This is a genomic window from Nostoc sp. NMS8, assembly GCF_017115045.1.
In the GTDB taxonomy this organism is placed as follows: domain Bacteria; phylum Cyanobacteriota; class Cyanobacteriia; order Cyanobacteriales; family Nostocaceae; genus Nostoc.
This window is the reverse complement of the sequence record NZ_JABXKK010000086.1, coordinates 1-57,671: the sequence shown is the minus strand read 5'-3', so window position 1 is coordinate 57,671 and position 57,671 is coordinate 1. Positions and strand designations below refer to the sequence as shown.

The following is a 57,671-nucleotide window of genomic DNA, read 5'->3' as shown; positions in this document are numbered from 1 at the left end:
TCGTTTAATTCCTTCGTGAACCAATTCAACAGTCTCATTTGCCATATCGCCACCAGAAGCAGTTAAGGTAGGCCCTGTGTATTTACAGGGATAACAATTGACGATGTTCCAACGTGCTTTTTCAGAGCCTTGTTGGTCGTAAGCAACCACCGAACCAGTCTTACGATTCTGTGCCCACTTCCGAGGGTCGCCCATGTCTTCGTTACAATCTTGATACCATTTATAAAGGTCTATATCATCTGTGGCGATGACTTTGACCGTGATATTGGTAAATTTAACAACAGTTGGTGTGGCTTGACGCATGAGTTTAGCGCCCTTAGATGAACCGTGGACTTCTTGCGCTGGTGTATTTTCAACGCCTAGTCCGCTAATTTCTTTAATGAATTTATCAGTAATTCCGTCAGCCTCGAAGTAAAACTTACAAGAGGTTAAAAATTCGCCTGCCATACTTTTAGACTCCTTTGTGTGTAATTAATTTGGGAATGGGGAGTTAGGAGTTATAAGAGTTCTTTCCTCAATGCCCCATGCCCTATGCCCTATTCGCTATTCGCTATCTTCAATGCCGTTCCATTGGCTGATGCGGAAAACAACAAATTCAGCCGGTCTGACTGGGCAAACTCCGACTTCGATGTATAAACGTCCTAAAATTCTGGTTTCTGGTGGGTTCAATTCTTCGTCACACTTCACATAAAATGCTTGGGCTGGAGATGCACCAAACAAAGCGCCTTCACGCCAGATGCGTTCTAAGAAATTACTGACGGTGCGGGTGACACGTGCCCATAAATCTTGGTCGTTCGGTTCAAAAACTACCCACTGAGTCCCTAATTCTAAGGATTTTTCAATATAGCTAATTAGCCGACGCACACTGATGTAGCGCCACTCTGTTTTATCTGGCTCAACTAAAGTGCGTGCGCCCCAAATGCGGATACCTCTGTTGGGGAAGTTGCGAATACAATTTATTCCCAGGGGGTTTAATAGTTCTTGTTCGCGGAAGTTTGTGTCATAGCCCAAACCTATTACGCCTCTGGGAACTTCATTTGCAGGGGCTTTGTAAACTCCTCTAGTTTCGTCGGTGCGGGCCCAAACGCCCATCACATGACCGCAAGGAGGTACTAAAATGGGATTACCGCGATCGCGTGGATTAGGTACTTTAATCCAAGGATAATAAAGGGCCGCAAACATTGAACGACGGTTAAATCTATTCAACCATTCCACTACTTGCTGGGGTTTGACGGCATCAGGTGGCGCATCAAGTACAACCATCCGGTTGGGCGGATTGGGAATATCGCCACTGGCAGAACCCTCGCACATACTAATCATCAGTTCGATGATGCCGTGGACTTGATCTAAATTAAGTATCTGCTCTTGATAAGCCCGCATCACATCAGGACAAGCCAGCATTGTGATTTCATCAACTTCAAAGATACCGCGTACCCCGGTGCGATCGTCTCGAACTCCTTCTAAATTTTGCGAAAATCTATCGGGTGTGGCGGCGACAATAGGCGGCGCTAGCTCATATTGACCATTAACAGGGCGACGAGCTAAAGGCTGTCCACTTTGAGTGATGTCTTCTAGAGTGACATACATTGAATTTCTCAATGCCGTTAGCGCATAAGTCGCTGTTTGAGCGGCAGGCTCGCGGTTCATTGTCAAGTTTTCGTATTGCTCTAAAAGTTCATCTCCCCGACGAATTTCGATGGTGAAATATTCGCCTGTATTTGGAGGTGCTTCTCCTTCAGTACCTTCGGGTAGGGCGCGGGGCGAACCATCAATAATTACAATATTTACTAATCCACCTGATGCTTGCTCAGGGCGCAAAGTAAAGCGCAGAGCTGGACGATTACCTCGAGCGTTAATTCGTAAGTTAGCCGGTTCTGGAGTTGCGGGTCTGGGTGCGCCTGGTAATTGAGTCCCAATGCTTGTTACCCAGCAACGACCGCCACCATTCATAAAATAGCCGTAGACTGAAAAGGGTAAATAGGCGTTGAAATCGGTGAAGCCGTCTGAGTTGAGACGCGCAAAGTAGTTTAAGTATTGCGTCCAAGTGGTTACTAGCATGGGCTTGTATAACTCAGCCCCACCGCGAACGTCTTCAGTAAAGCCGACAAATCCGGCAACTGCTGTACTAACACCTTCAATTGGTCGGCTACCCCGGTCAATTTCTTCGATGTAGACACCAGGAGCAAAGTAATCAAGTCTAGCCATGAAAGTCTCTCCAAGTCAGTAAAAATCTAATTATTCAGGAGTTAGAAATATTTCTTTGAAAGTATGACTTTGGTTATCTACCAATGCATTGACGTTTTGGGGTAAATAGCCAGGATGATTCAAAGTCAAAACATAATTACCTAAATGAAGGTCTTCAAAGAAGAACAACCCTTCTTTAGTGGTTAATATGGATTTTTCAGTTCCCCTCACAGCTACTTCTGTCGCTACCAGCGGTAAATTTGTCACCGCACTTTTGACAATACCTGCGATCGCAACTCGCCTCGTTAATACTAGACTGTCACTATCGCGAGATAATTGATTTCGCAAATTGAAAATTCGCTCCCAAACCAAAGGCACTGGAGTGGGTTGTGGCTCGAAGGGTATTGTGACTGTCAAATATAAGGCTGAACGCAATGGCACATTGAGAGCGCTCCATAAAGAGCCAATCTCAATTGGCGGCTCTAGGGCAACTGTCATGTTCAAATTACCATAACCCCGTAATTCAGGAACCAAAAACTCCTCTTCCAAGGTGCGATGGCGCAACAGCACATTCAAAGCCTCACTAATAAAGTGATGCTCACCTAAAGCTGTTCTATCCCAGGCTGTTAAGAGCAGCGAAACATCAAACCAAGCCGGTGCCCAATTTACAGTAGCAGGTTGTAGAGCGCGTGTTAGCTTGCGTTCAACTTGCCTGCCAGAATGTTGTACCTGCTTACTCTCACGTATATCAAAAATGTATAAATTGAGAGTCGGCCCTGCTCCCTCTTCCCTCCGATTACCAGGATGGCTAAAGTCAATTTGCTCTGTACTGGTAAGCGAGGTTCCTCCAGCTAGAATTTCGGCTAAAGTTTGAAGAACGAAGATAAGCATGAAGGTATTCTGCTGGTAGCTAATCCAGATGCCTCTAGAGTATATGTATCAGTCTTCTAAAGTTAATTAGACTTTTGTCGATATTTTTCATTTTTCGATGGGGAATTGGAAAGAGGCAGAGGGGCAGGGTGCGGGGGGCGGAGGGGAAAATTCTTCTCCCTGCTCCCTTGCTTCTTCCCTACTCCCCATCATTCTCAAAATGATGATTGAGAAAGCTGGAAAATATTAGCTTTTCAATAATCCGAAAAGTAGCAACTTCAGTTTGTAGATTAGTCTTGAGTAGTTCTTGATTGGACGCATGACATTTTTTCTTTATAGAGTAGACCGAAAAGCCTGTCCTAGAGCGCCAGTCCAACTTTCATAGATGAATAAGTTCGTAGTCAGGACTTTAGTCTTTGGTTTGAGCGCTTCAGCGCTCTCTACGAACAGATTCATCCAAGTGTTGTAAATAATAGGTACTATATACCTATATATACTTAGGGAAACGAAATGCAATTTTGAATGTAAACTAAATAATTCTTTGTATTATTTAGTTACAAAGATAACTTAACAAAAAAATAAACATTCTTGATGCTGCATAATTTTATACTGGTCAGCAGAATAGTAAAACATTTGGTTGCAAAAAGCGAGTGAAGCTATGACACTAGGCTTTTCTGTACAAAAACTAGACAATAGCTCTAATTATTTGAATTCCTCAGATATTCGGAGTTTTTGTCAGCTTGAGTCTGAGCAGTTAACTAGTCAATATCCAATTTTTTTCGCTCGGATTGTCTATCACGATTTATTTTCGAGAGCTAATCAGGAGGTTATAAACTATGGTCAAGACCAAGCTCTTTTTCCTCCGAAAACTTTAGCTTACTTGCGTTCAGAAGCATGGCTCACAGATTTTCCGGCTGCTTTTACTTTACATAAATTTAAACTTAAGAATTTTTCATCCATTTCTTATATTTGCCCTATATCCTATAGAAATCAAAAGCCTGAATACATTCAAATCATTACTCATGAACCTCTCTCACCAAGTTTACAACTATACGTAAAACGTTCGGCTACACTCATAAGCAAGTATGTAGATATTTCCTTGGATTATGGAAGACAAAAAACTGAAATTCAACTTTTAGAAGATATTCTGCATCGAGTAGGACACCAATTGCGTAATTCTCTAGGACTCATCGGATTATATGCACATAATCTCTGCTTGGGTTTAGAGGATAGCCCTTGGCAAGAACAAGCAACCATAATTGGCGAAAGCATACAAGATTTAGATACTAATTTAAATGAACTGATTGATTGTGGTCAAAGTGCAAAATTAAGGGTATCACTTCAAGATTTAAGAAGTTTGGTAGTTGAAAGTATCACAAATTTACAACCGCTAATTAATCAGAAAAAAATTAAGATATCAATTCCCGATACATCAACAATACTGAAGATAGATAGATTACAAATGAAACAAGTTTTTGATAACATCCTCAGTAATGCTGTTCATTTCAGCCCTAATTCAGGAACTATTAGCTGTAGTTGGCAAATTTTTCAAGATGAAGTATTAATTAAAATTTCCGACCAAGGCCCAGGATTGTCTCAAGAGGATTTACAAAAAGTATTTACCCCATTTTATTCCCGGCGTAAAGGAGGTACAGGACTAGGTTTAACTATTGCTAAAAAAATTATTCTGGATCATCAAGGAAGTATCTGGGCACAAGTTTTGTCAGAAAGTGGGGCGCAGTTTTCTATAATTTTACCTCGACCAAGAAATGGATAAATAATTCGTAATTCGTAATTAAAGATATGACTAATGATAAGAAAAAACTTTCGGTTTTGCTTGTAGATGACGAAGAACGATTTCGTCAAGGGTTGCGTACTCTCCTCAATTTTTATAGTATTAATTCTGCGTTCCCTGTAGAAGTGATGGGTGATGCTGATTCTGTCGATCAAGTTTTAAAGTTTACAAACCAGAAGTGTCCAGATTTAATTTTGCTGGATATGCAATTGAAAGGATGTGATGGAATTACAGTTTTAGCGCGTCTTAAGGAAACTGGTTACACTGGCAAAGTTTTAGTATTGTCGGCTCATCAAGAAGACGACTGGATTTTTAGAGCGATGCAGGCGGGGGCTGCTGGTTATGTATTTAAAAATCGTTTAGCAACCCAATTGTGTGAAGCTATAGACACTGTAACTCGGTCGGAAATTTATTTACCTTCAGAAGTTGCTAGTCGATTTTTCCGGTTTTTTCAGGCTTACTCAGATTCTTGTGTAAAAGCATGTCATGAAGTGCATTTAACCGAAAGAGAGCAAGAAGTTTTATACTGGTTAACTCAAGGTGCTTCTAATGAAGAAATCGCTAAACATTTATATGTAACAGTTGCTACTGTTAAAGCGCATCTCACCAGTATTTTTGAAAAACTGAAGGTTACTAGTCGGACTCAAGCGATTGTGGCCGCCCTCAAGTTAGGATTAGTTCACGCTTGAGCGCGAGAGAAGTAATCGGCGCAATTTACGAAATTTGTATATGGCTCCATTTGAATCTTTTTATCAAGAATACCCCTGCTCGTACAATTCTCCCTTAAATTGCGATCGCCCTTTCCAAACGGCACAGCAAATCAAGGGCGCTAAGTTTTGCTTGGAATGTGGTTTTCCAGCAACTTTACCGCAGGAGGCTGAGATTAAAGGAAATCAGGGAACTTATCAAATAGTTAGTTTTGTGGGTGTACGGGGTTTAGGTCGCTTATACTCAGGTGTTCAACTCAAGGATAAACAACCTGTAATCATCAAAGAATACCTGCTACCCAATCGTTCTTTTAATGAAAGCGAGACTCAAAAGCGGAAAGATACTTTCAAACGGGTGGGTGGAGTAAGTTTAGCCGATAGTCGAATTCAAAACTTCCGTCTTGTGGAAACTAAAGAAGCGATCGCAGATGAAAAGGGCGAACGCTGCTATCTTATTACTCAGGGTATAGAATCATCCCAAACATTAGGTAAGTATCTCACAGAAAAGGGAGCAATGACACCTCCTGATGTGCGTGAGGTGCTAAATCAAGGTTTACAAACTCTCCAGTTTCTCCATACCCAAAAGCTGCGTTTCCCCTCAAATCAAACACAACTGGGTATTACTCACGGAAATATCAATTTAGATAGTACCTTAATTAAGGTAGAAAATAATCAAAAGTTTTCTATATATTTTTGTGATTTAGCTATCTGGGAAAACTTATTTATTCCACCGATTATTGCTCAACCCGCTCCCGCCAGACCTGAGCAAGATTTAGAATCATTAGGATTGCTAGCCTTTACTTTGTGGGTAGGGCGGACAACTAATTTGTTATCTAACCAGCCTCTCAACCCTAGAGATAATCAACAATGGCCAGATACCGATAGTCATTTAAAGCAGTTTATTTATCGTTTAATTGGTCTGGAAACTCCTTTCGAGAATGCGGAAGCGGCTCGTCAAGCACTGCTAAAACTTCCTAAAGAAGATCGCGGCAAAAATTCATTAGTTTCGTCGCCAGCTTCTCAAGAAATCAAAAAGCCTTTACCAATGCCCTTAATTCTGTTAGGAATTCTCGCTTTATTACTACTTGGCGGCGGAATTTGGTATTGGCTTTGGGGTAAGAAAATAGATAGTCCTAATCAATATATACAATGGTCTAGACTTGTGCGGAATTTCTCAGAAGTTCCCAATGTTCCTTCGGGACAATTTACTTACACAGGAGAAAAAGACAGTACATGGAGTTATGTTTTAACGCAATCTGTAGACAACAGTCGTTTAGGAGATTTATTGACCAGACCAAAATCAGATGCAACAGCAACATTTGACTATAAATCTGTCTTATCCTCTAATATAAATAATCAGCTTAAAAGTATCGAAGAAGTCCAAACGAACAAAAAAGACTTTGCAATTACAAGTTTAGTAGACAATATCACAGATAAACTTGCTAAAAAGCAAGTTGCTTATGATGGTTTACTTGTGTTTGTAGCATTTAATAAAAGAGATTCAAATCTTGCTAATGCTCTTGGGGGGCAAATCAATATTGAGCAATTGCGTCAAATTTACACAGGCAAAATTACTAATTGGCAGCAGATTAATTCTAAACTTCCAAATCTATCTGTGAAAGCTTTCGCCCCAACTGAACCGGAAGCAATCAGTAAATTTCAAGAAATAGTTCTCAAAAACGCCCCTCAAGACGAAGCTTTATTTGCAGCAAAAGTTACTAAACTTGATACCACAAAAACCCAAAATTTGATACGCAGTGAAACTTTAGAAGGGCGAACCACTGGTATTATTAGTTTTGGGATTATCAGTAAAACTTCTACTCAATGTACAGGCTATCCGCTAGCGATCGCAGATGGCAAAAAGTCAGCTATTCAACCTCTGTTTCAAAGACGCGATCGCCGCTCAATAAATCCCTCAGATGACTTATGTCAGCATGATGATTATTATGTTGATGTCACAACTTTCCAAAGCTACCCTCTGGGATACCCTATTTTTGTAGTGTACCCTAAAGACAGCAACCGCCTGCCCGGTGGTTCTACATTTGCCCAGATGCTAACTACTCGTCAGGGTCAGTGTTTACTTAGTAAAGTAGGTCTTGTAGCCTTACAACCCATGCCTGATGATATAAATTCCTATGCCTGCAAATCGGTGCCCTAATCCTAGTTGCGAATATTTTAACCGCGCCCTGCCTAACAATGCTAAGGTTTGTCCCTGGTGTTCAACTCCTGTGGGCCCTGTAAATAATGTAGTTTCCCCTACACCACAACCGCCGCCTATTCAACCACAGCCTAGTCAACCACAGCCCAATCAACAACAACCTAGTCAGTATCAGCGACCAGCAACAGACCAACCTAACTACCAAGTTCCTCAACAAACCCCCGTTGATTATTCAACAGTCTATCAGCCACGGGTTGCTTATCCACCAACACCGCCTGTTTATACCCCTCCGCCTCAAAGAGCGCCTGTCTTAAAGTTAGTTCATAGCACAGGAAGAGAATTTAACCTTGTTGGGGAAGGAGGTTATATTGGTCGCCGCAGTCAGAGTCCAGGAATAGCGCCCCCAGAAATTGACTTGACCGGCATTCCCAGTGAAGGAATAGTCTCTCGTCGTCATGCGCGAGTCGATTGGGACTGGTCGCAAAACTCATACATGATTGTTGATATGAGTACAAATGGCATTTATTTAAACAACAATCCTCTAACACCTGGGATGCAATATCGCCTGTTGAACGGTGACTCAGTGCGATTTGGTCAGGATAACCTAGTCAACTTCACTGTATATATTGTGTAGTAAATTCGTAATTCGTAATTCCAGGTTACTAATGACAAATGACTAAATGAGCAATGTATTTCGGGAATTCCTGCAAAAAGTAGGCGGCGGAAACCACACAGCCGAAAATTTAACTCGCGCCCAAGCAGCCACCGCAACTAAAATGATGCTGTTGGGTGAAGCTACACCAGCCCAAATCGGAGCATTTTTGATTGCTCATCGAATCAAGCGTCCCACAGGGGAAGAATTAGCCGGGATGTTGGATGCTTATGAGGAACTGGGGCCAAAACTGCAACCAATAGCCTCTGAGCGACCAGCGATCGCTCTTGGTATCCCCTATGATGGCAGAACCCGCACAGCACCAATTAGTCCCGTAACAGCTTTACTACTCGCCGCAGTGGGACAACCAGTGATAATGCACGGTGGCGATCGCTTACCAACGAAGTACGGCTTACCCCTGATAGATATTTGGCAAGGTTTAGGAGTCGATTGGACTACCCTACCACTAACAAAAACCCAGCAGATATTTGAGCAAACGGGAATCGGCTTTATTTATCTACCTCAGCATTTTCCCTTAACTACAAGTATTTGGGAGTACCGCGACCAACTTGGCAAGCGTCCGCCTTTGGCGACAATGGAGCTAATTTGGTGTCCTTATACTGGTGATGCCCACGTCATTGCAGGGTTTGTCCATCCCCCAACAGAAGGAATGTTTAAGGTAGCTCTAGGACTGCGAGGAGTCACAAAATTTACATTAATAAAAGGATTGGAAGGTAGTTGCGACTTACCGCGCGATCGCACTGCAATTATCAGCTTATCTTCATCCATAGCATCCCAAGAGGTAGAACGATTGCACCTCGTACCGCGCGATTACGGCTTTACTACCAAAAACGTACCCCTTGGAACTACTGAAGAACTGGTGGCGGATATTCAAGAGGTTTTGGCAGGTAAACCAGGTGAATTGATGCAAACAGCCTTGTGGAATGGTGGATTTTATCTGTGGCGGAGTGGTATTTGTCCAGATATGTCAGAAGGTTTAGCTAAAGCAGAAGAATTATTAACCAATGGTGTAGTAGCAGCTAAACTCCAAGAACTCAACCAGATAGTAAATTCAGTGTCAACAGGATTTGTACCAGTGTAAACAGTCCAGCACTTCAGAGCCTCAACACAATTCGTAATTAATTACGTAGCTTGCTTCTCGCCTCCGGCGAGTATTACGAATTATTTCGTCCCCGAATTCTCCAAAATAGATTTTTGTTGCAACCAATCCTGACCCACTTGGATACTGATATCTGAGCCAAGGTTGCCTGTACTTTCCACGCGCACTTCGCCAAATCCCAAAGTGTTGCGAATTGATTCGGCACTGTCACCGTCTCCTTGTTGGGCGACAACGTGAGTTACCTCTAGAGGTTCCCCCCATGCCTTGGCAATATAAATGTTGCGATATCCAGATTTTTCTAAGGCTGCAATTAATGGCTGGAGGTTGGAGCGATCGCCACCTGTGCTATCTTGAATTGCTATACGCAAAGAACGGGGGTTAGCCGTAGTTCCTAGCTGTTGTTGTTCTGACTCTAAACCAAAATGTTGAGCCATTAATTTCGCAATACCATCTTTGTTAGGCAACCAATAGCTAGCATCAAATTCGCCTTTCTCGCTAAAGCGACCAGGCAGCATTAACATTTGCATATTAGAGCGATTTGTCCGCACCCCAAAACCCATCAACGCCACTAACTCTTCAACCGTCAAGTTAGTATCAATGTGTTCTTTGACTACATCCAGAACTTTAGGTAATTGAGCAACAGTAGCCGGGTTGAGTGTTTGATCCATCAAAGCTCGGATGACCATTTGCTGCCGCTGAATCCGACCAATATCACCGAGTTCGTCATGGCGAAAACGCAGCAATTGTAATGCTTGATCGCCGCTGAGGTGTTGCTTACCCGCCTTCAAATTGATGTACAAATGCTGAGAATCATCTTGGTACTTCATATTTTTGGGGACGTAAACTGTTACGCCACCCAAAGCATCAATCAGCTTGGCAACTCCCAAAACGTTAATTCGGATATAGCGATCAATTCCCGCCCCACCTAAGAGATTACTGACGGTTCTGGCAGTCAAAGCTGGCCCACCATCAACATTGGCAGCATTAATTTTTTTCACCCCATACCCCTCTATTTGTGTGCGGGTATCTCTGGGAATGGAGAGCATATTTATTTTTTTCGTCTCTGGATCAAATTTGACCAAGAGCATGACATCGGAAAGACCATCAAAGGAGTTTACTTGGGGCAGGTATCTGAGGTTTTTGGTTTCTTGGGGAGGGTTTTGGATATCTGGGGGAAGTACGCTCATCCCCATCACCAAGAGATTTACTGGGCGAGTTAATTCTGAAAATCGCAGTACCCCTCCAGAAATGCGATCGCTATCAAAAGCCGCCTCATCTTTTGGACTTAGCTGGGCTTGTTGCAAAGGCGTGCTAGTCAAAGATACCGCCAAAAGCGCTCCCGCAGTTGCAGACACCATTGCAATACCACTCATCCCTACCCAAAACCATAACCAACGTCCTGATGTCGAGTTCTGAGAAATCTTTTTATTGGACTTTGAGGCTTTTCCCGACTGGTTTTCTTCCGCCGAACTTCTTTGAATGGTCACAGACTTCCTCACACTTACTCACTAATCAAATTCGGTAAATTTGCAGACTAAAAACATCCAAACAAATCAACCCATAATAGCTAACTCTTAATTATCAGTGCTAACTTTTTTAATGTAGTGTCAACCACAACACTTATAGCAGCATTTATTCTTCTTTTGGGCCAATCTAAAGATGTTTTACTGAAGTATGGCAATAATAAACTGATTTGACTAGATATATGGATAAATCAACTGTAAATTTTTAGGAAATAAGTAAAAACACTGATAACTTTTCATCCTAAAAAATTAAGATAAATACTTGCCAAGCACTCGTTCTGCTAAATTACTAAACCCTGGCAAACGACCAGATTTGCCCTGCATTAGGCGCAAAATCAACCAGACACTTACTAAAAAGTAACCCGACGTGAGAAAGCTATTCAGGATAAATAGACGTAGCGGAAAATAATCTGAAGTTGCTGTTCCGGTAGTTAATAACAAATAACCCAACAGCCAAGTAAGTGCCAAAGTAATGGACAGACGACTAATAGCAAGTTGTTCCCGACTACCCTGGCCCCGATAGAGAGTCCACAAAGACGGAAAAAAGCCGATAATCGGAATCAAATATAAAAGCAACTGTGTTTTGGGGATTGGGGATTGAAAAGAGGCAGAGGGGCGGGGTGCAGGGGGCAGAGGGGAAAACTTTTCTCCCTTGCTCCCTGCACCCTGCTCCCTTGCTTCTTCCCCATTCCCCAGTCCCCAGTCCCCAGTCTCTTTCGATTTAAAATTATCCATTGGGGTTTGTCTAACTCCTAAACTAGAAGGATGAATAAGACTCATATAGTTAGAGATAATAAGCTGTAAAGAAAAATTTCATTTAGTTCTATTCCGCAATCAGCTCAAAATGCAGACACGTAAGCTACTCGACTGGTGGCAAACATTTACTCCAATAGCGCGAATCGGGGCGATCGCGCTATTTGCTCCGCTGCTGGTTATCAATGGTTGGGCAATTTCGGTATTTTTTAGTTATTTTCATTCTCTCATAGTCATTTTAGTTGGAGCCTCAGTACTAGCTTTTCTGCTCAACTACCCCGTGAGCTGGATGGAGCATCATGGTGCAAGACGAGAGCAAGTTGCTATTTTAGTATTTCTCTTGGCTTTATCAATTTTATTGGCGTTAGGTGTGACACTTTTCCCGCTGGCCCTTACCCAAGCTCAACAACTGGTGGCTCGTTTGCCAGAGTTAATCGACTCTGGACGCTCTCAGTTAATGATCTTAAACGAAAAAGCTGAGACTTTTGGCTTACCGATTAACCTCGATGCTCTGGTAGTGCAAATCAACGATCGCGTTAAAGGACAATTGCAAGCGATCGCTGGCCAAGTTTTAAATCTGGCTGTACTTACAGTCACTAGCCTGCTAGATATTCTCTTGACGATGGTTTTGACCTTCTATCTTTTACAGCATGGGGGTGAACTCTGGGAAAGTTTAGTCGAATGGCTACCGAATAAATTCCGCGATCCTTTCTCTAAAACAGTCCGCCTCAGCTTCCAAAATTTCTTCATCACCCAGTTGATTTTATCTACCTGTATGGCATCAGCCCTCATTCCTACCTTTTTGTGGCTGAAAGTGCCCTTTGGGCTGCTATTCGGCTTAACTATTGGACTGATGGCTCTCGTCCCCTTTGGTGGTTCTGTAGGCATCGCCATGACTACATTATTGGTAGCGTTGCAAGATTTCTCAATGGGTGTGAGAGTTTTGATAGCAGCGGTGATTGTACAGCAAATTCTCGAAAACTTGATTGCCCCCCGAATTTTAGGCAGCTTTACTGGTTTAAATCCAGTTTGGATTTTAATTTCAGTTTTAACAGGGGCAAGAATTGGCGGACTATTGGGTGTCATTGTGGCAGTACCCACTGCTGTTGTGATTAAGACTGCTTTAAGTGCTTTGCGTCTTCGTAGCGAGACAAATGACAGCGCTACAGGGGAGATAACTGTACCCGTTACAGCAAACGAGTCCCCGAAAACTGACGCTAACAATACTTTGAGTATCTCTGAAGCGACATCACCTTAAGGAGGCCTTCTGCCTCATTGCGGATCAATGATTGAACCCATAAACAAAAGACTTCCCGTCTGATTATCCCTAATGGCACTGAAGAAAGGACGGTCAACAATCATTCGGAATGGTTCTGGTTCATCTCTAAAAGATGTTGCTACTATTCCCACTGAAGTCGCCGCAGCTGCTTCAGTGCCTTCTTCGTTCACCTCGACAAAAGTTTTATGTTTAACTTGGCTAATGGCAAAATTTTTACCCATACCGGAAAAATTAGCTTTGTTGCTGAAGGCCTCTTCCATGCCTAAACTTTTTAAAGCATCATTGAGTGTAACTTCATAGTCTGTTTTGAAACGAGGTAGACGAATAAACCCTTTTTGTTTGTTGAACTGAGTCATCCATTTTTCCCAGTTTTCAACATTCAAGTTTTCATAGAAGGTTTGGAGGTTATAATTCTGTTTGGGCAGGAATATATAAAAACTGAATTTACCATCTTTGCCATAAGGTAAACTAACTGCCTGAAATTGTTCGCTTTCATAATATCTATAATCACCCTTCTGAGACATCATTGGGTGCTGTTTTCGCATACCAGATGTGATGTAAAAAGGGTATTGGGCAGTTTCTTTTTTGTCAAACTCGTTACTCCAATTTCCTTTAAAATATATGGCATTAATCAGAAATAACACTTGATTTGGTTCAATTGTTTCAACTATTTTATTAATTTTTCCGTTAGTATTTTCTTTTACCCAGTTATTAATAATATTAGATGCGGCGGCATCTTTAAAGTTTAAATTACTGACCTTGGCTTGATAGAAATCCTGGGTTCTTTTAAGGAAGTCTGGCGCAAAGCTAACATCTTGATTTGCCCAAAGTGAGTTAGCTATCTTCAGTTGCACTTTCGCATCAGGATTATCCAAAAGCTGCTTTAATGCCGCCGCGTAAGAAGAGTTGATTTCTGGTAGATTCATCCCCTGTAATTCTAGGGTTTTTGCCATTGTTTGTTGAGTCGAGCCGCTAGCGCCGTTGTAGGTCATAGCAAGAGCGATCGCCACACTCGAAGGTGAGATAAAAATATTATTCCCACCCCGATCATTTTTCAGCACTTCTGAAAACAGTTTGAAGCCAAACTTATTGCTAGACTCAACTATTTTTGTATCAGTGTTGACTGTTTTTTTTTGCAATGGATTTTCTGGTTGAGGCAAACTAGATTGGGCTAGGGCACTTTTATTACTATCGACTTGAGAACACCCTAATACACTGAATAGAACAACACTTGCAGCTGCCAGAGCATAACGTCTACCCAGACTAACACCGTAGCGTCTTTGCAGGAAGTTTTCTTTCGCATCACTATTCTGCCGATTCATTCTGCTACCTCACTTGCCAAAGATTCCCGATCTGTGCTTATGGTTGACGCAGAAACTGTGTCAATGATTAACTATTGCATTTGCTTCAATAGAAAAATCTACTGTTACAGTTTTTGTAACAGCAAGTTAGTGGCTCAGAACAAGTAAACAGAACTTGTGAGAGTTACTAATTGCTAATTGAGGCGGCTATGCAGACAAGTTATAAAAAATTTTGATTTCTAGGAATTTTTCTATTTACCTATAAACGTATTGTAAGCTACTTAATGAGAAAATAACCAATTATGCTGGATTTTTATAGATAAAATCACGTTTTTCAGTTGCATGAAATACAGAAATTTCATTGGGACGCACGGCTGTGCGCCCCAATAAGGGATGATGGTTCAAATAAATAAAAAACGCTGTAAGTTTACACAGATAAAAGTTGTGCTACCCTTTTTCAATTGATCGGCACACTCCACCAAGCTAAACTATAGGGTTGAGTCGCTTCATTGAGCTTTTGACGAAACTGGACACGGATTTTGTAATTGCCAGTAGCAGCAACGGGGCAGAAAATATGTTCTACACTATCAACTTGACTGATTGAGGAGCAAACAGCACCCGCATCGGAATTTTGGGCATCAGCTTTGACTAAGTATAGGTCGAGATTATTCAAACCGCGATCGCGAAAATTCTCGCCCACATCATATTGCTGGTTTTTATTTTTATCGTTGAGTTCCACCAATCGATCCCAACTCAGCGTTACAGCAACAAAACTTCCCTGTTTTAAAGGTTTTGCTAATATATAGTCAACAGATGCTCCAACATCAACTGTGCGATAATCCCAACCAATAGCTGGTACTGTAGCTGATGGCTGCCATTGACCAGCACTAAATTGCTGATAAGCGCGAAATGCGTTTAAATGACCTGCTCCCATTTGGGCATCTAAGGGAATCTTGGGATCTTTATAAGCATCAGAATCTAACCAATTTTGATTTTGTTTATCAATTAGCGTCCTAGTCATTCCCAAACGCAAGCCATCACCACTATCTTGGATTTTGTCTGCTGAATTCAGCAATACAGCTTTCATCACTTGATGATGTCGAGCATCGATGCTCCAGTGTGGTTGTTTTGTCCGAATCTGTCGGTCAGCAAGTTCTTGCAACACAGCAACAGTAGCCGTAACTTGAGGTGCTGCAAAACTCGTACCCGTTACCTTGTTAAATTTGCCATCTGGATTGAGCAAAGGAATGTTATTTCCGGGAGCAACTAAACCAATAGCACTACGCCCACCAAGATTAAATTCCCTTCCCGCTAGCTTGCCACTCACTCCTTGGTTAGCACTCGCCAGGTTAGCCACGTCTACTTTGTTAAAAACTCCCCCTCGGCGGGATGAAAAAGCGACGTTGACTCCGTTAAAATTATCTGTAGGAATAGGAATACCACCTTTACCCTGGTTGCCTGCGATCGCATACAAAACATCATGAACGCGACTAGACCAGTCAACACATAAAGTTAGTAAAGCATTGCCATCTAAAGTAGCCTCGGATCGAGGATCGCGGCTCAGAGGTTCACCAAAGCTAAAATTAATAGCACGGACATCGCCACCATTTTGTAACGCTATGTGCTGTGCTGATAAGCACTCTTCTGGCTGACCCATGTTTTTAGTCGAACCCACCGCCGACGAATACAATCGCGCTCCGGGAGCAACTCCTGGCAAAGCCTTACTTTGACTCACCATCACACCAGCCACATTGTAGGCGTGGGGGTCAACACCACTATTAGACTTAGCTGGCCCATTGCGTAAGAATACTGCTGCTAAGGAGATAGCACGGTTTTTAGACACCGCCTTATCCCAGCCAAACATTCCCGGTCGGCCAATTTCCACTTGACCAATAGCAATCTTACGACCGGTTAAATTATAAGGAGCTTGGTGTAGCTTCAGAGCATCAATACCGTTAGTTCCTAGTGCAGATTCTAAAGCTGAAGCAATAACAGGCGCACTTAGACAAGAAGCACTTAATCCCCAAATTATCCAGGTTAGTTTTTTAGTCATTAGTTAATTAATTAGTCATTAGTCATTAGTCATTAGTCATTGGGCATTGGGCATTGAGAAGAAACTTGTTCAATATTTCTCCCTCGCCCCCCAGTCCCCAAAAAGCCGGGATCAAAATTATGAGTCTTGCTCAATGTTTTGTTACAATGCTTACAGACGAGGAAGCTTAAAAACCCACTAGCCATGACCCAAAACCTATCTCAAAAGCCCATTGTAATTTCTCCATCTATCCTATCAGCCGATTTTAGTCGTCTGGGTGACGAAATTCGCGCCGTAGATGCAGCTGGAGCGGATTGGATTCATGTTGATGTCATGGACGGTCGTTTTGTACCTAATATTACGATCGGCCCTCTGATTGTGGAGGCGATTCGTCCGGTTACGACCAAGCCTCTGGATGTCCACTTGATGATTGTGGAGCCAGAAAAGTATGTAGAGGCATTTGCTAAGGCGGGTGCTGATATTATCTCCGTACACTGCGAACATAATGCTTCTCCACACATACACCGCACTTTAGGGCAAATTAAAGAGCTTGGTAAGAAAGCTGGAGTTGTACTTAATCCTGGTACTCCTCTAGAGTTAATTGAATACGTTCTAGATTTGTGCGATTTAGTACTAATTATGAGCGTCAACCCTGGTTTTGGCGGTCAAAGCTTTATCCCTGGTGTGTTACCCAAAATTCGCAAGTTGCGTCAAATATGTGACGAACGTGGTCTTGATCCTTGGATTGAGGTAGATGGGGGACTCAAGGCAAATAATACCTGGCAAGTTTTGGAAGCGGGAGCCAATGCGATCGTCGCTGGTTCAGCTGTATTTAACACTAAGGATTATGCTGAAGCTATTACAGCAATTCGTAACAGCAAGCATCCTACCCCAGAATTAGCCAAGGTTTAATTCATTTTTGGATTAAACATTCTCCGCAAACAATAAGGTGGGCATGTTGCCCACCTTATTTTATTGACACAAAAAAACTGGAAGCTATTCAAGTTTTTAACTTCCAGTAATTACTATATAAATTGAAAATTTAGAAACTACAGATAATCCAGGTTGGGAGGACTAGGATTACAATAGTCGAAAGAGAAGCGTATGAGATACTAGTTCTACCAGCCACCAAAATAATTTCACCGTAACTTTTCTATTTCCGTTCCTGGTATTGATGTTAAGCGTTTGCTTTATCAACTAAAGCAACACCAACCACAGGATAGTAAGTTTTATAAGCATTACCTGCACCGTCTGCAGTCGGTGAAAGCTGTATAAAATTTGGATTGGGGGAATCCACCTCCCCAAATTCTCTTTGCTCAGATAGACTTTATCAGAAACAGAACCACCAGTAGCAACGGTTGAATTATTAGTCTTGGTGTAGGAGTTATTTACTCCAGGAAATACTGACTACTCTTGTAATCAGGTTGATTTATTTCATAGTCAGAACTAATCATTGATTTTATTTTTTAAAATTAACTTGCTTGCCAATCACCTCTATTTTGGTTTAAGTTGTAATTATTATTAGTTTACCAATGCTGTCAGTATATATTTGCCATTTTGGCATATTTTTACAAAAACTTATCAAATTAATCAATGTTATAGAAAACCTGCAATGCTATGAATTTCAAATTAGCATTGCAGGCTTTCAGACGCTTAAGCAACTCTAGAACAGAATCTACTGATTCCAAGGACTTTTTAATTAAATCCACAAGATTTCAAGGAAATATCTTGAGATTTTTCTGGTTTTAATGGTGATTTACTTGATTGATGTTCATTAATTTTCTGTGTCAATCTTTGGTCTAAACTACCACCACGAATTTCTGTTTTTTGTTTTCCAACGACTTCCAGATAAGCTAGGTCTTTAATTTTGCCTAAGCAGCTTGATGACATATTCTTATCAGACCTGGAATCATTAGCATTTTTCAGCATTTTGAGATTTTCACTCTGCTGTTGTCTTGTCCTGTTGGCTTGAGAATTTTCTTTGAGTAATCGATTGTAGGTGCGATATGGAATGTAATGCAGAGGATTATAACCACCAAATCGCAGCATTAAAACACATGCCCAGGAATATTTTCCAGCTAGAATTGCTTCAACTACTTTGTCAAATTGTTGAGCTTTCACTGTATTATCTAAGTTGTTACTAATACCAGCAATGTCTTGGTTCATCATAGTGTTTAGTTATCTTGGATGAAGTAAACTAGTTTAATTTCTGCGATTGTTGATGTTTTAATTGAGGTGTACAGACTGCGTTAGCCTTTTTGCAGCTGGTTAAATCGCTTCTGGGAAATTATCAGCAATAGAGCGATGTTGAATGTTGACGAAAGATAAAAATCTATCAACAGCCGCGTACAGAACTTTCCCAAACTCTGATTGGCACCCGCAGCTTTGAGCGGTAAAGAAATCGGCTGAAATTCTCTGCTGTTTGAGCTTTACTTTGGCGCTGTTGAGCAGAGTTTTAGTGATTTTGGCTGATAACTCCCCTAATAAACTAGTTTTGGCAAGAGCTAGCTCGTAGTAGGGATATAAATTATATAGATTCATTTCTGAATTGTCCCCTTGGCTTGAGGTTTCGACTGCATTTGACCTGATGATTTTTTCCATGAACTGACCCTTGATTAAAAACGATCAAGTTGTTCATCAAGTTTGTTAGCTACTCAGTCCTAATTACCTAAATTTACTCTGATGAATGGAGGAAATTTTGCTTATAGCTTGTTAGTAAGTGAAAGGTAAAAATTTATTTTTTGTCTTACCAGATGACTTATAAGACAAAAATTTCAGCATAGCTCTTGGTTGATGTAGTCTTGTCTTATTAAACTTTCTCAACTCCTAATTCAATAAATTTTCTCTGTTCACGCGCTTGTATTTCTTACTACTGCTGAATTAGGCATTTTCCGGGAAATTTGCATATTTTTTTAGGCTAGTGGAAAAACTTTATTTATCTTTGGGCTGTAACAATGACATTCGTACTTATACTATTTTTTGTCGTTGATGTCATCTACTAAGCTAGCAGATTTATAGGTTAAATTTACTGAATATATTCCTATACTTACTTGTGTATTGTGCAGCTTTTAGTTTCGTCCCTCCCTGCTAATTTTTGAGGGGTCTTACCCCTCACCCAACATCAATTTAAAACCTTTATTATTGTCGAGTCACTAGAAGATATTACCATTAACTATGATGTAAAACAACTTAGAAAAATATTAGTCAATAGAAGATGAAAACGTTCCAGACATAGGATTTAACATGTTTTTTAATAGGTTAAGTTAGATGCTTATACTTATTAGTTTTGTAGTTTTTGATTTCCGAAAACTACAGCTTCAGCTTCTCTCAATGAAATCGCTGTAAACTAACCATGAATATTTCATGATTATCAGCTAGTAATCATATATAGCCCAGTTGTAAAATAAAATTACTGGTTAGCGGTAATATATATAGATAGTTTGGATAAGCATCAACTGAGTAAACCAAAACATCTGTACATGAATGCTTTTACTAAAAAAATGTAGCAGCCTAAGTCAGTACAAAATTAGATAATCTAATAATAGAGATAAAGCTAGTTAATACGGAATACCGTTAAGTAAGTTTAGCAGTAATTTATATGTGTATTAATATCTAACAGATTTGTATGTAAATTAGATGTTTTTTAGCTTAGACGTGTACTGAGTTTTATCACGCAATCAAATACGACTCCTATATAAGACTGTGTTATTAAGGTAACGGGCATTTTAGGTAAAAGAACCAGCTAGATTCAAACTCTGGATGCGAAAGCAGATAGCTGGAGCAGAAATTAATGTGCGATCGCCTTTCACTCTCCAGACAAGGGCACAATGAATTTCTTGCCAATTAACTATAAACGGGTTATAATATGAATCCAGCTTAGTAAGACTCTGCCTAAGTAATAACGCTTCATATCTCAAAGTTTGGGCTGATTCTACTAAAGCCTGGAGAAATGCACCTGTATATAACTTACGCGAATTGTAGAGGTTTAAGCGTATGTCAGAGTATTGGTTAATCATTGCCAAATACGCAACACCACTATTTGAATGAACTTTGCTGTTGAATGCAGGAGTAGGTACTTCATAAACCTAGCTTTTGATTGTGAACGTAGTCGGGGAAATATTAGCAATATTTATAGCTAGAGCTAGTAATATTTGCATTCTTTGAAACAGTAATCTTGAATTCTCAATCCTTCAACTCTTACCATTACTGAAATTTTCCTTCACTCCCGGAAACACTCGGAAAATAAAATCATAAATAGACATCGAGCGAATTGAAATCAATACCCTTGGACTGTTCGTAGGGGCGTACAGTTGTCCACCCCTACGTGTGTTGTGTCAAAACAAGAAGCGCTTTGATAACCGGTCAATTAATAACTAAGTAAATTCCCCAAATCGCCATTGGTCGTAAGTAAGTGCTAGCGCGGAAAGTACCTGCTGCGGTGATCGCTTCAGGTGTGCGAAATTGCAGACCATTATCATAAATTTGCCGCACCACAGTTTGTGTCAACTTCAACGCTTCATCCTTCATTCCCGTTTGGACGAGAAAAGCCGCCAGCCCAAAGTTTATTCCCGTCCAAACTTCTAAGGGATGAGTCGCTTGGGGATTTTCTGGTGAACCATCAGGACGAACACCATTAGCAGCACCAAACTCACCATTGCAGAACTTCAAAAAGCAAGCATCATAAACAGTTGTCAGGGCTGAACGGGCGCGATCGCTCGGTACAATATCAGGTAAGTCCAGTAGACGAGCATAAAACTGTCCGCACAATTGATCTGCCATCACCACATCAGAACCACTTTCACTATCAAGTTTGTAATATTTTCCATTCCAAAGTTTTTCGTTGTAGATCGGGCGAGATTGTTTTAGCCAAGCTTCATAGATGGATTTTTGCCCCGCCAACTCTGTTGTGTTACCTGTCTGGTAAGTTAATAAAATATCGCTGATTGCGATCGCAGCCTCCAACGCCGCCAACCATAACCCACCACAATAGGCGCTGACTCCTTGTAACCTCCAATCATCAAAGGTTTGGTCAGGCGCACCAGAGTTTTCGGGAATCCCATCGCTGTCAAGGTCAAAGGTTTTTAGATAGTCAAGGGTTTGAACGATCGCAGGCCAGCAATCTGCCAGGAATTCTACATCGTCAGCACCCGTGAGCAGAAAATCACGGTATACTTGCAAGACAAAATCACTACCCAAATCTTTCCACAAGTTGCAGTCTTGATAGCTGGTGTAGTTGGTTTTCTGCCAAACGTGTTCATTGGGTGCGCCTAAATCGTGGGGTGTTGCACCTGCGACTTTGCGAACGGCGATCGGGCTTTCTGCCTTAATTGTCATGTAATAGCCAATGATTCGGGGTGTATCATCACCTTGAGGAATCGCCCTTGCAAATGCCCTCATCACCGACTTTTCTAATTCTGGAAACAGCATCAGCAGGGCAAAAGAGCCGTATAATCGCACATCTAGACTTTCATACCAACGGTAATCTAGGCATTCCAGCACCGCAAACTGACCGATGGGGTCAAGTTCTGATGCTGCACTCCAGAGAGTACCACCGCTAGTGAGGTCATAAAGCTCATTAAATAGAGCCATCTTAAACCAGTCGGGTAAATCTTGACCGTCGAGAATAGGTTTTTGCCAACTTTGAATTTGCGATCGCCAGTTTTGGTATTCTTGTAGGGCAGTAGATGCGATCGCCCAAGCATTATTTCCACTTTTATCAAAAAAGTCCGTATATCTGCGGTAATAGTTAACTCCAGCCGCAAATTCTGTAATGGGCAAATCCCAAGCGAGGACAAAGGGGATTTCGAGAGTTTCGCCTGGTTGGAGAGTAAAACGAAGTGCGATGCCTGCGGCCGGCGTAGCCATCGCAGCCCCGATTTGTATATTATTTGCTGGTGGAGTGGTATCAATATAATTGGGCAAAGAGCCATCTTCAGCAAAACTTTGCCATACTTCCTCACCCGTTCCTTCAGGATTCCATCGGCTGTGGTGAAATATTTCTACTTGGGGATGCTTCAGCGTCGCAATGCTCCAGGTTCCATCACCTTCTTGTAATGGTTCATCACTAGCAACCCGACCTAAAACACAGCCAAAGTGTTGTGTATTTTCAACTATTTGGTTATAGTTTCCTTGACTTTCGCCCCAGCGTGGTTGGTATTCGTAAACCGGACTACCATCATCGCGCACCTGTACTTGGGGAGATTTGAGGGCATTTGTAAACCAGCCCACCATATTTTGCCAAGTGAGCATAATGCTGAGAGTAATCGGTGCATCTGTTGGGTTGTGGGCATTCCAGAGGAATATTGCCACAGGGTAGCTAGTTTCTTGATAATTACCTGCCCAAATTGGGGAAAATTGCTCACAAGTCAACTGTGCTTGAAATACATTTTCATACACAAACCAACTACGCGGGTATAGTGCGTGATAAGTCCCTGTGTTAGAGATACTAAAGATTTCTTCCTGCCCCTCTGCCCCTCTGCCCCTCTGCCCCTCTGCTTTCTTATTGGCTGGATACCACTGCCAAGCCTTGAGAGTACCATCATCGGGTGCTTGGGTAGATAAAGCGTAGGCTTGGGAAGATGTACCATTGGACTCAAACACACTGAATTGACAAGCGGGAACGTTTTTGAAGGTATGCTCACCGCCGTCGATGTGCCACAGGTTAAAATCTCCCCGTGAAGAACGACCGATGCAGCCTGCACCAAAGCCACCTAAAGGCATACCATGCCAAGGGCCATCATCGATATTACTTGCGTAGCGAACGGTATAAGGTTTGTCCCAGCCTAAGCCGATGGGACGGCTCCAAGTGCAAGAGGGAATTTTCGGAGAGAGTTGATTTGTCATCGCCTAATGTTACAGCGTGCGGTTACGTCAATGAAGACTAGCGCGATGTGTGATTTTTCTCAAGAGGCACATTGACAATGAGCAGAATGGGTTATCTGCAATTCTCGAAAATCTCCCTAATTCAGTAAAACTTTTATTGGTAGTGGATCAGTTTGAAGAAGTATTTACTGGCGGTGCTAGTCAGCAAGAAAAGCAGAGATTTATTGACTTACTGACTCAGGTAGTAGATATTACCGATTCGCGGTTAGCAGTTGTGATTACCATGCGAGCAGATTTTCTCGAAGCCTGTTTGCAATATCCCTCCCTAACTCAGTTAATTCAAACCCAGGCAGTTTATATGCCACCTTTAACCGGAGTTGATTTAAAAGACACGATCGCCGAACCAGCCAAACTTCAAGGTCATAGTGTTGAAGAAGGGCTAATACTGAAGATTTTAGAAGATGTGAAACAAGAACCAGGATTTTTGCCTCTGTTGGAGTTTGCTTTAACCAAACTCTGGGAAAAACGCGATCGTAATCAACATCAACTCACGTTAGAAGAATATGAAAAGTTGGGAGAATTAACTGGGGCGTTGAATCTCCATGCAGAAAATGTTTATCTTTACCGAGATTTTGAGGAGGAATTGCCAACCCAAAAACGCACTCAGCAGGAGAAAGAATGGATTGGGCGAATTTTTTTGCGCTTAGTGCGAACGGGAAAGGGGGAAAAAGACACCCGACAGCGCCAACCAAAAGCCACACTATTAAATATTGCAGGTGCTGATTGGCATCATCACCAAGAACTTAGTGAGTTACTAGATGGGGAAGCGGGATTAGTTAAGGGACGCTTGTTGGTTACAGGGAAAGATGAAAAAGGAGAAGCTTGGATTGATTTGGCCCATGAAGCTTTAATTGAAGGTTGGCAGCAGTTTACTTGGTGGCGACAACAAGACCGAGATTTACGGCGGTTGAGCGACAGATTAGAAGATGCTTTACGCGAGTGGTTCAACAAAGGGGAGAATGATAAATACTTAATGCAGGGGGGATTGCTGGCAGAGGTGCGGGAAAATTGGGACAAGCTACAGCTATCCATATCATTGCTAACCAAAAAGTTTTACCAGCACAGCGATGCTTACGAAAAAGACCAAATTGCCGAACGGCAAAGGGTACTCACTGAAGCTAACTTAGCTACCTTGCAAGAAAAAGCTGCAAGGGCACAGAATTTATTATCTGTTCAACCTCTAGATGGTTTAGTCCTTACAATTCTGACAGTGGGTGAGAATATAGAGAAAATGCCTCAGCAAATTCTCAAACAAGTTCAGAACAGTTTGACTTGGGCAATGACAAAAGGTATAGTCTCAATTCCCTTCCAAGGGCATGATGGTATTGTCTGTTCAGTCGCCTTCAGCCCAGACGGGCAGACAATTGTTAGTGGCGGTGATGACGGGACAGTGCGGTTGTGGAACATCCAAGGCGACCCCGTAGCAGATCCCTTCCGAGGGCATCAGGGTTTTGTCAGATCCGTTACCTTTAGCCCGGATGGGCAGAAGATTGTCAGTGGCGGTGAAGACGGGACAGTACGGTTGTGGGATATACAAGGTAAGCCCTTAGCAGACCCCTTCCGTGGACATGAAGGTATTGTCGTGTCTGCCACCTTTAGCCCGGATGGACAGACAATTGCCAGCTGCGGTGTTGACGGGACAGTGCGGTTGTGGAAGATCAAAGATAATCCTCTGGTAAACCTTTTTAGGGGACATGAGCATTGTGCCTCTTCCGTAATAATTAGAGTGGATGGACAGCAGATTTTCAAGGGCGGTTATGTTTCTTGTGCCGACTTCAGCATAGATGGGTACAAGATTGTCAATGGCAGTGTTGACGGGGGAGTGTGGTTATGGGGCATCCAAGGCCAACCCCTGACAGATCCCTTGCCTGGGCATCAGGGTTATATTTCTTCAGTAGCAATTAGCCTGGATGGACAGAAGATTGCCAGTGGCGGTGTTGACGAGACAGTGCGCTTGTGGGCTATCCAAGGCCATCCCCTAGCAGAACCCTTGCGCGGGCATCAGGGTTATGTCTGTTCCGTTGCCATTAGCCCTGATGGGCAGACAATTGCCAGTGGTGGTGTTGATGGCACAGTAAGGTTGTGGAACATCCAAGGACACTGGTCAGAGATCCCAACACACTCGCTGGTAGACCCTTTACGTGGGCATGAAGGTGATGTCTGTTCTGTTGCCTTTAGCCCAGATGGACAGGCTATTGTTAGTGGTGGTAAAGATGGAACGGTGCGGTTGTGGAAAATCCAAGGTCATCCCTTAGCAGATCCTTCCCGTACAAGTAAGATAGATGTTATGTCTGTCACCATTAGCTCACATGAGCAGACAATTGTCAGTGGCGGTAGTGAAGGTAAGGTGCAAGCATGGTTGCAAGTCTGTTGTGACAGGTTGCGTTACCATCCCATCTTCATCAATCCGCAAACAGAAGAAGCAAAAGCCGCTTGCGAAGTCTGCCGTAAATATGTTTGGAGTAAAGAACGTGGGTAGGGGCACGGCAATGCCGTGCCCTTACAATGGTCTGTACTTATTATCTCCACCATTTAGGCTCAGAACTCCAGTTTTCACCTTCAGAACTCGAAACTTCGACCTTTGAACTTGGAACTTCGACCTTTGAACTTGGAACTTCGACCTCTGAACTCGGAACTCCGACCTCTGAACTTGGAACTTCGACCTCTGAACTCGAGACTTCCACCTCTGATCTCGGAACTTCCACCTCTGAACTGCAACAGCCGAGATCCAAGGGTGAATGATGGTGATTGAATGGCGATTATTAAAGATTCAACCACAATTAACATCAAGTTCCGGTCAACCCCAAAATTAAATCTTGTCATCAACTACCTAAAACTTACTCGTAATGCCTCCACATCCGAATTATCTTGACTACTTGTTTGGATTCGATGACTTCATATACCAACCGATGCTGTATGTTTATCCTGCGAGAATACGCACCTGATAAATCACCAACCAGCTTTTCATAAGGTGGAAGATTTTGAAAGGGTTTTTTTTTAATAACTACAAGCAACTCCTCAGCTTTTTGCTTTACAGCAGTTTTCATGTATTTGAACCACAGATGTCGTAGGGGCACAGCATGCTGTGCCCCTACCGCGTGGTCTATTTACCTGAAAATAGCTGTAAATTACTAGAAGCTAACTTCTTGATGAGGCTGTGCTTTATTCACGTAGGGGCAATTCATGAATTGCCCCTACACCTGGCAATATAATTTTGTACCGCATCTGAGTGGGAACCGTTATATGATGTTCCGATCGCAGCAACAGCACTAACTCACAATCATATTGTTGTAACATCTAAATGTTCGAGAATTTCAAGGAGTATCTAGCTTGCAAATAGAGAATTGGCGTTCTTCTTAAATTAGTTATTAATGTATTGGAAATGGGGCTTTAGACTATTAATTGGATTTTTGGGGCTGTGGCTACTATTGGATCTAGGTTCCCGCATGGGAGCAGAGATTTTTTGGTTCCAGGAAGTCGGCTACCTCAAAGTATTTCTGTTGAGAATAGTGACTCGTGGTGTTTTGTGGGTAGTGGTGGCTGGGATAACTGCTGTCTATCTACTGCTAAATCTGGCTCTAGCACAACGGCTAAAATATCCCCGGTATCTGAAGATTGAGGAAGCAGAACTCACTAGTGAATTAACAAATTTTCTCAGTCCTGATTATCGAAGACGCAACGAAACCCAGATACTTGCGCCGCAACGCTTAAAAAAAATGAGATTGCGCGGGTTATTACCCCTAACTCTAGTACTGAGTTTGTTGATCGGGTTAATGCTGGCTCACTATGGTCAAATTGCTGTTTCTTACTGGCATTCTCCCGTTAATCAGGCTAATCTAGCCATTCCCGCGCTATTTCGACCAGAGACAATTTGGCAACTATTGAGGCAGATTATCTCTCAAGTCTGGTATCTGGGCTTAACTGGGGGAGTAGCGATCGCAATCTTAATCTATCCCCAATTTTTATTAACTGCGATCGCAATTTTGTTCAGTCCCATTTTTGCATTCATTCTCTTCCAACACTGGCCAAAAGTGCTGCAATATTTCCACCCCACCCTTTTCAACAGCACTGAGCCTTTATTTGGTCGAGATATCAGCTTTTACGTATTTTCTTTACCTTTTTGGGAACTCCTAGAACTCTGGCTGATGGGATTATGTTTGTATGGCTTCGTCGCCGTTACTCTCACTTATCTCCTTTCAGGAAACAGTTTAAGTCAGGGAATTTTCCCCGGTTTTTCGCCCCAGCAGCAGCGCCATTTATATGGTATGGGTAGCTTATTGATGCTGGTAGTGGCTCTGAGTTATTGGCTAAGTCGCTATGAACTCGTGTATTCTAGCCGGGGAGTCAGTTATGGTGCCAGCTATACGGATGTCACAGCCCAGTTGCCAGCTTACACTGTCTTGTGCATCTTGGCAGTTACGATCGCCTATTACCTACTTTGGCGAACATTTTTTTGGCGATCAAAATCTCAGCATCGCCGCTTGGTATTTTATAGCTTAGGGGTTTATCTCTTATTAGTTGCAATAGCTGGCATTATTCTACCTACTGTAGTGCAATATTTAATTGTCCAGCCTAATGAGTTGCAACGAGAGCAACCCTACATTCAGCGTACTATTGCCTTGACTCGCCAAGCATTTGATTTAGAGGCGATCGATGCTAAAACTTTCAACCCGCAAGGAACATTGACTGAAGCAGATATTCAAAAAAATGATTTGACAATTCGGAATATTCGCCTTTGGGATCAGCGACCACTGTTAGAAACTAACCGTCAACTGCAACAAATTCGGCCGTATTATCGGTTCCCTGATGCCGATATCGATCGATACACTTTAGTAAAAGATATAACGTCACTTCGCCCATCTACTCCGCAAAAAACGCTAGAGTCACAAGAAGCAGTAGAATCGACAGAGCGGCGGCAAGTATTGATTGCTGCTAGAGAATTAGACTACAGTGCAGTACCACAGGAAGCTCAAACATGGGTTAACCGCCATTTAATTTATACCCACGGGTTTGGGTTTACTGTTAGCCCAGTTAATACAGTTGGACCGGGTGGGTTACCAGAATATTTTGTTAAAGATATTAGCGGTGATAGTAGCGCCCTCACAACTTCCAGTGAAGCCATTCGTCAAAGCATTCCCATTGGGCAACCCCGGATTTATTACGGTGAAATTACCAATAGCTATGTGATGACTGGCACAAAAGTTAGAGAGCTAGACTACCCTAGTGGAAGTGACAATGTTTACAACTCTTACGATGGACTAGGTGGAGTTGAAATCGTTTCAACATGGCGGCGCTGGCTATTTGCGATGTATTTGAAAGATTGGCAGATGGTACTGACGCGGGACTTTTTGCCAGAGACAAAATTGCTACTGCGACGGAATGTTAAGCAAAGAATTCAAGCGATCGCACCCTTTCTGAAATTTGATAGCGATCCTTATTTAGTTGCTGCTGCTGCTAATCAAGATTTTCCCAGTAATCCCAGTTATCTTTACTGGATTGTTGATGCCTATACAACGAGCGATCGCTATCCTTACTCTGACACTGGTAGCGATGGCATCAACTACATTCGCAATTCTATCAAAGTCGTGATTGATGCCTACAACGGCACTGTTAATTTTTATATTGCTGATTCAAGCGATCCAATCATTGCCACTTGGGCAGCGATATTTCCCAAAATGTTCAAACCGCTCAGTACCATGCCAGTCAATCTCCGCAGTCATACTCGTTATCCGGTGGACTTTTTCAAAATTCAATCTGAGCGATTGATGATTTACCACATGACTGATCCTCAGGTATTTTACAACCGGGAAGACCAGTGGCAAATCCCCAACGAAATCTATGGCAGTGAACCTCGACCGGTAGAGCCGTATTATTTAACCACTAGTCTACCCACAGTACCTTTTGTTGGGAAATCCTCCCGCACAGAAGAATTTATCCTACTTCTCCCCTATACTCCCAAACAACGGACTAATTTAATCGCTTGGTTAGCGGCGCGATCGGATGGCAAGAACTATGGTAGTCTAGTTTTGTATGTTTTTCCTAAAGAACGCCTGGTTTATGGAACAGAGCAAATCGAGGCGCGAATTAACCAAGACCCAGTAATTTCACAGCAAATTTCCCTGTGGAATCGGCAGGGGTCGAGAGCCATTCAAGGCAATCTTCTAGTAATTCCCATTGACCAATCGCTGCTATATGTCGAGCCAATCTATCTAGAAGCCACACAGAATAGTTTGCCAACTTTGGTGCGAGTAGTCGTAGCTTACGAAAACCGGATTGTCATGGCACAAACCTTAGAACAAGCATTGCAGGGAATTTTTAAACCAGAAGTTACACCAGCCCCGGCGATTATCCGTCCCTTTGAAGAAGCAGCCCCAGCAGGTTAATGATTTTAACACTAGATAATTACATAGCAGGCGGCAGTGAGCGATTGCCATTAACAAAATTTATTGCAACAGACATAGTTTAATAGTTCAACATAATGTGATAGACACTAAAAGTTAATGGACATGGTACAAAGTAACCAACTAGAAATTCGCCACATTAGTCCTGACGTGAGGCAGTTGATTAAAATGTACGCCGATGTTAATAACTGTACGCAGTCTGAGATGTTGGAGCGCATTGTTTTGGAGTGGAACGCCCAACAAAGCGAGAGCGAACGACCGCCAGGAGACGAAGATGAATAGCTTTTTGCTACAATCCTTAATCTTCTTGTAACGAGAAATTTTAATTAATTTGGCTCTCTAATTCAAGAAAAACTTTCTAGAAATTGGATCTTGTTTGAGGGATTGAATAAAATCCCTCAAAGTCATCATACTGCCTGTTAAGGTGAACTTAGGAGTGCCATTTTGAGCAACGATTCTCACTTCACCATCTTGGATCTGAATCTTATTTTTAATGCTATCCCATAGGGTATCAAAGCTCTCATCATCCTTACAACCATTGGCTTCAAGAAACTTTTGGCGTACTTCTGTTTTTAGCGCTAGTGCTTCTGCTGCTTGAGTACGTGCCTCAAAGTGCCTAATTACATCTTCATAAGCACTTTCCCTCAAAGTTTTGTTTTCAGCCTGAAGTTGTTCTAACTGAGTTTTTATGGCTTGCAGTTGAGACGCTAAAGCGGATGATTTCTGATATTCAACTTTTAAGGCTTGCTTTGCATTGGCTAATAAGGTTTTATAATCTAGCTGATCTCGATCTTGATTTTTTTCGGCTTGCATTTTTATCTCTCGATCAACAGATTTTTGGTGTCAACTCTCGCTAGTGTTGTCAGCAAGAGGAAAAGGGGCAGGGGGCAGGGGGAGAACCCGATACATATAATGTAGGGGTTTGAACTAAGGACGCATTATTTCTCTCTACGAGACGCAATCATGCGAACGCGATGCGCGTCTTGAAATAAATATTTAAAATTTTGGGCATAAATAAATTTAGGGGATTTAAATCCAAATGCAGGGGAAGCGAATTTTTCTCCCCTGCTCCCTGCTCCCTGCTCCCTGCCTCTTTGGTCAAATAACTAACGAGAGTTTAGTAAATTTTCTCTGTGTTAGCTGAGTATAGTTATTTCACCAACAATGGTGATTCAGAAGTAGGATTTTCCTGGATACTACTCAAACAAGAACTAATGTGCGAACGGATAGCTCGCTCGTAAACTCCAGTCTGCTGAGTGCGTACCCCTACAGCTTGGTATATTAAATTCACTTCTGGAAATTCAGACCAATACATCAAAAAAATGTCTTTAGCTGGAGTAATAATTTCATAATTATTCTCTTGTCTTTTCTTTCTGAGCTTACAATTATTTAGTTGTAATTTTTGTCTGAATAGTTTTTCAAATTCTAGAATTAAATCTGAAGTATTTTTCATGGGTTACACACGTTAAAACGTGTTAAGGATGCAAAGACTATCTGGTGATATTTATTTAAGTATGACACTTCAGATACCTTTTATAATATAGTGTATCAGTTATCGGCTATTTGAGAAGGGGATTTAGCCGCCGAGTCATTCGTTGGTGCAGCCTCCCGTAGAAAAAAAGCTGTGCGATGCCTACGGTGGGCTACGCTTACACCCAAACCTAGATATATCAAGAAACTCAGCCAAAGGATATCCAAGCTTTTCTGTATAATTTAAACTAAGAGATGGCATCACCAACATTGCTTTCTCCAGCGTTAAGTATTTGCTCTACGGTTAGCTGTAATTCTGGGAAGATAGTAGATGCGATCGCACGGATACTGCAATCGTCATATTTTAAATATTCTTCAAGGGTTAAACGTTTGCCACGTTGTTGAACCCGTTCAACAGGTTTTCTGCCAACCCGCAGCACCGCTTGCTTCATCTGTTCTTCAGTCACTTCTGGAATGTCAGAAAGATCAATGTCCTCATCTTGGATTGCATTAATCCTCTCTCAATCAGTTTGAGAAACTTTGAAAGAAAATGATTTGCTTACATTAGCAAAACACTATAATAGCACCTAAAAATTAGTAAATTTCATTATGAGTGCCGATATCAATTAGCAAAATTTCCTCATCACAAGATTCTATATTTTGCACAAAGTTAAAGATAATACGACAATCATAGTCATAGTCCGCTGAACACGCCCAAGCTCCAGACAGTTTGCCCTTAAGTTTATGGGTCTGCAAAGTGGCTCAAATGGATCGGCGGTTAGCATTACTAACCGCCGATCCATTCGCTCTTGTTATTGTGGCTGTCGTCCTATCAATCGCTTAAATGCTCGTTTAAAGGAGGATGCCAGGACTACAGTTTTCATTTACGTAACTCATCGATTATCTGAGTAACGGTTCCACGGAACACTTTACCCGTCTGGTATTCTACCTGTGCTTGAGCGATGTTAGCAGCAATTCCAGAACGCCGCCGTTCTGCCAGCCGATGACGTATTAGATCAATTAGTGCTTCTTGTTCATCTACTGATAAGTCTTCGATGCTTTCTAGAACTGGATCTAACCTGGAGAATAAGTCATTATTTATTATTAACTTGCTCGCAGTAGATGACTATTACATAAGTCCTAAAATTGCTGCAAAAAGCGCAAATCACTAGCATACAAGCGGCGAATATCATCAATTTGATGTAACACCATTGCAAAGCGTTCTACACCAAAACCAGCAGCGAACCCTGTATAAACTTCTGGGTCATAACCCACAGACTTAAGTACATTTGGATCGACCATACCGCAGCCCATTACCTCTAGCCATCGCCCATTCCACTGCAAATCTACCTCAGCGGAGGGTTCAGTAAACGGGAAATAACTAGCGCGGAAACGAATAGGTAAATCGCCAAAGATTGCTTGTAAAAATACTTTAATTGTGCCTTTGAGGTCTGTAAAAGTTAGTCCTTCGTCAATGGCTAAAAGTTCTATTTGATGGAAAACTGCTGAGTGAGTCGCGTCTACATTATCTCGCCGATAAACTCGCCCTGGAGCCACAACCCGAATTGGTGGTTCTTCTCTTTCCATGTAACGAATTTGCACTGATGAGGTATGAGTACGTAAAAGATTCCCATCTGGCAGATAGAAGGTATCCTGCATATCACGGGCTGGGTGGTCGGGCGGGGTATTGAGAGCCTCAAAATTGTAGTAATCTGTTTCCATCTCTGGCCCTTGAGCTACGGTGTAGCCCATACCAACAAAGATATCCAGTGCCCGGTCGATAATGCCATTGAGGGGATGAATGCGACCTTGGGGGCTGTAAATTCCCGGCATAGTCACATCCAGAGTTTCCGCCTCTAGCTGTACCTGAATTTGTGCGGCTTCTAAGGTAGCACGTTGCTGGTCTAGACTAGTTTGCAGGGATTCTTTGACTGTATTGGCGATCGCTCCAATTTTCGGTCGTTCCTCTGCGCTCATTTGCCCCATACTTCGCAACAGTGCCCCCAGTTCCCCTTTCTTACCCAGATAGTTAACTCTGAGTTCTTCCAGACGTTCTAGGGTATCGGCGGCTGCGATCGCTTTTTCTCCTTCTTGCCGCAGTGCTAAAAGTTGAGCTTCTAAATTGCTAGTCATTAGTTATTAGTCATTGGTCATTAGTCATTAGTCTATAGTCAAAAGCTGTGAACTGGTCGATAAATAAACTTACAGTTATATCCATTAACATCAGCTAAAGATGAGAGTCGAAATTAAACCTCTGTTTATCAGTTAGAGAGGTTGGGCTAGCACAGTGGGCGCAAAAATCCGCCTAACATCCCAGTTAACAAGACTTGGAGATTGAGCAACTTGTCTTAAAAGTAAGCAAACTTCTACCACAGTGTGCTAATGAGTATCCATGTTTTTTTGCTGCTTGTGACCTTAGACATTGACAAATGGCTAATAACAAATAACAAATAACTAATGACTAATGATTAATGACTAATGACTAATGACCAATGACCAATGACTATGAAATTACTAATTAGCAACGATGACGGCATTTCTGCCTTAGGGATTCGTACCCTAGCCAATTACTTGGCAGAGGCCGGTCATGATGTGAGTGTAGTTTGTCCAGATCGAGAGCGATCGGCAACTGGACACGGGTTAACTTTACACCAACCCATTCGTGCCGAAATTGTTGAAGGGATTTTTCATCCTGCTATCAAAGCTTGGGTTTGCGATGGTACGCCTTCAGATTGCGTCAAACTAGCGCTGTGGGCTTTACTCCCGACTCCCCCCGATTTGGTTCTCTCTGGCATTAATCAAGGTGCGAATTTAGGAACTGAAATCTTGTATTCCGGTACTGTTTCTGCGGCAATGGAAGGTCTAATTGAAGGCATTCCCAGTGTAGCCCTGAGTCTTATGAGTCACACATCGAAAGACTTTCAACCTGCTGCGAAGTTTGCCAAAATTCTCGTAGACCAGTTAGCCCAAAAACCGCTACCAGATTTGATGTTGCTTAATGTCAATATTCCTGCGGTCAAATGGGAAGAAATTGCCGGTGTTACTCTCACCCGTCAAGGAATACGGCGTTACATTGATGTATTTGATAAACGAGTTGATCCTCGTGGAAAAACGTACTACTGGCTAACCGGAGAGGTAACTGAAGACGTGGAACCCCCAAACGGATTAAACTTGCCTCAAAATGTACCGACAGACGTGCAGGTTGTGCGTAAAAACTACATCAGTGTAACGCCGTTACAATACAATCTTACATACGCAACTGGACTAGATAAATTATCTGAGTGGGAATTCAATTTTCCTTGAATCATTTGACTCATCAGGACAAAACTGGGGTTGTGTAAATGCATCATAGAAAAATGTAGGCTATAACGTAGGGGCACTCTTGAAATAAGTGATACACATCCACCCCAAAACGCGGAAAATTCTAACTGATTCTAACTGACAGTATTTCATTCACATTTACACAATCAACCAGAAACAGGGTATGCTGTTTTACCAAGAAATCCTCCCTCTAGCAAAATCGGTGAGACAGCATAAACTTAGACAAAATAAGTAAAAATTCTTCCAATTATCGCCCGCTCAGTCCAGCAAGCAACACCCATGTCTAGGATAGAGAACCAATTTACCGTACAATTTTGGGGCGTTCGCGGCAGCATCCCCAGTCCAGGGCCACACACCGTTCGTTACGGCGGTAATACCCCTTGCATATCAATGCAAGCGGGCGATAAGCGCTTAATTTTCGATGCTGGCACAGGACTACATGTTTTGGGGCAATCTATGTTGCGCCAGATGCCGTTAGAAGCTCACATATTTTTTACCCATTCTCACTGGGATCACATGCAGGGTTTTCCCTTCTTTACCCCAGGGTTTGTGAAGGGGAATGACTTTCATATTTATGGGGCGATCGCACCTGATGGTTCTACCATAGAACAGCGCCTCAACGATCAAATGTTACACCCGAATTTCCCCGTACCCTTGCAGATTATGCAGGCCAATTTAAATTTCTACGACATTCGACCGGGGCAACCAATCCACATCGATGACGTTACCGTAGAAACAGCACCTTTAAATCATCCAGGTGAAGCCTTAGGATACCGTGTCAATTGGCGTGGTGGTGCTGCTGCTTATATCACTGATACCGAACATTTTCCCGATCGACTCGATGATAATGTGGTGTGGCTAGCTCGTAATGCCGACATCTTAATTTACGATTCTACCTATACAGACGAAGAATACCACTCCCCAAAATCCCCGAAAATTGGCTGGGGACATTCTACCTGGCAAGAAGCGGTGAAAGTGGCACAAGCTGCTAACGTCAAAACTCTAGTGATTTATCACCACGATCCGGCGCACGATGACGACTTTTTGGACTGTGTAGGCAAACAAGCCGCCGCAAAATTTCCTGGCGCTATTATGGCACGGGAAGGATTGGTGCTTCAGATTCCCACCTCAGTAGCCTTATCAGAATCTTTTCCTGTTAGTAAGTTTTCTACCTAAAGATTGCGATCGGAGGAATTGGAGATTTTAGATTAGATTGGTGATCAGAAGCTTTCAGCGCGAGAGCGTACCTGTTGGACGCCAAGACAGCGCTGCGTAGAGTTGTCAAAGCGCCACGGGATCGGGGCAACAACAGGAGGACACACTTTATCGATTCATCAACACAGCCCAGACACCCACAGATGACCTCTCTTGCGGCTGATGCTCAGGGTAAGTCTCAATACGAAACTAGAGCCTTTTTAGTTCTAGTATTTGGGATTATCTGGACTTAGCTATTAGCTGTTTGGGCAATTTTCTTTGGATTAGGCTTTTGGCTGATAGCACAAGACCTCAGATGCAGTTGGTGGAAGTTCAGACGATCTACAAAAGCTGTCCTCCTCAACGGGTTGCACCGATTCCTTTCCAGCAAGTTAGGGATGGTAGTTGCTCCACTTGGGCAAATCCCTTGTGAGAAGACCGCACTGCCTCAGGAATGAGCGCTCCAAGACTGGCTATTGGGTACTGTATGCTGGTGAAGAAATTCTTTTAAGATATTTGGTTGGAGTATGAATCCTCATACTTATCTTCCCCAGTCCCCAATTCAAAGCGGTTTACCATAGGGTAGCTTCCTGCTGATAGCTAAAATAAACCTAAAATCTCAGAATCCACGTGCTAAATTTGTCTAAAAATGGGTGTTCTGTGCGGGTTGCTTCTTCAAGCGAAGGGCTGCTAACGCCGACTGCTGTTGCCCTTGGCAAGTTTGATGGTGTTCATCTTGGGCATCAAAGAGTAATTCAACCAGTCTTGCACGCTGGTGGTAACTTGTCAGTAGCTAGTAGTCGGCAGTCAAAGGAAAATCAACTGGCAAATCAAGAATATACCTACTCAACAGTTGTCACCTTTGACCCCCATCCACAGGAGTTTTTTACGGGGCAACCCCGGACTTTGCTAACGCCACTGGATGAAAAAGTCCAACAATTGCGATCGCTGGGGGTAGAACAACTGGTACTACTACCCTTTGACAAAGAATTGTCTGCACTGAACCCCGAAGAATTTGTCGAAAAAATTCTTGTGCAACAGCTGCGATGCCAACAAATTAGTATCGGGCAGGATTTTTGTTTCGGCGAAAAGCGTAGTGGTACTGCTAAAGATTTGCAATTACTCGCTGCCAAACACAATATTCCCGTTACTATCGTTCCCTTACAAACTTATACAGGTGAATCGCCCATCGAAAGTAGTTGCGTCAGCACTACTCAGACTCAAGATGCCCGCATTAGCACTTCATTGATCCGTCAAACCCTTGAGCATGGCGACATCGAAAACGCAAATTTACTACTAGGACGCCCTTACACTCTCCTTGGTGATGTCGTTCAAGGTCAACAATTGGGCAGAACAATTGGCTTTCCCACCGCCAACCTCCAACTGCCAAAAGACAAGTTTTTGCCCCGCCAAGGAGTCTACGCTGTCCGCGTTTTCACTCTCAACGAAATATCAGACACCGCTCCTAGTGAGAACTTGGGCGTAATGAATATCGGCAATCGCCCAACTGTAAATGGTACTTATTCATCTGCGGAAGTGCATTTATTTGATTGGTCTGGTGATTTGTATGGCAAAAAACTAGTTGTGCAGCTAGTAAAATTTTTGCGCCCTGAACAAAAATTTCCTTCTCTCGAAGCCCTGAAAACACAAATTCAACTTGACTGCGTTGTTGCTAGAGAAGTTTTGAGTGCTGGAGTGCAAAGTTAAAAGTTAGGAGTTAGGAGTTAGGAGTTCTGAGTGGGAACAATGTATTTAGGGAAATTGGGTATAGGGCGTTGTGAAAACTCTTCTCTCATTACCCCATTGCCCGCTCCCCACTTCCTATTCCCCATTCCGTACAACGCATGAGAGAAAAAATCGACGTTTTAACACAAAATCTAGCTCTTACCATCGTTGGCAAAGCTGAGGCAATACGCTTAGTGCTAGTTGCTCTGTTAGGTGGTGGTCATGCTCTCCTAGAAGATGTCCCTGGTGTTGGTAAAACCCTGCTCGCTAAATCCCTAGCTCGTTCACTGGATGGTAAGTTTCAACGGCTACAATGTACCCCCGATTTACTACCAACGGATATTACTGGTACTAACATCTGGAACCCAAAAAGCGGCGAATTTACTTTTCTTCCTGGCCCAGTCTTTACCAACATACTACTAGCTGACGAAATCAACCGCGCTACACCTCGTACTCAGTCAGCGTTGCTGGAAGTTATGGAAGAACATCAAGTAACAGTTGATGGTGTCTCTCGTACAGTTCCCCAGCCCTTCTTTGTGATTGCCACTCAAAACCCAATCGAGTATCAAGGTACTTTTCCTCTGCCAGAAGCGCAAATGGATCGGTTTATGTTGTCCCTGAGTTTGGGCTATCCTTCTGAGGGAGAAGAACTCCTGATGCTGCAAAATCTCCAAAAGGGTGTAAAAGTTGCTGATTTGCAGCCTTGCATTACCTTGGCAGAAGTACAGGAATTGCGTTACCTCTGTTCTCAAGTAAAAGTGGCAACTTCCTTGCAACAGTACATCCTCGAATTGGTGCGGGCAACACGCCAAGATGAGGAAATTGCCCTTGGTGTCAGTCCACGTGGCACATTAGCATTACAACGGGCTGCCCAAGCGCTAGCTTTTCTATTAGGTCGTGATTATGTCATTCCTGATGATGTAAAATTTCTCGTCCCTCATGTTCTTTGCCATCGTCTTATCCCTAGAGGAGGACGCAATTCCAGAACTGTTGTGGAGCGATTATTGCGATCGGTTTCTATTCCTTAATACGCGGTAAATATATTTCTTGTTGGGGAAAATATTTGTTTGCATTTCTACTCTCAATACTGTTTGGTTAAGATAAGAGACGCGATGAATCGCCGTTTCTACAATAATCAGTCTTTCGTCTTGACGGCGATTTATTGCGTCTTTGCGATCTAGAATTTTCATCAAAAAACTTTGAGTGAACCATATTGCTTCTACTCCGATTCATCCTGCGTTAGTTTGTACATCGCATATAAATTCATCCAAACTATCAGGGAAAGTTTCTCACGCTACCATTTTTGTAAGTTTCCTGATGTTGCCAGAATTTCAGTGTGTTAGGATCTCCTACAAAATCAGGTAGACAACAAATGAAAGCGATCGAGGTTACTGGCAGGATTGACTCTCAAGGAAACCTAGTTTTAGATGAGCCGATTCAGGGAAACATTTATCCTCATCAGGTTCGGGTGATTGTGTTGGTTCCAGAAGAAGCAGAAGAGCTTGATCCTGATGATACACCCGTTGAGGAGATTAAAGCTAGTTTGAGGAGAGCCTTGCAGCAAGCAAAAACAGGGCAAACTAGACCAATTAGCGAGCTATGGGACAGGATTGATGCAGAGTAATAATGCGATTTTAATTCGATTTTCTGATGAGTTTGAGCAGGAACTTTACAGACTATCAAAAAGATTTCGCAACATTCGCTCTGATGTTCAACCAATTATTGAGCAATTACAACAGGGCAACATTGTAGGCGATCGCATTGCGGGTATTGGTGAGGGGTATATTATTTACAAGGTGAGAGTTCGCAATAGTAATATCCAAAAAGGTAAGAGTGCTGGATATCGATTGATTTATCAACTTGAGTCACCTACAAGTATTTTGCTACTAACGATTTATTCAAAATCTGACCGAGAAGATATTGGTGTAAATGAAATCCGAGAGATTTTAGCTGATTTTGACAGTGGGGAAGGTTGAAACTGCGAGGACATTTTTCTTGCCTAGCTCAGTGGTGCGCTGAATAGACATTTATATTACTGTTGTGGATATGTTAAAGATGCGTTGCTTGCTAAAACTACTTACGCAAAATTGAAAACACTACCATACTCCGTAAGTCTTATGATTAGCACAAGCGCCACTTTTAAATATCTGGGAATGTGAGGAATGTCAATTTTTGTTAAGCGCAAAAGCCGCGATGGTGAAACGCGATCGCTCTTAGGCAATCGCCAAGCGCTACAGCAAAGCGCTGAACGCGAATTCAAACGCCAATTTTTCGGTTTACTTCTGGTAATTGTAACCTGGAGTTTAGCTATGGGCTGGCTTCTAGCCTTGGCAACTAACGCCCAAAGTGGTACTCCTCCCGCCGAAATTGGCACTGTTGACGTAGTACCTGCACAATACAAACTAGGGCAAGAACTATATTTAGAAAACTGCTCTACATGCCACATCGGCTTACCACCAGGAGTTTTACCTACCCAAACTTGGAAAAATCTTCTGCAAGATTCGCAGCACTACGGCGCACAACTCAAGCCTTTAATCGATCCGCCGCGTATATTGGTGTGGAAATATCTTTCGACTTTCTCGCGTGTGCAGCTAGACGACGAAGAAACGCCATATCGCCTCAACAACTCGCGTTATTTCAAAGCTTTGCATCCAAAAGTGAAGTTACCACGTCCAGTCCAGATTAGCAGTTGTATCAGTTGTCATCCCAGTGCTAATGATTACAATTTCCGTCGCCTGACAGCAGAGTGGAAGTGAGGAGTTGAAAAATTCATAACTCATAACTCTTAACTCCTAACTCTATTCCCCGACTCCCTCTCTGGCCCCATCTGGGGGCAAAATGATACTATGAAGAAAGACTAAATATAAGATAAGACTTAAAACCAATCATTTATATAGACTGATTGGATAGTTTTTCTCCTGTTTTTGAGGTAATTCTCATTTCAAACCCATCCACGACCAAGACGGTTAGGCTGGGTTAAATGTTTATAATCAATGCCGACCCTGTAATTCCCATCCCCTTGATTCAGTTCTATAACCTGCCATGCTAAAACTTTTGTTGGGCGACCCCAACGCTCGTAAGCTTAAAAAATACCAACCTTCTGTTACTGAAATTAACCTTTTAGAGGAAGAAATTAAGCCTCTTTCTGATAATGAATTAAAAGGTAAAACCGTTGAATTTAAACAACGACTCGCCAAAGGCGAAACCTTGGATGACATATTGCCGGAGGCTTACGCCGTTGTTCGGGAAGCAGGAAGGCGAGTCTTAGGCTTGCGACACTTTGATGTCCAACTCCTTGGCGGTATCATTCTGCATGTAGGGCAAATTGCCGAAATGAAAACTGGTGAGGGTAAAACACTAGTTGCCACCTTGCCAAGTTATTTAAATGCCCTCACGGGTAAAGGTGTACATGTCATCACCGTGAACGATTACCTGGCTCGTCGGGACGCTGAATGGATGGGACAGGTGCATCGGTTTTTGGGGCTGAGTGTAGGGCTAATTCAGGCAAGCATGACTCCCAGTGAACGCCAGAAAAACTACGACTCCGATATCACTTATGTTACCAACAGCGAGGTCGGCTTCGACTACCTGCGGGATAACATGGCGACATCAATGGCAGATGTGGTGCAACGCCCGTTTAATTATTGCGTAATTGACGAGGTGGACTCAATTTTAGTTGATGAGGCGCGGACACCACTGATTATTTCTGGGCAGGTGGAAAGACCGACAGAAAAGTATCTACAAGCTGCTGAAATAGCATTCACACTTAAAAAAGACGAACATTACGATGTAGATGAAAAAGCTCGTAACGTTCTATTGACAGATGAGGGGTTTGCTGAATCGGAAAATCTTTTAGGAGTCACAGATTTATTTGACCCAGAAGATCCTTGGGCGCACTTTGTTTTCAATGCAATTAAAGCCAAAGAACTTTTCCTCAAGGATGTAAATTACATCGTCCGCAATGGTGAAGTCGTAATTGTGGATGAATTTACCGGTCGGGTGCTAGCCGGACGGCGTTGGAGTGATGGATTACACCAGGCAATTGAAGCTAAAGAACACGTAGAAATTCAGCCAGAAACTCAAACTCTAGCGACAATTACGTATCAAAATATGTTCTTGCTGTATCCAAAACTCGGTGGGATGACAGGAACGGCAAAAACTGAAGAACCAGAATTTGAAAAAATTTACAAACTCGAAGTTGCGGTAATTCCCACTAACCGCGATCGCCGACGCGAAGACTTGTCTGATATGGTCTTTAAGACAGAACCAGGCAAGTGGGGGGCGATCGCTAGAGAATGTGCCGAAATGCACGAACTCGGCAGACCTGTATTAGTAGGAACCACTAGTGTAGAAAAATCCGAACTTCTCAGTCGCCTATTGAAGGATTTGAAGATTCCTCACGAATTACTCAACGCCCGTCCCGAAAACGTCGAACGTGAGGCGGAAATCGTCGCCCAAGCCGGACGTAAAGGTGCTGTTACCATTGCTACTAACATGGCTGGTAGAGGTACAGATATCATCTTGGGTGGTAACTCCGAATATATGGCGCGCCTGAAACTGCGGGAATACTTCATGCCCCGCATTGTCCAGCCAGAAGATGAAGATAGCTTCGGCGTGCAAAGACCAGCCGGATTACCCACAGGACACGGTGGCGGTCAAGGCTTTGTCCCTGGTAAAAAAGTCAAAACTTGGCGGGCTTCACCAGAAATTTTCCCTACCCAGTTGACAAAAGAAACCGAAAAACTACTCAAAGACGCAGTAGAAATTGCGGTGCGTGAGTATGGCGAACGTAGCTTACCCGAACTGGAAGCTGAAGAAAAGGTAGCTGTGGCAGCAGAAAAAGCTCCCATTGATGACCCAGTAATTCAGAAATTGCGGGAAGCTTACAACCGCGTGAAGCAAGAGTATGAACAATTTACGACCCGCGAACATAATGAGGTAGTAGAAATTGGCGGTTTGCACGTAATTGGTACAGAACGCCACGAATCGCGGCGGATTGACAACCAGTTGCGCGGACGTGCAGGGCGACAAGGCGACCCCGGAACCACAAGATTCTTCCTCAGTTTAGAAGATAATCTACTACGGATTTTTGGTGGCGATCGCGTTGCTGGATTAATGAATGCCTTCCAAGTGGAAGAAGATATGCCCATCGAATCTGGGATGCTTACCCGCAGTTTGGAAGGCGCCCAGAAAAAAGTTGAAACCTACTACTACGATATTCGGAAGCAGGTATTTGAGTATGACGAGGTGATGAATAATCAACGTCGTGCTATTTATGCTGAACGCCGCCGAGTGCTAGAAGGTCAAGATTTGAAAGAACAGGTGATTAAATACGCCGAAAAAACGATGGATGATATCGTTGATTACTACATCAACATAGACTTACCCTCGGAAGAGTGGGAGTTAGAAAAGTTGGTTGAGAAAGTCAAAGAATTCGTCTATCTACTAGCAGATTTACAAGCTAGTCAATTAGAAGATATCACCGTCAGCGAGATTAAAGCCTTCCTCCACGAACAGGTGCGAATTGCTTACGACCTCAAAGAAGCGCAGATTGACCAAGTTCAACCTGGACTAATGCGCCAAGCGGAACGCTTCTTTATCTTGCAACGTATTGATACCCTGTGGCGGGAACACCTACAACAAATGGATGCCTTGCGCGAATCGGTGGGATTACGTGGTTATGGACAAAAAGACCCGCTGATTGAATATAAGAGCGAGGGTTACGAACTCTTCTTGGATATGATGGTTAACATTCGCCGAGATGTGGTGTACTCGTTGTTTATGTTCCAGCCACAGCCTCAATCACTGGTGCAGGCGTCGTCTGAAATGGTGTAAGTAGGGAATATCTTACACAGAAACGCAGCGAAAAGTTTAGGCGTCGGCTTTTTACCACAGCACAAAATTAGCAATTTTGCAAGCGTCTGTTTTTGCTAACGCCAAGAGTGAACAGAACTTTCCAAAATAGAGGCGCAAAGAGTAATTTTGCGCCTCTGTTTTATAGTGAATTACGGAAACGATGCCTGGGTTGAGCTACACATACGCACTTTTTCACCCTTATATTCTCAGTGCTTCTGTAGTTTGTTACCTCTAAAGACGGCAAACACCACTCAGACGTTACGGTTCACCCTAATTACTGAAAGTATTAATTCTTCTACATTAGACAGAGTGAAGACAAATTAATCCATGAACCAACTAAAAACACAATTTAGTTAGTTAAACCGTCCCAAGCAAGGTTCGGGAAACCACCCTTCATGGACTGGCTACCACTAAGCTTCAGTATATATATCAGCATAGTCTGGAGTTTTAACCCCAGGAAAGCCAAAACAAAGGTGTTCATGCTGAACTGGCTGATTTCTTGACCCTGTTGGTTCAAAATTTAGTGCTTTATATTCTCATTCATTCATTTGTAGTTATACGGAGCCAGCACCTAAAATGGCAAAAGTAGTTGGAATTGACTTAGGAACAACGAACTCCTGTGTGGCAGTGATGGAAGGTGGTAAACCCACAGTAATTGCTAATGCTGAAGGTTTTCGGACAACGCCCTCAGTAGTAGCATTTGCCAAAAATGGCGACAACTTGGTTGGCCAAATCGCCAAACGCCAAGCGGTGATGAACACAGAAAATACGTTTTACTCAGTCAAACGCTTCATCGGACGCCGGTACGACGAAGTGAGTAATGAAGCTACGGAAGTTTCTTACAAAGTCCTCAGCAATAACGGCAATGTCAAATTAGATTGTCCAATCGCTGGTAAAGCATTTGCTCCTGAAGAAATTTCTGCAAAAGTTCTTCGCAAACTAGTTGAAGATGCCAGCAAATACTTGGGCGAAACCGTAACCCAAGCTGTAATCACCGTTCCAGCATACTTCAACGACTCCCAACGGCAAGCGACAAAAGACGCTGGTAAAATTGCCGGGATTGAAGTTCTACGGATTATCAACGAGCCTACAGCTGCATCTTTGGCTTATGGGTTTGACAAGAAGAGTAACGAAACCATTCTTGTGTTTGACTTGGGTGGTGGTACTTTCGACGTATCCGTACTGGAAGTAGGAGATGGAGTTTTTGAAGTACTAGCCACATCTGGTGATACCCACCTTGGCGGTGACGACTTCGATAAAAAAATAGTTGACTTCTTAGCTGATAAGTTCAAGAAAGCCGAAGGTATTGACCTACGCAAAGATAAACAAGCCTTACAACGTCTGACTGAAGCCGCAGAAAAAGCCAAAATTGAGCTTTCTAGCGTCACTCAAGCAGAAATTAACTTGCCATTTATCACTGCTACCCAGGATGGCCCCAAGCACCTGGATACAACCCTGACTCGCGCCCAGTTTGAAGAACTTTGCTCTGACTTAATCGACCGTTGTCGTGTTCCTGTGGAAAACGCCCTTCGGGATGCCAAGTTAACCAAAGGCGATATTGATGAAGTCGTGTTAGTTGGTGGTTCTACCCGGATTCCCGCAGTCCACCAGATTGTGAAGCAGGTATTGGGTAAAGACCCCAACCAAAGCGTTAACCCTGATGAAGTCGTAGCAGTTGGTGCAGCCATTCAAGCCGGGGTACTCGCTGGTGATGTAACTGGCATCTTGCTGTTAGATGTGACACCGCTATCTTTGGGTGTGGAAACATTGGGCGGCGTGATGACCAAAATTATCCCCCGCAACACCACAATTCCTACCAAGAAATCGGAAGTCTTCTCCACTGCTGTCGATGGACAAACCAACGTAGAAATTCACGTCCTCCAAGGTGAACGCGAATTCTCTAACGATAACAAGAGCTTGGGAACCTTCCGCCTCGATGGTATTCCTCCTGCACCACGCGGCGTCCCTCAAATTGAAGTGGTCTTCGATATTGACGCTAACGGTATCCTTAACGTCACCGCTAAGGATAAAGGTACTGGTAAAGAACAGTCCATCAGCATCACCGGCGCTTCCACTCTGGATAAAAATGATGTTGACCGGATGGTAAGAGAAGCTGAACAGAACGCTTCCTCTGACAAAGAGCGGCGTGAAAAGATTGAACGCAAGAACCAAGCCGATTCTTTAGCATATCAAGCTGAAAAGCAGTTACAAGAATTGGGCGATAAAGTTCCCGATGCTGACAAGACTAAAGTCGAAGGTTTAGTGAAAGAACTGCGGGAAGCAGTTGCTAAAGAAGACGATGAGCAAATCAAGAAGCTGACCCCAGAATTGCAACAAGCGCTATTCGCTGTTGGTAGCAACATCTATCAGCAAGCTGGTGGCGGTGCTGCGCCAGGTGCGGAACCTCAAGATAGCGGTTCTACATCTAGCTCTGGTAGCGGCGACGATGTAATTGACGCTGATTTTACAGAGAGCAAATAATCCCCTTATTTCTTTTGGGAAGATTATTTTGTCCCACCTCAATATTACCCACTCAGACAAATGCCTGAGTGGGGATTTTTTTTTAGGAGTTAGGAGTTAGGAATTATATAAGTCCAGTTAATCTCTTATGCCACAATACGGTTCAGTTAAGGCTAAAACTTTTTGTCAAAGTCAATTTTTATAACGTAGACGCATTCGCGGAGCGTCTCGTAGAGAAGCGGCTTGCCGCAGGCTACCAGAGAGGCGCAGAGAACACCGAGAGAAGAAAGAAATACTTAACTCAAGTTTATTGCCTTATGCCATATCCACAAGCACCTTGGACACTTCAGGGTTATGCTATCCAAACTCTGCATTTGGTAAATGTTGACCAAGTGCGTCCTTTGATTCCTTTAGAGTTAGAAATTATTTCTGTATGGCCTGGTAAAACTCTCGCTAGTGTATATTTATCTCATTATGGGTCAGGCTCGGTACTGGAGTACAGTGAGTTAATTGTTGTCCCAGCTTTGGTTAATTACCAGAGGAAAATCGGCGCTTGGATTTCTCACATTTATGTAGATAATGCTGATTCGATGGCTGGCGGTCGAGAAATTTGGGGACTACCAAAGGAATTAGCTAAGTTCACCTGGGAACAAGGAAAGTATGTTGCTGTGCATCAGGAAAACCGGAAGTTGTGTAGTCTTAAGTATAATCAACAAAGCTTGGCATGGAGACAGTGGTTAAGTGCCTCTGCTTTCAGCGCCAAGGGTGCTGATTTGCTGATATTCCCTGCTGAATTTGAGTCTGTGTTGGGTTTAATTAGTTCTAATTTAGAAATTTCTAGCGAAAGTCCTTTTTCTGGAATAGGTTTAGGTCAGCCTTGGTTAACTGTGCGTTGTGAGCAGATGAGTTTGCGGGTTGATGCGCCAAAAGTGGTAGGTCAATCAATTTTAGATTAATTTAAAGGTGTTTCATTTGACTTAAAATAAGACACCTTGAGCTTTCACTTTTTTTTGTAGATGTCGTCACAGAGATAGCGATCGCTATCTCCCATTTGAGATTATTTAGAAAATATTCTAACTTCCCAACATCTGCAAGTTGTGTAAGGTGGCGTAAAGCCCTTGCTGTTGCAGTAATTGATCGTGGCTTCCCTGTTCGATTAATTCGCCGCGCTTGAGAACAAAAATCCGGTCTACATTGCGAATTGTAGACAAGCGGTGAGCAATAATAATGGCGGTACGTCTGAGCAATAGCTGGTTTAATGCCTCTTGAACGGAAGCTTCTGTAGCAACATCTAAACTAGCGGTAGCTTCATCTAATACCAAAATTTGGGGATTGCGAATGGCAGCCCGCGCAAAGGCTAAAAGTTGCTTTTGACCACTAGAAATATTTGTGCCCCGTTCTCGAAGTTGAGTATCATAACCTTGGGGTAGTTCTTCTATAAACTGGGCAATGTTGGTTTCTTCTGCTGCTTGTTGAATCTGTTCAATAGTGTAGCCATCTCCTAAAGAAATATTGCTTTTAACATCGCCAGCAAACAAAAAGCCTTCTTGTAAAATTACTGCCATGTAGCGCCGCAGTTCTGCCTGTGGGACTTCTCGAATATCTACGCCATCGATGAGAATGCGTCCTTGGGTAGGTTCGTAGAGGCGGCACAAAAGCCGGATAATCGAAGTTTTACCCGCACCTGTGGGGCCTACTAATGCAATTTTTTCACCAGGATGAATGGTAAAGTCTAAATCTTTAATTACGTAATCATCATTTTTGTAAGCAAACCAGACGTGATCGAAATGAATTTCTCCCAGTTCTGGGGGAGAAGTGAGGTCTGGGGATTCTAGATTTGCCACGATTTCGTCTATGTAGCCAAATTTCGCATCAAAGATTGAGAAACGAACGTTGGCGCGATCGCGGATTTCTATCGGTTCATCTAAGATATCGCCGACGCGTTCAATGGCAGTGAAACCAGCTTGAATTACTGTAAATTTTTCGGCAAAATCCCGTAAGGGATCAAATAATCGCTGGGCATACAAAATAAATGTAGATAATGTTCCAAAAGTCAAGCTTTTTCCCAATAACAACCACCCACCCACACACAAAACACCTGCGATCGCAATTAGTCCGATCCACTCTAAGGTTGCGGAAACAAATGAATCATAAAAAATGGTTTTATCCACTTGCTGAGTGTAGTTGTTGTTCGTAGCACGAAACAATTCAGCATTAAATTTTTCTCTGCGGAACAATTGGACGACGTTAATGCCAAGTACATTTTCTTGTAACTGCGAATTCAGAATAGAAAGTTCTTCCCGCCCTTTGTAATTGGCTTTGCGATACTGTTTCTGAATGTAAACAATTAACCAGCTAATTGGTAATAGTATTAATAGCAGCAAGCAAGCGAGTTGCCACTGGATAGAAAACATTAAACTCAAAGTTACCAGCATTAAAAACAAATTGGACACAATGCCAATTGCCCCAGTCGAAAAGACATCACCCAACACTTCCACATCGCTGGTGATTCTGGTGATTAATTTACCTACGGGCGTGCGGTCAAAAAAGCGCACTGCTAGAGATGTCACATGCTGGAATAAGTCTTGTCGAACTGCTGCGGTGATTTGCTGCCCTAGCTTTTGGACTATGTAACCTTGGACACCTGTCAACATTAATTGGATGGCGATCGCAATCACCAGTGATCCCTCTAGGATATTTAACCCTTGGGAGAGGGGACGATTCCGAAAAAATTCGTAAGCGCTTGGTTCATGCCGAATCAGGGAAATCACTTGGCCAATTAAGAACGGTTGTAAGGCATTCGCTAGGGCGATCGGTACTAGTAGGCACATCGACAGCGCCAATAACCTTCCGCTACGACGGGCATAGGGTACTAGACGCAAAAACAACCGCCAGTCATTTTCACGGCGTCTGTCTTGCCTGTAAGATTTTTTGAGAGATTGGTAGATGCTCATAGTAAGAGCATTATATTAATGTTTGCAAAAAAATACGCCTAACAATTTGTCTTAATCAATTTTGTCGCTCAAGAGCAACAAACAAGACATTTGGCGAACCTTCAGCCGAGTCTCGGCAAGTTTTGTGGCTCTTGTCTTGCTTGATTACCGTTACAAAAATTAATTACTGTCTTCTCCACGCTGCGCGTAGCGTCTCCTAAAGAGCGTCATGATAAATTAGGTTAGCGCAGAGGTAGCGACTCCGCGTACCCTTACAGAGAAGCAAGCTACGTGCAGTGTCTCATAGAGAGCATCATTACGAATTCTTTTCCAGATTTTTCGACGCGATCGCCTAGCATGAATTTTAATCAATATCCATCAAGTAATAATGATGAAATTAATTATAGAATTGGGCACTTTTAAGAAAATTTCGTCAGAATTGAATTCGTTGACTTACCTAAAAACGCTATTTATAATGGTTATGCTGAGTTCTTATCTATCAACTTACTGACGCGATCGAGGCTGCGATCGCACCAGAAGCATTACAAATAAACTAAATATAAAAATTAGGATATTATCTTATGGAATCTTTCGGTATTTATACACTTGCAAATGATGCTGTTTACGATCAGCTAGTGGCATTGTTGAATAGTATTGAAGTTAATGTTAGCCCAGATATTCCTATTTGTATTATTCCCTATAATGAGAAATTAGACTTAGTTCAAAAAGAAATAAAGTCTAGAAAAAACGTCAGCATTTTTGAGAATTGGGAGGCAATACAATACTGGGAAGATTTTTCTCACAAAATTTGGGCAGTTCACCCAGGTGCTAGAACTTCCAAAATTTCACGTAATTGGTGGTCATCAGGTCACTTACAAAGAAAAATGTGTGTTTTTAACGGACATTTTAATCAGTTTTTATTTTGTGATGCTGATAGCCTTCTTATGAAGCCAGTTGATGATATTTTGGAAAAATTAAACGCTTACAATTTTGTATTTGATGACTGGATACACACTAAAGAACGTACAAAAGTACCATTAAATATTCCACTTTTAGAAAAGTCCAAGATTGCTTCCGAAAAAGACATACGTCCTAGACTCCATTGCTCTGATTTTTTTGGTTCTAAATCAGGGTTATTTCAAGAAAAAGATTTAGATTTATATAAGAAATTATTAATTGAAGATGGAGAGATTGAATGGCTAACTGCATGTTGGGATGATGCACATTTATTTAATTATTTGACATGGAAATCAAATCTTGCCTTATTTAATTTTACTCTCAGTCCAAACGGTCAAGAAAGAACAGGTAACTGTGCTAATTCAGACCCCTTTGTAAATATTAATAATATTCTTTACAACCAAGATGAATTAAAACCAATTCATCGTATTCACTACATGAACTATTCTTCTACTGATTTTGCCCGTTTATGTCAAGGCGAAGATGTCAATATTTGTTACAGAGACGAGTTTTTATACTATCGTTTTCTTAAAGAACCGGAGAAAAGACCGCAACAACTAAAACAGCCGAACATTGTTACCAAAAGTAATCGATTAATTCAAAAAGTAGTGAAGAAACTTCAAATAGCTCTTACTTAAGTTTGGGAATATTTGACAAGAACTGAAGATTTGAAAAAAATCTGGTTAGTGCTTGTATTTTGCTCTGCCTCGTTCAGAATAGGAATTGGATAATTATCGTGACAATTTCTAAATTTAATTCTGAATTGGGGCAATTATGGAGATAGAAACTGCGCGGCTGCAACTAAGGCGCTTCTCTCTAAATGATTTTGATTACCTATTTCGCCTCTACAGCGATGCAGAAGTGATGAGGTATCTGTTACCGAGAACAAGGGAACAAACCCAGACAAGTTTAAACAAACATATCCAACAGTGGCAACAACACAACTTTGGGATGTGGGCAGTAATACACAAAGAAACTCGTAAAATGATTGGCCGTTGTGGACTTAGTTTTCTGGAAAATACCCCAGAAATTGAGCTTGGCTATGTGTTTGACAAGTCCTATTGGAATATGGGAATGGGGACTGAAGCCTCACAAGCAACTTTAAAGTTTGGATTTGGGGAAGTGAAGCTAGATCGGATAGTTGCGATCGCACATCCAGAAAACATCGCTTCAGTGCGTGTGATTCAAAAGCTAGGGATGAAGTATGAAAAAGATGCTAGCTATTACGGTCATGATGTAGTTTACTACGCTATCTCACGCACAGAATGGCAGCCAGATGATTCTGTTTACATTTTGAAATCTTAAATAAGTCGGAAATCTCAAGGAAGCAGCCCCCGTCAAAACCTTTCTCCTTTCAGGAAAAAGGTCAGATTTTGTGCGCCTCTACTAAGGTATTTTGTATTAATTGCTTCATAAATATTCATGTAAAGATGGAATAATACCATACTTATCTCTTTACGTCTTATATCTAAAGATAGAAGATTGAGGTTAAAATTTGGGAAACCTAAGAGAGGTTCATTCCCAAGAGATGTCCTGCTTAATTATCGCAGAGTGCAACTGAGGTCAGATGACGCAACCATTAAATCAAGTCAAAGAGTGGGAACAACGTCGTGATGAAGCAAACCGCTACTATCAGCGCGGTAAATTTCAAGAGTATCTCGATCTGGCAACCAAGAATTTATACCTAGCTAGAGCAATTCCAGACCGAGCTAGGGAAGGTTATACATTGAACGATCTCGGTTTAGCTTACCTCAGTTGCTCGCAACCTCGAAGAGCATTAGAGCGGTTTCATCAGGCGCTTTCGGTTGCTGTTGAAATTAGCAACGCTTCCGCAGAGGCAACTGCACTTAGCAATTTGGGTTCTACCTACAGCCGTCTAGGACGATTTTCGCAGGCGTTGGCATATTTTGACAAAGCGCTTTCCATCTTCAGGCGATTGCAAGATATTCAAGGTGAAGTTTCTACGCTCAATGACGTGGCGCTAATTTATACCCGGTTGGGAGAACCAAAACGGGCACTGTTGTTACAACACCAAATTTTGACGATGCGGCGATCGCTAGGTGACTTTTCTGGTGAAGCAACAACCCTAAATGGCATTGGGTTCGCCTACAATGTTTTAGGCAAGTTTGAGCAAGCTCTAGAATTTTTTCAAGCAGCACTCCCAATTCAACGAGCTGCGAAGAATTTGCTTGCAGAAGCAACCACTTTGAATAATATTGCTTCTGTTTATCATGATTTAGGAAAACCGAAAGAAGCTCTATTACTCTACTATCAAGTTCTTTTGACACGTCAGGCAATTGGCGATCGCTCTGGTGAGGCTACAACCCTTCATAACATTGGTTTTACCTACACTACTCTGGCACAGCATCGGCAGGCAATGAAGTTTTACAAACAAGCCATTGTAATTTATCAACAACTGGGCGATGTTCTGGGAGAAATTTCGACTTTGCTGAATATGGGAAACCTTTACGCCACAACCAGACGCAAAAAAATGGCACGATGGTGTTTCCAAAATGCCCAAGAGTTAGCGGAACAAATCGAACATCAGGCACTCCTAGAAAAAGTACAGCAGTTCGTAGATTCACTCTAGCCAAGTAGGTAAAGTCTTACATCAGTTTTCATGTATTTGAACCACATCTGTGCATAGGTGTCAACTTAAGACCTGGCGAATAGAATTCGCGGCTACACTGGCATTGTCCGCCTCCGCGGACTAAATTCAAATTAAGGGTTTGAAACCCAGGATCGGTAGCTTTTGTTTGTATAGACGCGGTTTCTAACCGCCCGTTTAACCTTAGTTGACATCAATGAGCATTGCTGTGCCCCTACTGCGTGGTCTATTTACCTGAAAAAGAGTAAGCTTTTTTAAATGGTATGGAGATGGGTTATTTTGATGTTCGGCGGTTAACTAGGGTAGCGCTTGCTTGGTCAACAGGCATCAGCACAACTTCATTGATATTGACATGGGGCGATCGCGTCACACAGAAAAATATCACATCAGCGATATCATCTGCTGTTAAAGGTGTAACTCCCTCATAGACTTTGTTGGCGCGTTCAGTATTTCCGTGGAAGCGTACCTCGCTAAATTCCGTTTCTACCATACCAGGATCAACGGAAGTTACACGTACCCGCGTTCCCAACAGGTCTTGTTTTAAACCTTCAGAAATTGCTCTGACAGCAGCTTTAGTAGCACAGTAGACATTGCCACCGGGATAGGTTTGATGTCCGGCAATGGAACCTAAATTTACCACATGACCGCGATCGCGACTCACCATTCCCGGAACAACATAGCGGGAGACGTAAAGTAAACCCTTAACGTTAGTATCAATCATGTCTTCCCAGTCTTGAAAGCTGGCTTCGTGCAACTTGTCTAAACCGCGACTTAGACCAGCATTATTAATGAGAATGTCGATGTCAGCCCAGGCGGGGGGTAGAGTAGCAATAGCAGATTCGACAGCACTGCGATCGCGCACATCTAGCTGTAATAAATGAATTTCAGTACTAAAATCTTTATTAAGAGTATCTGCTAGCTGCTGTAAACGTTCTAACCGTCGTGCTGCCAAGATAAGTTTTGCACCCGCACCAGCAAAGATTCTGGCACAAGCAGTACCGATACCACTACTTGCACCAGTGATTAAAATGATTTGATTTTGTAGAGAAGTCATTAGGATAAGTTAAGAGTCAGGAGTTAACAGTTATGAATTATGAATTAGCTCAAGTTTCATCGTTCATAATTTATCATCAGTCGGGCTATAACTCCTAACTCTTGTACAGACGCGATTCATCACGTCTCTACTTTTTCACCACTTGCAGACGCTGAGTTACCATCGTCATCCCATTACCCCGCAGAATGACAGCAGAAACCCATTGGCTACCAGGGGTAGATGGTGCTTGTCCAACTTTAAACAGTCCGCCAGATGTCAGTAATTGCAAATCCACAGGTGTGGGGTTGAGAAATTTCTCTGGTTGGATGGCTTCTTCTAGCGCCGTTCCTAGTAGAAAATCATCGCCAAGTGGTTCTTGGACGATCGCATCAAAATTATACTTCTGACCAACCACCACCTGCTGTGGTAACTTAATATCAATTTGGGGCGGCTTGCTACCAGAGGTAAGTAGGGTGCGTTCTGACAAAATGTCTTGACGGACTATTTTTCCGCCTTCAATGCGCTGACGTGATTTAATTGTGGCATTGAGAGACAATTTATTAGTGCTACCAGAAGGTAAGCCAGTTATCTTCGTTTCTGTTTCGGCAATAACCCCATTGCCTTCAGGTTTTGAAGATAGCAATTTCGTAGTGTATTGCAATTTCGGATATCGTTGCCAAAGTGAAGCTAAAGATTTTTCTAGGGTTTGGAGGTTTAATCCATCCCCATGAGTGAAATTGGGGCTGTAGAATTGCAACACCCCTTTCACATCGCCCCGACTGGCAGCTGCATCAACTTGTGTCAACAGGTTTTTCAGGTCGGCTGATGCATTTGGGGCTGTACCCGCTTGGGCTAATTGCTGTGGTGTCGTCGCCAGAATGCGTTGCCAACCGCTTGTTAAACCAATAGTCAGTAGGCAGGAAACCAGCCAGATATTTGCTGGAAATTTGAGTTGGCATCTCACTAAGGCGGTAAAAATGTTAGTCATTGGTAAGAATTTACTGATTTGATTAGAGAAAGTAAGCAAATTGTTTTATCTTAGTTAAGCTAGACGCTAAACGGTAGAGGTTTGATGGCAAACGCACCGATACGATTATTAATAGCTGCCAGTGGGACTGGTGGACATTTGTTTCCAGCGATCGCACTGGCAGAAAAACTTCCAGATTATCAAATAGAATGGCTGGGAGTACCCGATCGGCTAGAAACTCAACTTGTCCCCAAACAGTATCCCTTGAATACTATTGCAGTTGAAGGGTTTCAGCAAGGGTTTGGACTCTCCTCAATTCGGATTTTGGGTAAACTCGCCCTTTCGATTCTAGAAGTCAGACGAATTCTCAAACAGGGAAATTTTCAAGGGGTGTTTACCACAGGCGGTTACATTGCCGGGCCAGCCGTCATTGCAGCGCGTTCCCTTGGTTTACCCGTGGTTTTCCACGAATCTAACGCCTTACCAGGTAAAGTAACTCGCTTTTTTGGCCCTTGGTGTAGTGCGGTAGCTTTGGGATTTGAAGTTGCTGCTAAGTATTTACCCCGTGCCAAAAATGTCTATGTTGGTACTCCCGTAAGAGCGCAATTTCTGGATGGGGCAATTGATGCACCACTGGATTTAGCTATTCCTGATGGTGTTCCTTTAATTGTCGTCTTTGGTGGTAGTCAGGGTGCTGTTGCCGTGAATAAATTGGTGCGCGAATCTGCAAAAGCTTGGTTTGATGCTGGTATTTATGTAGTACATTTAACTGGCGATCGCGACACGCAAGCAGATAGCCTCAAACATCCACAGTACATAGCCTTACCTTTTTACAACAATATGGCAGCCTTGTTGCAAAGAGCAACTCTTGCTATTAGTCGTTCTGGCGCAGGTAGCTTGACAGAATTGGCAGTGTGTGGAACACCAGCGATTTTGATTCCTTACCCCTTTGCCGCCGAAGATCATCAATCTTACAATGCAGACGTATTTACCAAAGCGGGTGCAGCGTTAACCTTGAAGCAATCGGAGTTGACGGCAGAAGCATTGCAAAGTATTGTGTTGAATTTGTTACAGTCACCGCAAGAGTTAGCAAAGATGGGTGAAAAAGCTCATGCGATCGCTATTCCTGATAGTGCCGAAAAGTTGGCGCAGTTAGTGCGTGAGGTTGTAGAAACTTAAACAATTCAAAATTCACATATTGAAGTAGGAATTTATTTTCCAATTTATGAATATCTTATTTAAGCAAAAATTATGCTTCACAGTCGGTTTTGCTGGTTTACTACTTGTTAGTTTAGCCAGTAACTATCTATATACTCAGTCAAAAACTCAGCAGATAGCTGAACCAGATCAGTCTTTTACAAAAGATAATTTTGCCCCATTTCAATCACAGATTTCTTTCACTTCCAATCAAGTTGCCGATCCACTTACCTCAAAGCCTCAAAATCCTTTTTTCACCCAAAAAATATCTGAAGAAATTATCGGGAAGCAAAACTTTTTTTCATCTCGACAAAATTTATTAGCAGCATCTTCACCCTATTCAGTTGTTGATGAATTTAAAAAATATAAATTTAGTATTAATGGCAGCCAGGTTGTTACTCCAGGAAAACTGCCAAGTAGTAAAGTTAACTTCAATCAAGGAGATTTATTAACCGTTCTCGTTAATACTAGAAAATATTTTCAAGACTATGCTTCACAAGACCCAGATATTCTACGTACAGGAATACTTGCTACTCAAGGAGTTACTGTACCAGATGTCCTCAAAACTTTAGATTTCATGATTGTTGTCTTAAAAGAGGATATTGCTAATAATCGAGCTACTCGTTTACAAGACCCTAAATTTATCAATACCAATTTTCGAGTCATTAAATGGTCTGCCTATAACCCAAATAGTAAACAGCAAAAACAATTACGAATTACCAAATATGCTGTTTTTACTCACCCTGGTTCTCGTAAGAAAACCTCTGCTTTTAATACACCAATTTATAGCTTAAAAGAAAACTCTAATAACGATAAGTTCTACACTAGATACACAAAACAGGATGTTTTATCTGGGATTTATGAACCAGGCGGGAGAGAATTTGGCAAAGTTACAACTCTTGCTTACCTAACCAGAAATGGCTTAGAAGAAGCAATTATGGAAGGAACAATTCTGATTAATTTTACAGATGGTTATAAAGCTTTTTTTAATGTAGACAGAAATAATGGAATGTCTTATATTCGGGGTTTAAAGGCAACAGCACAAAAGCGTTATTGGTATTTTAGAGAAGTTGATGCTATTAAAGGTTATGGATACAAAATAGATGCAAAAATTTCTATAAAACCTGGAGTCACTTTTGCTGGAGATGTTTTGAATATCGGTTTAGGTAAAGTGATTGTGATTGAGCATACTCAGGGTGGTCGTAAACATCTGCAAATGGGAGTTATTGCTGATACAGGTGGAGCCTTTTTACCCAATCTTTATCAACTCGATTTTTTGGCAGGTATTTTTCAGAATAAAAAAGAATTTGGGCAGAATATCACACAATTGCCAGACTATGCAACAGCGTATTTTTTAATAAAAAAGTAATGCTTTAACTTGATGTCAAAACAATCTCAGCCTGGGTCAAAGTAATTCGTAATTGTAACCAATAGGGTTTATACCCTCTTAATTACGAATTACGTTATACCAATTCTGTATGAAAATGCACATAATAACACCCCCCTGTAGTCCCCCCAAGACATCGGAGGGACGGCGAGCCAGGGGATGAAAAAACGGTGTTAGTGTAGCGTAAAGCCTTCTCTACGAGAGGCTTGTCTGCGACACGGTACGCGTAGCTTGCTTCTCCTACGAAGTACGCCAACCTATCGCAACTCTTAGAGAGGCTGCGCCAACGCTTAGAGCGACGTAGAAGCGCCATTATGAATTATTTGGTCAACAGTTCTAAGTTGTGACCATTGGGATCATAGAAATAGAAGCCACGACCTTGCTTTCTGTGGTTAATTTGTCCCTTATTTTGATGCATAGGGTCACTACTGTATTCAATATCCGCCTCTTTGACGCGCGCAAAGATCGCGTCAAATTCTTCGTCACTGACATGGAACGCATAATGATGAGACTCAAACACTTGGGCGTCGGCGAAGTCAAGTGTTAGGACATCATTAATATGTACAGCAGCAAAGTGGCCAATGGGAACTTCGACTTCTAAACCAAAAATATTTGCAAAGAACTTTGCCGAATCTTCTTTGTCATGTACGGGCACTATTGTGTGATTTAGAGTAATTGTCATGTCACACCTCCCTCCTAATTTCGGTAGTAATTCAATTAACTATCTAGAGTCGATAACAACAATACTCTTTCCTATTTTATCTTTTCAGGGCTAACACCAGGTAAATATATCTAACATTTCGTGTTTTATGCATTTGGAACACCTGCAAACACTAAATTATGACTATCTAATAAGCAAAACTAATAACTTGCATCAGGTTTACTGAAGTAACAAAAGTTGATTAA

46 protein-coding genes and 1 pseudogene (1 of these 47 running past the window's edge) are annotated in these 57,671 nt (G+C 42.4%); 25 read left to right on the top strand and 22 right to left on the bottom strand.

Going from position 1 to position 57,671, the window contains the following annotated elements; all coding sequences use genetic code 11:
* From HWQ39_RS16955 to HWQ39_RS16945, 3 genes are all read right to left on the bottom strand, one after another.
* On the bottom strand, positions 1 to 447 hold the 5' portion of the coding sequence (locus HWQ39_RS16955) for a phage tail protein (protein WP_094331970.1). Its footprint begins 9 nt before the window's first position; only the first 447 of its 456 coding nucleotides appear in the window; it begins with the start codon at positions 445 to 447; its stop codon lies beyond the left edge, outside the window.
* A gap of 96 nt (positions 448 to 543) precedes the next feature.
* Positions 544 to 2,205, bottom strand: coding sequence for a phage tail sheath C-terminal domain-containing protein (locus HWQ39_RS16950; RefSeq protein ID WP_292847257.1), 1,662 nt, complete (start codon positions 2,203 to 2,205; stop codon positions 544 to 546).
* A gap of 30 nt (positions 2,206 to 2,235) precedes the next feature.
* Entirely contained in the window at positions 2,236 to 3,075 is an 840-nt protein-coding gene (locus tag HWQ39_RS16945; protein ID WP_292847254.1) for a Pvc16 family protein, read from the bottom strand.
* Between the two features lie 637 nt (positions 3,076 to 3,712).
* On the opposite strand from HWQ39_RS16945, the gene HWQ39_RS16940 reads away from it, so the two are divergent.
* The 5 genes from HWQ39_RS16940 to HWQ39_RS16920 are packed head-to-tail and all read left to right on the top strand — an operon-like array spanning position 3,713 to position 9,468.
* On the top strand, positions 3,713 to 4,831 hold the full coding sequence (locus HWQ39_RS16940) for a HAMP domain-containing sensor histidine kinase (RefSeq protein WP_292847251.1): 1,119 nt from the start codon (positions 3,713 to 3,715) through the stop codon (positions 4,829 to 4,831).
* Between the two features lie 26 nt (positions 4,832 to 4,857).
* Positions 4,858 to 5,538, top strand: a complete 681-nt coding sequence (locus tag HWQ39_RS16935) for a response regulator transcription factor (RefSeq protein ID WP_292847249.1) — start codon at positions 4,858 to 4,860, stop codon at positions 5,536 to 5,538.
* A 40-nt stretch (positions 5,539 to 5,578) separates the two neighbouring features.
* Positions 5,579 to 7,714, top strand: coding sequence for a substrate-binding domain-containing protein (locus HWQ39_RS16930; protein WP_292847248.1), 2,136 nt, complete (start codon positions 5,579 to 5,581; stop codon positions 7,712 to 7,714).
* Positions 7,692 to 8,348: an FHA domain-containing protein gene (locus HWQ39_RS16925; protein WP_292847247.1), complete on the top strand. Its 657-nt coding sequence runs from the start codon at positions 7,692 to 7,694 to the stop codon at positions 8,346 to 8,348. The genes HWQ39_RS16930 and HWQ39_RS16925 overlap by 23 nt, the downstream gene beginning before the upstream one ends.
* 46 nt (positions 8,349 to 8,394) lie before the next feature.
* Positions 8,395 to 9,468 carry an anthranilate phosphoribosyltransferase family protein gene (locus tag HWQ39_RS16920; RefSeq protein WP_292847246.1) on the top strand — a complete coding sequence of 358 codons (1,074 nt, stop codon included), beginning with the start codon at positions 8,395 to 8,397 and terminating at the stop codon, positions 9,466 to 9,468.
* An 80-nt stretch (positions 9,469 to 9,548) separates the two neighbouring features.
* Here the strand turns inward: HWQ39_RS16920 and HWQ39_RS16915 are convergent, their stop codons facing one another.
* Complete coding sequence (locus tag HWQ39_RS16915) at positions 9,549 to 10,973, bottom strand: LCP family protein (RefSeq protein WP_292847245.1); 1,425 nt, start codon at positions 10,971 to 10,973, stop codon at positions 9,549 to 9,551.
* Between the two features lie 285 nt (positions 10,974 to 11,258).
* Positions 11,259 to 11,744 (bottom strand): hypothetical protein, encoded by a 486-nt coding sequence (locus tag HWQ39_RS16910; RefSeq protein WP_292847244.1) that lies wholly within the window; start codon positions 11,742 to 11,744, stop codon positions 11,259 to 11,261.
* A 109-nt stretch (positions 11,745 to 11,853) separates the two neighbouring features.
* Between HWQ39_RS16910 and HWQ39_RS16905 the strand changes: the two genes are divergently transcribed.
* A complete protein-coding gene (locus HWQ39_RS16905) occupies positions 11,854 to 13,020 on the top strand; it encodes an AI-2E family transporter (RefSeq protein ID WP_292847243.1) in 1,167 nt (388 codons plus the stop codon).
* A 14-nt stretch (positions 13,021 to 13,034) separates the two neighbouring features.
* On the opposite strand, the gene HWQ39_RS16900 is transcribed toward HWQ39_RS16905, so the two are convergent.
* Entirely contained in the window at positions 13,035 to 14,363 is a 1,329-nt protein-coding gene (locus HWQ39_RS16900; RefSeq protein WP_292847242.1) for a serpin family protein, read from the bottom strand.
* A 436-nt stretch (positions 14,364 to 14,799) separates the two neighbouring features.
* The gene (locus HWQ39_RS16895) at positions 14,800 to 16,395 is read right to left on the bottom strand and encodes a S8 family serine peptidase (RefSeq protein WP_292847241.1); all 1,596 of its coding nucleotides are present in this window, start codon (positions 16,393 to 16,395) and stop codon (positions 14,800 to 14,802) included.
* Between the two features lie 183 nt (positions 16,396 to 16,578).
* Here HWQ39_RS16895 and rpe point away from each other — a divergent pair, with 183 nt between their 5' ends.
* A complete protein-coding gene (rpe, locus tag HWQ39_RS16890) occupies positions 16,579 to 17,286 on the top strand; it encodes a ribulose-phosphate 3-epimerase (RefSeq protein WP_292847236.1) in 708 nt (235 codons plus the stop codon).
* Between the two features lie 783 nt (positions 17,287 to 18,069).
* Here rpe and HWQ39_RS16885 read toward each other — a convergent pair.
* From HWQ39_RS16885 to HWQ39_RS16870, 4 genes and pseudogenes are all read right to left on the bottom strand, one after another.
* Positions 18,070 to 18,540, bottom strand: coding sequence for a HetP family heterocyst commitment protein (locus tag HWQ39_RS16885; protein ID WP_292847448.1), 471 nt, complete (start codon positions 18,538 to 18,540; stop codon positions 18,070 to 18,072).
* A gap of 102 nt (positions 18,541 to 18,642) precedes the next feature.
* Positions 18,643 to 18,915 (bottom strand): hypothetical protein, encoded by a 273-nt coding sequence (locus tag HWQ39_RS16880; protein ID WP_292847233.1) that lies wholly within the window; start codon positions 18,913 to 18,915, stop codon positions 18,643 to 18,645.
* A gap of 1,184 nt (positions 18,916 to 20,099) precedes the next feature.
* Positions 20,100 to 20,408: pseudogene (locus HWQ39_RS16875) on the bottom strand (cysteine peptidase family C39 domain-containing protein); the annotation flags it as partial.
* 328 nt (positions 20,409 to 20,736) lie between these two features.
* Positions 20,737 to 23,217 (bottom strand): GH116 family glycosyl hydrolase, encoded by a 2,481-nt coding sequence (locus tag HWQ39_RS16870; RefSeq protein ID WP_292847230.1) that lies wholly within the window; start codon positions 23,215 to 23,217, stop codon positions 20,737 to 20,739.
* Between the two features lie 49 nt (positions 23,218 to 23,266).
* On the opposite strand from HWQ39_RS16870, the gene HWQ39_RS16865 reads away from it, so the two are divergent.
* Positions 23,267 to 25,735 (top strand): WD40 repeat domain-containing protein, encoded by a 2,469-nt coding sequence (locus HWQ39_RS16865; protein ID WP_292847228.1) that lies wholly within the window; start codon positions 23,267 to 23,269, stop codon positions 25,733 to 25,735.
* A 358-nt stretch (positions 25,736 to 26,093) separates the two neighbouring features.
* On the opposite strand, the gene HWQ39_RS16860 is transcribed toward HWQ39_RS16865, so the two are convergent.
* Both HWQ39_RS16860 and HWQ39_RS16855 read right to left on the bottom strand, forming a co-directional pair.
* On the bottom strand, positions 26,094 to 26,303 hold the full coding sequence (locus HWQ39_RS16860; RefSeq protein ID WP_292847225.1) for a Txe/YoeB family addiction module toxin: 210 nt from the start codon (positions 26,301 to 26,303) through the stop codon (positions 26,094 to 26,096).
* A gap of 115 nt (positions 26,304 to 26,418) precedes the next feature.
* Positions 26,419 to 26,553, bottom strand: a complete 135-nt coding sequence (locus HWQ39_RS16855; RefSeq protein ID WP_292847222.1) for a hypothetical protein — start codon at positions 26,551 to 26,553, stop codon at positions 26,419 to 26,421.
* Between the two features lie 74 nt (positions 26,554 to 26,627).
* On the opposite strand from HWQ39_RS16855, the gene HWQ39_RS16850 reads away from it, so the two are divergent.
* Positions 26,628 to 29,639, top strand: a complete 3,012-nt coding sequence (locus HWQ39_RS16850; protein WP_292847219.1) for a UPF0182 family protein — start codon at positions 26,628 to 26,630, stop codon at positions 29,637 to 29,639.
* Between the two features lie 117 nt (positions 29,640 to 29,756).
* The gene (locus tag HWQ39_RS16845) at positions 29,757 to 29,939 is read left to right on the top strand and encodes a hypothetical protein (RefSeq protein WP_292847216.1); all 183 of its coding nucleotides are present in this window, start codon (positions 29,757 to 29,759) and stop codon (positions 29,937 to 29,939) included.
* A 57-nt stretch (positions 29,940 to 29,996) separates the two neighbouring features.
* On the opposite strand, the gene HWQ39_RS16840 is transcribed toward HWQ39_RS16845, so the two are convergent.
* The 4 genes from HWQ39_RS16840 to pheS form a co-directional block, all read right to left on the bottom strand.
* Positions 29,997 to 30,470, bottom strand: a complete 474-nt coding sequence (locus HWQ39_RS16840) for a hypothetical protein (RefSeq protein ID WP_292847213.1) — start codon at positions 30,468 to 30,470, stop codon at positions 29,997 to 29,999.
* Between the two features lie 337 nt (positions 30,471 to 30,807).
* A complete protein-coding gene (locus tag HWQ39_RS16835; protein ID WP_292847210.1) occupies positions 30,808 to 31,110 on the bottom strand; it encodes a hypothetical protein in 303 nt (100 codons plus the stop codon).
* Positions 31,111 to 31,375: 265 nt separating this feature from the next.
* Complete coding sequence (locus HWQ39_RS16830; RefSeq protein ID WP_292847207.1) at positions 31,376 to 31,594, bottom strand: hypothetical protein; 219 nt, start codon at positions 31,592 to 31,594, stop codon at positions 31,376 to 31,378.
* A gap of 673 nt (positions 31,595 to 32,267) precedes the next feature.
* Complete coding sequence (gene pheS, locus HWQ39_RS16825; RefSeq protein WP_179066197.1) at positions 32,268 to 33,260, bottom strand: phenylalanine--tRNA ligase subunit alpha; 993 nt, start codon at positions 33,258 to 33,260, stop codon at positions 32,268 to 32,270.
* Between the two features lie 372 nt (positions 33,261 to 33,632).
* Here pheS and surE point away from each other — a divergent pair, with 372 nt between their 5' ends.
* The 4 genes from surE to HWQ39_RS16805 all read left to right on the top strand — a co-directional run bounded on the left by surE (position 33,633) and on the right by HWQ39_RS16805 (position 38,395).
* A complete protein-coding gene (gene surE, locus HWQ39_RS16820) occupies positions 33,633 to 34,430 on the top strand; it encodes a 5'/3'-nucleotidase SurE (protein WP_292847202.1) in 798 nt (265 codons plus the stop codon).
* Positions 34,431 to 34,727: 297 nt separating this feature from the next.
* On the top strand, positions 34,728 to 35,624 hold the full coding sequence (locus tag HWQ39_RS16815) for an MBL fold metallo-hydrolase (RefSeq protein WP_292847199.1): 897 nt from the start codon (positions 34,728 to 34,730) through the stop codon (positions 35,622 to 35,624).
* A gap of 648 nt (positions 35,625 to 36,272) precedes the next feature.
* The gene (locus HWQ39_RS16810) at positions 36,273 to 37,349 is read left to right on the top strand and encodes a bifunctional riboflavin kinase/FAD synthetase (protein ID WP_292847196.1); all 1,077 of its coding nucleotides are present in this window, start codon (positions 36,273 to 36,275) and stop codon (positions 37,347 to 37,349) included.
* A 137-nt stretch (positions 37,350 to 37,486) separates the two neighbouring features.
* Positions 37,487 to 38,395: a MoxR family ATPase gene (locus tag HWQ39_RS16805; RefSeq protein WP_292847193.1), complete on the top strand. Its 909-nt coding sequence runs from the start codon at positions 37,487 to 37,489 to the stop codon at positions 38,393 to 38,395.
* Here the strand turns inward: HWQ39_RS16805 and HWQ39_RS16800 are convergent.
* Positions 38,369 to 38,557, bottom strand: coding sequence for a hypothetical protein (locus HWQ39_RS16800; protein ID WP_292847190.1), 189 nt, complete (start codon positions 38,555 to 38,557; stop codon positions 38,369 to 38,371). The genes HWQ39_RS16805 and HWQ39_RS16800 overlap by 27 nt on opposite strands.
* Positions 38,558 to 38,739: 182 nt before the next feature.
* Between HWQ39_RS16800 and HWQ39_RS16795 the strand changes: the two genes are divergently transcribed.
* The 6 genes from HWQ39_RS16795 to HWQ39_RS16770 all read left to right on the top strand — a co-directional run bounded on the left by HWQ39_RS16795 (position 38,740) and on the right by HWQ39_RS16770 (position 46,639).
* The gene (locus tag HWQ39_RS16795) at positions 38,740 to 38,991 is read left to right on the top strand and encodes a hypothetical protein (protein ID WP_292847445.1); all 252 of its coding nucleotides are present in this window, start codon (positions 38,740 to 38,742) and stop codon (positions 38,989 to 38,991) included.
* The gene (locus tag HWQ39_RS16790; RefSeq protein WP_292847187.1) at positions 38,981 to 39,343 is read left to right on the top strand and encodes a type II toxin-antitoxin system RelE/ParE family toxin; all 363 of its coding nucleotides are present in this window, start codon (positions 38,981 to 38,983) and stop codon (positions 39,341 to 39,343) included. The genes HWQ39_RS16795 and HWQ39_RS16790 overlap by 11 nt, the downstream gene beginning before the upstream one ends.
* Before the next feature lie 186 nt (positions 39,344 to 39,529).
* A complete protein-coding gene (locus HWQ39_RS16785; protein ID WP_292847184.1) occupies positions 39,530 to 40,123 on the top strand; it encodes a cytochrome C in 594 nt (197 codons plus the stop codon).
* Positions 40,124 to 40,409: 286 nt separating this feature from the next.
* On the top strand, positions 40,410 to 43,202 hold the full coding sequence (gene secA, locus HWQ39_RS16780) for a preprotein translocase subunit SecA (RefSeq protein WP_292847181.1): 2,793 nt from the start codon (positions 40,410 to 40,412) through the stop codon (positions 43,200 to 43,202).
* Between the two features lie 597 nt (positions 43,203 to 43,799).
* Entirely contained in the window at positions 43,800 to 45,704 is a 1,905-nt protein-coding gene (dnaK, locus tag HWQ39_RS16775; protein WP_292847177.1) for a molecular chaperone DnaK, read from the top strand.
* Positions 45,705 to 46,000: 296 nt separating this feature from the next.
* On the top strand, positions 46,001 to 46,639 hold the full coding sequence (locus HWQ39_RS16770) for an acetoacetate decarboxylase family protein (RefSeq protein ID WP_292847175.1): 639 nt from the start codon (positions 46,001 to 46,003) through the stop codon (positions 46,637 to 46,639).
* Positions 46,640 to 46,756: 117 nt separating this feature from the next.
* Here the strand turns inward: HWQ39_RS16770 and HWQ39_RS16765 are convergent, their stop codons facing one another.
* Positions 46,757 to 48,637, bottom strand: a complete 1,881-nt coding sequence (locus HWQ39_RS16765) for an ABC transporter ATP-binding protein (protein ID WP_292847173.1) — start codon at positions 48,635 to 48,637, stop codon at positions 46,757 to 46,759.
* Positions 48,638 to 49,197: 560 nt separating this feature from the next.
* On the opposite strand from HWQ39_RS16765, the gene HWQ39_RS16760 reads away from it, so the two are divergent.
* From HWQ39_RS16760 to HWQ39_RS16750, 3 genes are all read left to right on the top strand, one after another.
* Positions 49,198 to 50,211, top strand: a complete 1,014-nt coding sequence (locus HWQ39_RS16760; RefSeq protein WP_292847170.1) for an Npun_R2821/Npun_R2822 family protein — start codon at positions 49,198 to 49,200, stop codon at positions 50,209 to 50,211.
* A 136-nt stretch (positions 50,212 to 50,347) separates the two neighbouring features.
* Positions 50,348 to 50,878 (top strand): GNAT family N-acetyltransferase, encoded by a 531-nt coding sequence (locus HWQ39_RS16755; protein ID WP_292847168.1) that lies wholly within the window; start codon positions 50,348 to 50,350, stop codon positions 50,876 to 50,878.
* Between the two features lie 262 nt (positions 50,879 to 51,140).
* Complete coding sequence (locus tag HWQ39_RS16750) at positions 51,141 to 52,163, top strand: tetratricopeptide repeat protein (RefSeq protein WP_292847165.1); 1,023 nt, start codon at positions 51,141 to 51,143, stop codon at positions 52,161 to 52,163.
* 292 nt (positions 52,164 to 52,455) lie between these two features.
* Here HWQ39_RS16750 and HWQ39_RS16745 read toward each other — a convergent pair whose 3' ends face one another.
* Both HWQ39_RS16745 and HWQ39_RS16740 read right to left on the bottom strand, forming a co-directional pair.
* Complete coding sequence (locus HWQ39_RS16745) at positions 52,456 to 53,235, bottom strand: SDR family oxidoreductase (protein ID WP_292847162.1); 780 nt, start codon at positions 53,233 to 53,235, stop codon at positions 52,456 to 52,458.
* Between the two features lie 127 nt (positions 53,236 to 53,362).
* Complete coding sequence (locus tag HWQ39_RS16740; RefSeq protein ID WP_292847160.1) at positions 53,363 to 54,202, bottom strand: nuclear transport factor 2 family protein; 840 nt, start codon at positions 54,200 to 54,202, stop codon at positions 53,363 to 53,365.
* 84 nt (positions 54,203 to 54,286) lie between these two features.
* Here HWQ39_RS16740 and murG point away from each other — a divergent pair, with 84 nt between their 5' ends.
* Entirely contained in the window at positions 54,287 to 55,360 is a 1,074-nt protein-coding gene (murG, locus tag HWQ39_RS16735) for an undecaprenyldiphospho-muramoylpentapeptide beta-N-acetylglucosaminyltransferase (protein WP_292847157.1), read from the top strand.
* Between the two features lie 46 nt (positions 55,361 to 55,406).
* Positions 55,407 to 56,747 (top strand): hypothetical protein, encoded by a 1,341-nt coding sequence (locus HWQ39_RS16730; protein ID WP_292847154.1) that lies wholly within the window; start codon positions 55,407 to 55,409, stop codon positions 56,745 to 56,747.
* A gap of 337 nt (positions 56,748 to 57,084) precedes the next feature.
* Here HWQ39_RS16730 and HWQ39_RS16725 read toward each other — a convergent pair whose 3' ends face one another.
* Positions 57,085 to 57,447, bottom strand: coding sequence for a VOC family protein (locus tag HWQ39_RS16725; RefSeq protein ID WP_292847151.1), 363 nt, complete (start codon positions 57,445 to 57,447; stop codon positions 57,085 to 57,087).
* Positions 57,448 to 57,671 lie beyond the last annotated feature (224 nt).

Excerpts from the sequence above, each read along its gene's own strand:
- HWQ39_RS16950 (WP_292847257.1), bottom strand. The coding sequence starts at position 2,205 with ATGGCTAGACTTGATTACTTTGCTCCTGGTGTCTACATCGAAGAAATT.
- HWQ39_RS16945 (WP_292847254.1), bottom strand. The coding sequence starts at position 3,075 with ATGCTTATCTTCGTTCTTCAAACTTTAGCCGAAATTCTAGCTGGAGGA.
- HWQ39_RS16940 (WP_292847251.1), top strand. The coding sequence starts at position 3,713 with ATGACACTAGGCTTTTCTGTACAAAAACTAGACAATAGCTCTAATTAT.
- HWQ39_RS16935 (WP_292847249.1), top strand. The coding sequence starts at position 4,858 with ATGACTAATGATAAGAAAAAACTTTCGGTTTTGCTTGTAGATGACGAA.
- HWQ39_RS16930 (WP_292847248.1), top strand. The coding sequence starts at position 5,579 with ATGGCTCCATTTGAATCTTTTTATCAAGAATACCCCTGCTCGTACAAT.
- HWQ39_RS16925 (WP_292847247.1), top strand. The coding sequence starts at position 7,692 with ATGCCTGCAAATCGGTGCCCTAATCCTAGTTGCGAATATTTTAACCGC.
- HWQ39_RS16920 (WP_292847246.1), top strand. The coding sequence starts at position 8,395 with ATGAGCAATGTATTTCGGGAATTCCTGCAAAAAGTAGGCGGCGGAAAC.
- HWQ39_RS16910 (WP_292847244.1), bottom strand. The coding sequence starts at position 11,744 with ATGGATAATTTTAAATCGAAAGAGACTGGGGACTGGGGACTGGGGAAT.
- HWQ39_RS16905 (WP_292847243.1), top strand. The coding sequence starts at position 11,854 with ATGCAGACACGTAAGCTACTCGACTGGTGGCAAACATTTACTCCAATA.
- HWQ39_RS16900 (WP_292847242.1), bottom strand. The coding sequence starts at position 14,363 with ATGAATCGGCAGAATAGTGATGCGAAAGAAAACTTCCTGCAAAGACGC.
- HWQ39_RS16895 (WP_292847241.1), bottom strand. The coding sequence starts at position 16,395 with ATGACTAAAAAACTAACCTGGATAATTTGGGGATTAAGTGCTTCTTGT.
- rpe (WP_292847236.1), top strand. The coding sequence starts at position 16,579 with ATGACCCAAAACCTATCTCAAAAGCCCATTGTAATTTCTCCATCTATC.
- HWQ39_RS16885 (WP_292847448.1), bottom strand. The coding sequence starts at position 18,540 with ATGAACCAAGACATTGCTGGTATTAGTAACAACTTAGATAATACAGTG.
- HWQ39_RS16880 (WP_292847233.1), bottom strand. The coding sequence starts at position 18,915 with ATGAATCTATATAATTTATATCCCTACTACGAGCTAGCTCTTGCCAAA.
- HWQ39_RS16870 (WP_292847230.1), bottom strand. The coding sequence starts at position 23,217 with ATGACAAATCAACTCTCTCCGAAAATTCCCTCTTGCACTTGGAGCCGT.
- HWQ39_RS16860 (WP_292847225.1), bottom strand. The coding sequence starts at position 26,303 with ATGAAAACTGCTGTAAAGCAAAAAGCTGAGGAGTTGCTTGTAGTTATT.
- HWQ39_RS16855 (WP_292847222.1), bottom strand. The coding sequence starts at position 26,553 with ATGTTACAACAATATGATTGTGAGTTAGTGCTGTTGCTGCGATCGGAA.
- HWQ39_RS16850 (WP_292847219.1), top strand. The coding sequence starts at position 26,628 with ATGTATTGGAAATGGGGCTTTAGACTATTAATTGGATTTTTGGGGCTG.
- HWQ39_RS16845 (WP_292847216.1), top strand. The coding sequence starts at position 29,757 with ATGGACATGGTACAAAGTAACCAACTAGAAATTCGCCACATTAGTCCT.
- HWQ39_RS16840 (WP_292847213.1), bottom strand. The coding sequence starts at position 30,470 with ATGCAAGCCGAAAAAAATCAAGATCGAGATCAGCTAGATTATAAAACC.
- HWQ39_RS16835 (WP_292847210.1), bottom strand. The coding sequence starts at position 31,110 with ATGAAAAATACTTCAGATTTAATTCTAGAATTTGAAAAACTATTCAGA.
- pheS (WP_179066197.1), bottom strand. The coding sequence starts at position 33,260 with ATGACTAGCAATTTAGAAGCTCAACTTTTAGCACTGCGGCAAGAAGGA.
- surE (WP_292847202.1), top strand. The coding sequence starts at position 33,633 with ATGAAATTACTAATTAGCAACGATGACGGCATTTCTGCCTTAGGGATT.
- HWQ39_RS16815 (WP_292847199.1), top strand. The coding sequence starts at position 34,728 with ATGTCTAGGATAGAGAACCAATTTACCGTACAATTTTGGGGCGTTCGC.
- HWQ39_RS16805 (WP_292847193.1), top strand. The coding sequence starts at position 37,487 with ATGAGAGAAAAAATCGACGTTTTAACACAAAATCTAGCTCTTACCATC.
- HWQ39_RS16800 (WP_292847190.1), bottom strand. The coding sequence starts at position 38,557 with ATGAAAATTCTAGATCGCAAAGACGCAATAAATCGCCGTCAAGACGAA.
- HWQ39_RS16795 (WP_292847445.1), top strand. The coding sequence starts at position 38,740 with ATGAAAGCGATCGAGGTTACTGGCAGGATTGACTCTCAAGGAAACCTA.
- HWQ39_RS16790 (WP_292847187.1), top strand. The coding sequence starts at position 38,981 with ATGCAGAGTAATAATGCGATTTTAATTCGATTTTCTGATGAGTTTGAG.
- HWQ39_RS16785 (WP_292847184.1), top strand. The coding sequence starts at position 39,530 with ATGTCAATTTTTGTTAAGCGCAAAAGCCGCGATGGTGAAACGCGATCG.
- secA (WP_292847181.1), top strand. The coding sequence starts at position 40,410 with ATGCTAAAACTTTTGTTGGGCGACCCCAACGCTCGTAAGCTTAAAAAA.
- dnaK (WP_292847177.1), top strand. The coding sequence starts at position 43,800 with ATGGCAAAAGTAGTTGGAATTGACTTAGGAACAACGAACTCCTGTGTG.
- HWQ39_RS16770 (WP_292847175.1), top strand. The coding sequence starts at position 46,001 with ATGCCATATCCACAAGCACCTTGGACACTTCAGGGTTATGCTATCCAA.
- HWQ39_RS16765 (WP_292847173.1), bottom strand. The coding sequence starts at position 48,637 with ATGAGCATCTACCAATCTCTCAAAAAATCTTACAGGCAAGACAGACGC.
- HWQ39_RS16760 (WP_292847170.1), top strand. The coding sequence starts at position 49,198 with ATGGAATCTTTCGGTATTTATACACTTGCAAATGATGCTGTTTACGAT.
- HWQ39_RS16755 (WP_292847168.1), top strand. The coding sequence starts at position 50,348 with ATGGAGATAGAAACTGCGCGGCTGCAACTAAGGCGCTTCTCTCTAAAT.
- HWQ39_RS16750 (WP_292847165.1), top strand. The coding sequence starts at position 51,141 with ATGACGCAACCATTAAATCAAGTCAAAGAGTGGGAACAACGTCGTGAT.
- HWQ39_RS16745 (WP_292847162.1), bottom strand. The coding sequence starts at position 53,235 with ATGACTTCTCTACAAAATCAAATCATTTTAATCACTGGTGCAAGTAGT.
- HWQ39_RS16740 (WP_292847160.1), bottom strand. The coding sequence starts at position 54,202 with ATGACTAACATTTTTACCGCCTTAGTGAGATGCCAACTCAAATTTCCA.
- murG (WP_292847157.1), top strand. The coding sequence starts at position 54,287 with ATGGCAAACGCACCGATACGATTATTAATAGCTGCCAGTGGGACTGGT.
- HWQ39_RS16730 (WP_292847154.1), top strand. The coding sequence starts at position 55,407 with ATGAATATCTTATTTAAGCAAAAATTATGCTTCACAGTCGGTTTTGCT.
- HWQ39_RS16725 (WP_292847151.1), bottom strand. The coding sequence starts at position 57,447 with ATGACAATTACTCTAAATCACACAATAGTGCCCGTACATGACAAAGAA.